Annotated in this window: 52 protein-coding genes (2 of these 52 only partly in view); 28 read left to right on the forward strand and 24 right to left on the reverse strand. The window is 72.5% G+C overall.

The genetic code is table 11. The annotated features are described in order from the left end of the window. A protein-coding gene (locus ACZ6BB_RS02145; protein WP_471613415.1) for an AMP-binding protein crosses the window boundary here: on the forward strand, positions 1-857 show its 3' portion. Its footprint begins 823 nt before the window's first position; 857 of the gene's 1,680 nt are visible here — the last part of the coding sequence; the start codon falls outside the window, past its left edge; the stop codon is at positions 855-857. Beyond that, positions 854-2,446 (forward strand): AMP-binding protein, encoded by a 1,593-nt coding sequence (locus tag ACZ6BB_RS02150; protein ID WP_471613416.1) that lies wholly within the window; start codon positions 854-856, stop codon positions 2,444-2,446. The genes ACZ6BB_RS02145 and ACZ6BB_RS02150 overlap by 4 nt, the downstream gene beginning before the upstream one ends. Positions 2,447-2,468: 22 nt before the next feature. Here the strand turns inward: ACZ6BB_RS02150 and ACZ6BB_RS02155 are convergent, their stop codons facing one another. Beyond that, positions 2,469-3,173 carry a hypothetical protein gene (locus ACZ6BB_RS02155; protein WP_471613417.1) on the reverse strand — a complete coding sequence of 235 codons (705 nt, stop codon included), beginning with the start codon at positions 3,171-3,173 and terminating at the stop codon, positions 2,469-2,471. Positions 3,174-3,453: 280 nt separating this feature from the next. Between ACZ6BB_RS02155 and gcl the strand changes: the two genes are divergently transcribed. Then, the gene (gene gcl, locus ACZ6BB_RS02160; protein WP_471613418.1) at positions 3,454-5,238 is read left to right on the forward strand and encodes a glyoxylate carboligase; all 1,785 of its coding nucleotides are present in this window, start codon (positions 3,454-3,456) and stop codon (positions 5,236-5,238) included. Between the two features lie 986 nt (positions 5,239-6,224). Here the strand turns inward: gcl and ACZ6BB_RS02165 are convergent. Both ACZ6BB_RS02165 and ACZ6BB_RS02170 read right to left on the reverse strand, forming a co-directional pair. Next, a complete protein-coding gene (locus ACZ6BB_RS02165) occupies positions 6,225-7,115 on the reverse strand; it encodes a 2-hydroxy-3-oxopropionate reductase (protein WP_471613419.1) in 891 nt (296 codons plus the stop codon). Positions 7,116-7,197: 82 nt separating this feature from the next. Further along, positions 7,198-8,037: a TIM barrel protein gene (locus ACZ6BB_RS02170; RefSeq protein WP_471613420.1), complete on the reverse strand. Its 840-nt coding sequence runs from the start codon at positions 8,035-8,037 to the stop codon at positions 7,198-7,200. A gap of 137 nt (positions 8,038-8,174) precedes the next feature. Here ACZ6BB_RS02170 and ACZ6BB_RS02175 point away from each other — a divergent pair, with 137 nt between their 5' ends. The 6 genes from ACZ6BB_RS02175 to ACZ6BB_RS02200 all read left to right on the forward strand — a co-directional run bounded on the left by ACZ6BB_RS02175 (position 8,175) and on the right by ACZ6BB_RS02200 (position 12,068). Then, on the forward strand, positions 8,175-8,426 hold the full coding sequence (locus ACZ6BB_RS02175; RefSeq protein ID WP_471613421.1) for a hypothetical protein: 252 nt from the start codon (positions 8,175-8,177) through the stop codon (positions 8,424-8,426). After that, positions 8,423-8,788, forward strand: coding sequence for a helix-turn-helix domain-containing protein (locus ACZ6BB_RS02180; protein ID WP_471613422.1), 366 nt, complete (start codon positions 8,423-8,425; stop codon positions 8,786-8,788). The genes ACZ6BB_RS02175 and ACZ6BB_RS02180 overlap by 4 nt, the downstream gene beginning before the upstream one ends. Before the next feature lie 82 nt (positions 8,789-8,870). Continuing rightward, a complete protein-coding gene (gene uraD / locus ACZ6BB_RS02185) occupies positions 8,871-9,389 on the forward strand; it encodes a 2-oxo-4-hydroxy-4-carboxy-5-ureidoimidazoline decarboxylase (RefSeq protein WP_471613423.1) in 519 nt (172 codons plus the stop codon). Further along, positions 9,386-9,778, forward strand: coding sequence for a hydroxyisourate hydrolase (gene uraH, locus ACZ6BB_RS02190; RefSeq protein WP_471613424.1), 393 nt, complete (start codon positions 9,386-9,388; stop codon positions 9,776-9,778). The genes uraD and uraH overlap by 4 nt, the downstream gene beginning before the upstream one ends. A gap of 3 nt (positions 9,779-9,781) precedes the next feature. Beyond that, positions 9,782-10,678 carry a factor-independent urate hydroxylase gene (pucL, locus tag ACZ6BB_RS02195; RefSeq protein WP_471613425.1) on the forward strand — a complete coding sequence of 299 codons (897 nt, stop codon included), beginning with the start codon at positions 9,782-9,784 and terminating at the stop codon, positions 10,676-10,678. Positions 10,679-10,688: 10 nt separating this feature from the next. Next, complete coding sequence (locus tag ACZ6BB_RS02200; RefSeq protein WP_471613426.1) at positions 10,689-12,068, forward strand: 8-oxoguanine deaminase; 1,380 nt, start codon at positions 10,689-10,691, stop codon at positions 12,066-12,068. Positions 12,069-12,251: 183 nt separating this feature from the next. Here ACZ6BB_RS02200 and ACZ6BB_RS02205 read toward each other — a convergent pair whose 3' ends face one another. The 5 genes from ACZ6BB_RS02205 to ACZ6BB_RS02225 all read right to left on the reverse strand — a co-directional run bounded on the left by ACZ6BB_RS02205 (position 12,252) and on the right by ACZ6BB_RS02225 (position 17,194). Beyond that, entirely contained in the window at positions 12,252-14,450 is a 2,199-nt protein-coding gene (locus ACZ6BB_RS02205) for an alpha-N-acetylglucosaminidase (protein ID WP_471613427.1), read from the reverse strand. A gap of 362 nt (positions 14,451-14,812) precedes the next feature. Further along, complete coding sequence (locus ACZ6BB_RS02210) at positions 14,813-15,235, reverse strand: acyl-CoA thioesterase (RefSeq protein WP_471613428.1); 423 nt, start codon at positions 15,233-15,235, stop codon at positions 14,813-14,815. A gap of 84 nt (positions 15,236-15,319) precedes the next feature. Further along, complete coding sequence (locus tag ACZ6BB_RS02215; RefSeq protein ID WP_471613429.1) at positions 15,320-15,973, reverse strand: hypothetical protein; 654 nt, start codon at positions 15,971-15,973, stop codon at positions 15,320-15,322. A 45-nt stretch (positions 15,974-16,018) separates the two neighbouring features. Then, entirely contained in the window at positions 16,019-16,618 is a 600-nt protein-coding gene (locus ACZ6BB_RS02220; RefSeq protein ID WP_471613430.1) for a histidine phosphatase family protein, read from the reverse strand. A gap of 9 nt (positions 16,619-16,627) precedes the next feature. Further along, positions 16,628-17,194 (reverse strand): HAD domain-containing protein, encoded by a 567-nt coding sequence (locus tag ACZ6BB_RS02225; protein ID WP_471613431.1) that lies wholly within the window; start codon positions 17,192-17,194, stop codon positions 16,628-16,630. A 66-nt stretch (positions 17,195-17,260) separates the two neighbouring features. Between ACZ6BB_RS02225 and ACZ6BB_RS02230 the strand changes: the two genes are divergently transcribed. Further along, on the forward strand, positions 17,261-17,914 hold the full coding sequence (locus tag ACZ6BB_RS02230) for a class I SAM-dependent methyltransferase (protein WP_471613432.1): 654 nt from the start codon (positions 17,261-17,263) through the stop codon (positions 17,912-17,914). Between the two features lie 18 nt (positions 17,915-17,932). Here the strand turns inward: ACZ6BB_RS02230 and ACZ6BB_RS02235 are convergent, their stop codons facing one another. Then, the gene (locus ACZ6BB_RS02235; protein WP_471613433.1) at positions 17,933-19,141 is read right to left on the reverse strand and encodes a pyridoxal phosphate-dependent aminotransferase; all 1,209 of its coding nucleotides are present in this window, start codon (positions 19,139-19,141) and stop codon (positions 17,933-17,935) included. A gap of 86 nt (positions 19,142-19,227) precedes the next feature. Between ACZ6BB_RS02235 and ACZ6BB_RS02240 the strand changes: the two genes are divergently transcribed. After that, positions 19,228-19,860, forward strand: coding sequence for a winged helix-turn-helix transcriptional regulator (locus tag ACZ6BB_RS02240; protein ID WP_471613434.1), 633 nt, complete (start codon positions 19,228-19,230; stop codon positions 19,858-19,860). A gap of 122 nt (positions 19,861-19,982) precedes the next feature. Here ACZ6BB_RS02240 and ACZ6BB_RS02245 read toward each other — a convergent pair whose 3' ends face one another. From ACZ6BB_RS02245 to ACZ6BB_RS02255, 3 genes are all read right to left on the reverse strand, one after another. Then, positions 19,983-20,798 carry a hypothetical protein gene (locus ACZ6BB_RS02245; RefSeq protein WP_471613435.1) on the reverse strand — a complete coding sequence of 272 codons (816 nt, stop codon included), beginning with the start codon at positions 20,796-20,798 and terminating at the stop codon, positions 19,983-19,985. After that, complete coding sequence (locus ACZ6BB_RS02250; protein ID WP_471613436.1) at positions 20,798-22,075, reverse strand: VWA domain-containing protein; 1,278 nt, start codon at positions 22,073-22,075, stop codon at positions 20,798-20,800. The genes ACZ6BB_RS02245 and ACZ6BB_RS02250 overlap by 1 nt, the downstream gene beginning before the upstream one ends. 109 nt (positions 22,076-22,184) lie before the next feature. Continuing rightward, complete coding sequence (locus ACZ6BB_RS02255) at positions 22,185-23,687, reverse strand: IucA/IucC family protein (protein ID WP_471613437.1); 1,503 nt, start codon at positions 23,685-23,687, stop codon at positions 22,185-22,187. A 263-nt stretch (positions 23,688-23,950) separates the two neighbouring features. Here ACZ6BB_RS02255 and ACZ6BB_RS02260 point away from each other — a divergent pair, with 263 nt between their 5' ends. Beyond that, positions 23,951-25,717: an IucA/IucC family protein gene (locus ACZ6BB_RS02260; RefSeq protein ID WP_471613438.1), complete on the forward strand. Its 1,767-nt coding sequence runs from the start codon at positions 23,951-23,953 to the stop codon at positions 25,715-25,717. A 110-nt stretch (positions 25,718-25,827) separates the two neighbouring features. On the opposite strand, the gene ACZ6BB_RS02265 is transcribed toward ACZ6BB_RS02260, so the two are convergent. Beyond that, positions 25,828-26,040 carry a hypothetical protein gene (locus ACZ6BB_RS02265; protein ID WP_471613439.1) on the reverse strand — a complete coding sequence of 71 codons (213 nt, stop codon included), beginning with the start codon at positions 26,038-26,040 and terminating at the stop codon, positions 25,828-25,830. 378 nt (positions 26,041-26,418) lie between these two features. Between ACZ6BB_RS02265 and ACZ6BB_RS02270 the strand changes: the two genes are divergently transcribed. Both ACZ6BB_RS02270 and ACZ6BB_RS02275 read left to right on the forward strand, forming a co-directional pair. Then, on the forward strand, positions 26,419-26,697 hold the full coding sequence (locus ACZ6BB_RS02270) for a hypothetical protein (protein WP_471613440.1): 279 nt from the start codon (positions 26,419-26,421) through the stop codon (positions 26,695-26,697). Between the two features lie 385 nt (positions 26,698-27,082). After that, positions 27,083-27,448 (forward strand): ANTAR domain-containing protein, encoded by a 366-nt coding sequence (locus tag ACZ6BB_RS02275; protein ID WP_471613441.1) that lies wholly within the window; start codon positions 27,083-27,085, stop codon positions 27,446-27,448. Between the two features lie 355 nt (positions 27,449-27,803). Here the strand turns inward: ACZ6BB_RS02275 and ACZ6BB_RS02280 are convergent, their stop codons facing one another. The 5 genes from ACZ6BB_RS02280 to ACZ6BB_RS02300 form a co-directional block, all read right to left on the reverse strand. Continuing rightward, a complete protein-coding gene (locus tag ACZ6BB_RS02280) occupies positions 27,804-28,520 on the reverse strand; it encodes a GAF and ANTAR domain-containing protein (protein ID WP_471613442.1) in 717 nt (238 codons plus the stop codon). A gap of 79 nt (positions 28,521-28,599) precedes the next feature. Beyond that, entirely contained in the window at positions 28,600-29,373 is a 774-nt protein-coding gene (locus tag ACZ6BB_RS02285) for an ANTAR domain-containing protein (RefSeq protein ID WP_471613443.1), read from the reverse strand. 5 nt (positions 29,374-29,378) lie between these two features. Continuing rightward, the gene (locus ACZ6BB_RS02290) at positions 29,379-29,936 is read right to left on the reverse strand and encodes a hypothetical protein (RefSeq protein ID WP_471613444.1); all 558 of its coding nucleotides are present in this window, start codon (positions 29,934-29,936) and stop codon (positions 29,379-29,381) included. Positions 29,937-30,934: 998 nt separating this feature from the next. Beyond that, positions 30,935-31,525, reverse strand: a complete 591-nt coding sequence (locus tag ACZ6BB_RS02295) for a DUF5994 family protein (protein ID WP_471613445.1) — start codon at positions 31,523-31,525, stop codon at positions 30,935-30,937. 340 nt (positions 31,526-31,865) lie between these two features. Further along, the gene (locus ACZ6BB_RS02300) at positions 31,866-33,107 is read right to left on the reverse strand and encodes a PP2C family protein-serine/threonine phosphatase (protein ID WP_471613446.1); all 1,242 of its coding nucleotides are present in this window, start codon (positions 33,105-33,107) and stop codon (positions 31,866-31,868) included. A 1,083-nt stretch (positions 33,108-34,190) separates the two neighbouring features. Between ACZ6BB_RS02300 and ACZ6BB_RS02305 the strand changes: the two genes are divergently transcribed. Both ACZ6BB_RS02305 and ACZ6BB_RS02310 read left to right on the forward strand, forming a co-directional pair. Next, the gene (locus ACZ6BB_RS02305) at positions 34,191-35,105 is read left to right on the forward strand and encodes a HipA family kinase (RefSeq protein WP_471613447.1); all 915 of its coding nucleotides are present in this window, start codon (positions 34,191-34,193) and stop codon (positions 35,103-35,105) included. Then, positions 35,102-35,383: an Rdx family protein gene (locus tag ACZ6BB_RS02310; RefSeq protein WP_471613448.1), complete on the forward strand. Its 282-nt coding sequence runs from the start codon at positions 35,102-35,104 to the stop codon at positions 35,381-35,383. The genes ACZ6BB_RS02305 and ACZ6BB_RS02310 overlap by 4 nt, the downstream gene beginning before the upstream one ends. A gap of 10 nt (positions 35,384-35,393) precedes the next feature. On the opposite strand, the gene aceB is transcribed toward ACZ6BB_RS02310, so the two are convergent. Beyond that, on the reverse strand, positions 35,394-37,028 hold the full coding sequence (gene aceB / locus ACZ6BB_RS02315) for a malate synthase A (protein WP_471613449.1): 1,635 nt from the start codon (positions 37,026-37,028) through the stop codon (positions 35,394-35,396). A 187-nt stretch (positions 37,029-37,215) separates the two neighbouring features. Then, positions 37,216-37,833, reverse strand: a complete 618-nt coding sequence (locus tag ACZ6BB_RS02320; RefSeq protein ID WP_471613450.1) for a nucleotidyltransferase family protein — start codon at positions 37,831-37,833, stop codon at positions 37,216-37,218. 234 nt (positions 37,834-38,067) lie between these two features. Between ACZ6BB_RS02320 and ACZ6BB_RS02325 the strand changes: the two genes are divergently transcribed. Further along, a complete protein-coding gene (locus ACZ6BB_RS02325; protein ID WP_471613451.1) occupies positions 38,068-38,385 on the forward strand; it encodes a DUF5955 family protein in 318 nt (105 codons plus the stop codon). A 112-nt stretch (positions 38,386-38,497) separates the two neighbouring features. Here ACZ6BB_RS02325 and ACZ6BB_RS02330 read toward each other — a convergent pair whose 3' ends face one another. Then, entirely contained in the window at positions 38,498-39,307 is an 810-nt protein-coding gene (locus tag ACZ6BB_RS02330; RefSeq protein WP_409090580.1) for an IclR family transcriptional regulator, read from the reverse strand. A 271-nt stretch (positions 39,308-39,578) separates the two neighbouring features. Here ACZ6BB_RS02330 and allB point away from each other — a divergent pair, with 271 nt between their 5' ends. Both allB and alc read left to right on the forward strand, forming a co-directional pair. Further along, on the forward strand, positions 39,579-40,919 hold the full coding sequence (allB, locus tag ACZ6BB_RS02335; protein ID WP_471613452.1) for an allantoinase AllB: 1,341 nt from the start codon (positions 39,579-39,581) through the stop codon (positions 40,917-40,919). Between the two features lie 52 nt (positions 40,920-40,971). Beyond that, entirely contained in the window at positions 40,972-42,111 is a 1,140-nt protein-coding gene (gene alc, locus ACZ6BB_RS02340; protein WP_471613453.1) for an allantoicase, read from the forward strand. Positions 42,112-42,169: 58 nt separating this feature from the next. Here the strand turns inward: alc and ACZ6BB_RS02345 are convergent, their stop codons facing one another. After that, positions 42,170-42,373: a hypothetical protein gene (locus ACZ6BB_RS02345; RefSeq protein ID WP_471613454.1), complete on the reverse strand. Its 204-nt coding sequence runs from the start codon at positions 42,371-42,373 to the stop codon at positions 42,170-42,172. Between the two features lie 179 nt (positions 42,374-42,552). Here ACZ6BB_RS02345 and ACZ6BB_RS02350 point away from each other — a divergent pair, with 179 nt between their 5' ends. Both ACZ6BB_RS02350 and ACZ6BB_RS02355 read left to right on the forward strand, forming a co-directional pair. Next, the gene (locus ACZ6BB_RS02350; RefSeq protein ID WP_471613455.1) at positions 42,553-43,854 is read left to right on the forward strand and encodes a sensor histidine kinase; all 1,302 of its coding nucleotides are present in this window, start codon (positions 42,553-42,555) and stop codon (positions 43,852-43,854) included. Between the two features lie 340 nt (positions 43,855-44,194). Beyond that, positions 44,195-45,040 (forward strand): hypothetical protein, encoded by an 846-nt coding sequence (locus tag ACZ6BB_RS02355; protein WP_471614098.1) that lies wholly within the window; start codon positions 44,195-44,197, stop codon positions 45,038-45,040. Positions 45,041-45,058: 18 nt separating this feature from the next. Here ACZ6BB_RS02355 and ACZ6BB_RS02360 read toward each other — a convergent pair whose 3' ends face one another. Next, complete coding sequence (locus tag ACZ6BB_RS02360) at positions 45,059-46,087, reverse strand: aldo/keto reductase (RefSeq protein ID WP_471613456.1); 1,029 nt, start codon at positions 46,085-46,087, stop codon at positions 45,059-45,061. Positions 46,088-46,236: 149 nt separating this feature from the next. On the opposite strand from ACZ6BB_RS02360, the gene ACZ6BB_RS02365 reads away from it, so the two are divergent. Both ACZ6BB_RS02365 and ACZ6BB_RS02370 read left to right on the forward strand, forming a co-directional pair. Next, on the forward strand, positions 46,237-46,911 hold the full coding sequence (locus ACZ6BB_RS02365; RefSeq protein WP_471613457.1) for a response regulator: 675 nt from the start codon (positions 46,237-46,239) through the stop codon (positions 46,909-46,911). A gap of 36 nt (positions 46,912-46,947) precedes the next feature. Next, positions 46,948-48,138, forward strand: a complete 1,191-nt coding sequence (locus tag ACZ6BB_RS02370; RefSeq protein ID WP_471613458.1) for a cytochrome P450 family protein — start codon at positions 46,948-46,950, stop codon at positions 48,136-48,138. A gap of 124 nt (positions 48,139-48,262) precedes the next feature. On the opposite strand, the gene ACZ6BB_RS02375 is transcribed toward ACZ6BB_RS02370, so the two are convergent. After that, positions 48,263-49,273, reverse strand: coding sequence for a Gfo/Idh/MocA family protein (locus ACZ6BB_RS02375; RefSeq protein ID WP_471613459.1), 1,011 nt, complete (start codon positions 49,271-49,273; stop codon positions 48,263-48,265). 129 nt (positions 49,274-49,402) lie between these two features. On the opposite strand from ACZ6BB_RS02375, the gene ACZ6BB_RS02380 reads away from it, so the two are divergent. The 5 genes from ACZ6BB_RS02380 to ACZ6BB_RS02400 form a co-directional block, all read left to right on the forward strand. Further along, positions 49,403-50,140 (forward strand): GntR family transcriptional regulator, encoded by a 738-nt coding sequence (locus tag ACZ6BB_RS02380; RefSeq protein WP_471614099.1) that lies wholly within the window; start codon positions 49,403-49,405, stop codon positions 50,138-50,140. Positions 50,141-50,301: 161 nt separating this feature from the next. Beyond that, entirely contained in the window at positions 50,302-51,447 is a 1,146-nt protein-coding gene (locus tag ACZ6BB_RS02385) for an ROK family glucokinase (RefSeq protein WP_012999673.1), read from the forward strand. After that, positions 51,444-52,025 (forward strand): sugar kinase, encoded by a 582-nt coding sequence (locus ACZ6BB_RS02390; RefSeq protein ID WP_471613460.1) that lies wholly within the window; start codon positions 51,444-51,446, stop codon positions 52,023-52,025. The genes ACZ6BB_RS02385 and ACZ6BB_RS02390 overlap by 4 nt, the downstream gene beginning before the upstream one ends. A 138-nt stretch (positions 52,026-52,163) precedes the next feature. Beyond that, complete coding sequence (locus ACZ6BB_RS02395) at positions 52,164-55,001, forward strand: DEAD/DEAH box helicase (RefSeq protein ID WP_471613461.1); 2,838 nt, start codon at positions 52,164-52,166, stop codon at positions 54,999-55,001. Continuing rightward, positions 54,998-56,582: the 5' portion of an SWIM zinc finger family protein gene (locus ACZ6BB_RS02400; protein ID WP_471613462.1), read on the forward strand. 863 nt of this gene lie beyond the right edge of the window; the window shows 1,585 of its 2,448 coding nt (coding positions 1-1,585); it begins with the start codon at positions 54,998-55,000; its stop codon lies off the right edge, out of view. The genes ACZ6BB_RS02395 and ACZ6BB_RS02400 overlap by 4 nt, the downstream gene beginning before the upstream one ends.

Raw genomic sequence — 56,582 nt, forward strand, 5'->3', positions numbered from 1 at the left:
TCGACGCGGGCCGGCTGCTGTCGGAGATGGACCGCGTGGGAGTGACCACCTTCTGTGCCCCGCCGACCGTGTGGCGAATGCTCATCCAGGCCGACCTCACCCGGCTGAAGACCCCGCCCCGCGAGGTCGTCGCCGCCGGTGAACCCCTCAACCCCGAGGTCATCGAGCAGGTGCGCCGGGCCTGGGGGGTGGACATCCGTGACGGCTTCGGCCAGACCGAGACCGCCGTGCAGGTCTCCAACAGCCCCGGCCAGCCGCTGAAGACCGGCTCGATGGGCCGGCCCGGCCCGGGCTTCGAGGTCGTCCTCCTCGACCCCGTCTCGGGCGCCCCCGGCGCCGACGAGGGAGAGATCGCCCTCGACCTCTCCAACCGCCCGGTCGGCCTGATGACCGGCTACCACGGAGACCCGGACCGTACGGCCGAGGCGATGGCCGGCGGCTTCTACCGCACCGGCGACATCGGCTCGCGCGACGAGGACGGTTACATCACCTACGTGGGACGCGCCGACGACGTGTTCAAGGCGAGCGACTACAAGATCAGCCCCTTCGAGCTGGAGAGCGCCCTCCTGGAGCACGACGCGGTCGCCGAGGCGGCGGTCGTGCCCGCGCCGGACGAGGTGCGCCTCGCCGTGCCGAAGGCGTACATCGTGCTGGCGGCCGGCTGGGAGCCGGGCCCGGACACCGCGAAGGTGCTGTTCGAGCACTCCCGGACCGTCCTCGCACCCTACAAACGGCTCCGCCGCCTGGAGTTCGGCGAGCTGCCGAAGACCGTGTCGGGCAAGATCCGCCGCATCGCGCTGCGCGAGGCCACCGCCGCGGGCTCGGACGCGGAGTACCGCGAGGAGGACTTCCGGTGAGCGGCGAGCCGTCCTACACCCACGGCACCGGCGGCACCGCCCTGCTCGGCGACACCATCGGCGTCAACCTCGACCGCGCGGTCGCGGCATGGCCGGACCGCGAGGTGCTCGTCGACGTGCCGTCGGGGCGCCGCTGGACGTACGCCCGGTTCGCCGCCGACGTCGACGCGCTGGCGTACGCGCTGCGCGCGAGCGGCGTCGCCAAGGGCGACCGGGTCGGTATCTGGGCCGTCAACTGCCCGGAGTGGGTACTCGTCCAGTACGCCACCGCACGCATCGGCGCGATCATGGTGAACATCAACCCGGCCTACCGCGCCCACGAGGTGGAGTACGTCCTCGATCAGGCGGGCGTCAGCCTGTTGTTCGCCTCGCTCGGCCACAAGGGGAGCGACTACCGGGCGATGGTCGAGCAGGTACGCGCCCGCTGCCCGCGGCTGCGCGAGGCCGTCTACATCGGCGACCCCGGCTGGGACGCGCTGATCGCCCGCGGGACCCCGGTGCCGTACGAGGAACTGTCCTGCGACGACCCCATCAACATCCAGTACACCTCGGGCACCACGGGCTTCCCCAAAGGGGCCACCCTGTCCCACCACAACATCCTCAACAACGGGTACTTCGTGGGGGAGTCGCTCGCCTACACCGAGCAGGACCGGATCTGCGTGCCGGTGCCGTTCTACCACTGCTTCGGCATGGTGATGGGCAACCTCGCGGCGACCTCGCACGGCGCCTGTGTCGTCATCCCGGCCCCCTCCTTCGATCCGAGGGCCACCCTGGAGGCCGTCCAGCAGGAGCGCTGCACCTCCCTGTACGGCGTACCGACCATGTTCATCGCGGAGCTGAACCTCCCCGACTTCGGCGCGTACGACCTCTCCTCCCTGCGCACCGGCATCATGGCGGGCTCGCCGTGCCCGGTGGAGGTGATGAAGCGGGTGGTCACCGAGATGCACATGAGGGAGGTCGCGATCTGTTACGGCATGACCGAGACCTCGCCCGTCTCCACCCAGACCCGGCGCGAGGACGACCTGGAACACCGCACCGCCACCGTCGGCCGCGTCCTGCCGCACATCGAGGTGAAGGTCGTCGACCCGGTGACCGGGGTGACGCAACCGCGGGGCACGGCAGGGGAGTTGTGCACCCGCGGCTACAGCGTGATGCTCGGCTACTGGGACGAGCCGGAGAAGACCGCCGAGGCCGTCGACGCCGGCAGGTGGATGCACACCGGCGACCTGGCGACCATGCGCGAGGACGGCTACGTCGAGATCGTGGGCCGGATCAAGGACATGATCATCCGGGGCGGCGAGAACATCTACCCGCGCGAGATCGAGGAGTTCCTGTACGGCCACCCGAAGATCGCCGACGTCCAGGTGGTGGGTCTCCCGCACGAGCGGTACGGCGAGGAGGTCCTGGCCTGCGTCATCCCGCACGAGGGCGCGGAACCGCCCACCCTGGAGGAGCTGCGGGCCTACTGCGACGGGCAGTTGGCGCACTACAAGATCCCGAGCGCGCTGCGCGTCCTGGACTCCTTCCCGATGACGGTGTCGGGGAAGGTGCGGAAGATCGAGCTGCGGGAGCGGTACGCCACCGGATAGCCGCCGCGCGACGAGCGCCGACTCAGGCCCCCGCGCCCAGGGCGACCAGCTCCGTCGCCGCGCCGTTCACCGGCTGCGGGGTGCCCGTGAGGTCCAGCACGAACAGACAGACGCCCAGGCCGTCGGCGCGGTCGCGGGCGTCGTCGGTGTACCCGGCGAGGGAGAAGTAGGCGCAGCCGGTGGACTCCGTCATGGCGGTCAGCCACAGGCACTCGACGTCGCGCATCGAGGCCGGGCGGACCGACGGGTCCACCTGGGCCAGCACACCCCGCGCGGCCAGGCCGATGCCGGACGGCTGACGCTGGTCGGCGCGGCGGACGTCCCGGTAGCCCAGCCGGCGCAGATAGAGGGCGACGGCGGTGACCGCGTCACGGGCCGTGCGGATGGTCAGGGGCCGGAAGAGCGCCCGGGGTCCGGCGGGCGCTCCGGCGGGGCCGGGGGCGCCGTCGGGGTCCGGTGACGCGGGGGTGCCGGCGACGGGCACGCGCAGTACGGTCCCGCAGGCGCAGCCCAGCTCCGGGTGGGGCCACTGGCCGGCGCGTCCGCAGCCTCCGCAGCGGACGGTGATCCAGTCCTCGTCCCAGGTGTGGTGGGTGACGGAGGTGGGGCCGGCGCGGCGGTTCAGGGGCGGGGCGACCGGTGTGCCGCACGCACAGGGATACGCCGGAGCGGCGTACGGATGCTCCCGCCCGCAGTCCGGGCACCGCACCACCATGCTCTCGTCCATGCTCTCCACCCCACCACCGAGCGGCCTCGAAACGCCCCCCCATCGTCCTCCAGCCGGGGCCGCTCCGGCAGGCGAACACCCCGAGAGGCCGCGGTGGATCGCAGCCGCCCGCGCCCTTGACGCTCCCTGCCACCCCTCCTAGTCTAATTCCAGATAGCAGAAAATATTTTCCGCATCACGGAAGTCAAGGGGGTGCGGAAACGTCAACTGACGGGATGACGGAAGTGCTCACCGCGGGGCGCGACGGGAGTGGCTCCGGCAGCTGAAGCAGGAGTACGCAATGGCTCGTATGACCGCTGCCCGCGCGGCAGTCGAGATCCTCAAGCGCGAGGGTGTCCGTGACGCGTTCGGTGTCCCCGGCGCGGCGATCAACCCCTTCTACGCGGCCCTGAAGGCCGCCGGAGGGATCCAGCACACCCTGGCACGGCACGTCGAGGGCGCGTCGCACATGGCCGAGGGATACACCCGCGCCCGCCCCGGCAACATCGGCGTGTGCATCGGCACGTCGGGACCCGCCGGGACGGACATGATCACCGGGCTCTACTCGGCCATCGGTGACTCCGTCCCGATCCTCTGCGTCACGGGCCAGGCACCCACGGCCGTGATCCACAAGGAGGACTTCCAGGCGGTCGACATCGCCTCCATCGCCAGGCCGGTCACCAAGATGGCCGTGACCGTGCTGGAGGCCGCGCAGGTCCCCGGAGTCTTCCAGCAGGCCTTCCATCTGATGCGCTCGGGGCGGCCGGGGCCGGTCCTCGTCGACCTCCCCGTCGACGTCCAGCTCGCCGAGATCGAGTTCGACCCCGACACCTACGCGCCGCTCCCGGTCTACAAGCCGGCCGCCACCCGTGCCCAGATCGAGAAGGCGATCGGGCTGCTGAACGAGTCGCGGCGGCCGCTGATCGTGGCGGGTGGCGGTGTCATCAACGCCGATGCCGCCGAACTCCTGGTGGAATTCGTTGAGTTGACGGGGATTCCGGTCGTGCCCACGCTGATGGGCTGGGGCGTCCTGCCCGACGACCACGAGCTGAACGCCGGCATGGTCGGTCTGCAGACCTCGCACCGCTACGGCAACGCGACCTTCCTGGAGTCCGATTTCGTCCTCGGCATCGGCAACCGCTGGGCCAACCGGCACACCGGGAAGCTGGACGTCTACACGGCCGGACGGAAGTTCGTCCACGTCGACATCGAGCCCACCCAGATCGGCCGGATCTTCGCCCCCGACTACGGCATCGCCTCCGACGCCGGGGCCGCTCTGGAACTGTTCGTCACGGTGGCACGGGAGTTGCGGGAGGCCGGCCGGCTGCCGGACCGCTCCGCGTGGGCGGCGGCCGCGCAGGACCGCAGGGCCCGCCTGCAGCGCCGTACGCACTTCGACGACATCCCGATCAAGCCGCAGCGCGTCTACGAGGAGATGAACAGGGCCTTCGGTCCCGAGACCCGGTACGTCTCCACGATCGGCCTCTCCCAGATCGCCGGCGCCCAGATGCTGCACGTCTACCACCCGCGCCACTGGATCAACTGCGGCCAGGCGGGACCGCTGGGCTGGACGGTCCCGGCCGCGCTCGGCGTCGCGAAGGCCGACCCGGAGGCGTCCGTCGTCGCTCTCTCCGGCGACTACGACTTCCAGTTCATGATCGAGGAGCTGGCGGTCGGGGCGCAGCACCGCATCCCGTACGTGCACGTCCTGGTCAACAACTCCTACCTCGGCCTCATCCGCCAGGCCCAGCGCGCCTTCGACATCGACTTCCAGGTCAACCTGGAGTTCGAGAACGTCAATTCGCCCGAGCTGGGCGTCTACGGCGTCGACCACGTCAAGGTCGCCGAGGGACTCGGGTGCAAGGCGATCCGGGTGACCGACCCGGCCGACCTGGGCGCCGCCCTCGAACAGGCGAAGAAGCTCGCGGCGGAGTACCGGGTGCCGGTCGTCGTCGAGGCGATCCTGGAGCGCGTCACCGACATCTCGATGTCCACGACGAACGACATCGGCAATGTGGTGGAGTTCGAGGAGACCGCGACGGAGCCGGGCCACGCGCCCACGTCGATCAGGCCGCTGCGGGTCTGAGGGGCCGTACGGACGTCGCGTGCGGCTCGTCCGGGGGCGGGCCGCATCCGTCCGGGGGGAGCGGGACGACGGACGGGGGGAGGCCCTGCGGCGGCGCGACCTCGCAGGACGCGAGCCGCTGTGCCGTGCCGCCGCAGGGCCTCCCCCGTCGCCCCCGGGTCTCCCCCGACCCCGGGCCCCCGTTTCCCCCGATCCCCCGTGGTTCCCCCGTGCCTCCGCGTTCCCCCGTGGAGGCTTCCCCCGTCGAGGCCCGCCGCCCCCGTGCCGGCGGGCCTCATGTGTCGAGAATGTGCCCTGTCCCACTGGTGGTTGAAGCCCCCACGCACGGGTTCAGAGGTTGATTTGAGGGTTCCGTAGACGGCCTACGCACGCTTGCGTAGGCCGTCGTCCTTCAGCGGTGGCCGGTGATCGGGTTGTCCGGACCGGACCGGGGCCGGCGGCAGCAGGCGAGGACCGGACCGCGGGGCGCGGTCCGGTCCTCGTCGATTCCCAACGGTCAGGTGCGGCGGTAGCGCCGGTACGCGGACGTTCTCCGTCGAGGGACGGACCGCGGCGGGTGCGTCGGCGCCGGTTCCGCGTCCCTCACGTCGAGACGCGGGCCGGAGCCTGCACCACCGCACTGGCGCGCACGCCGCCGCGGTCCGTGCCGTGCCCGCGGGCGTCCGTCACGCACCCCTCATCCGGGTGGTCGGAAACGGTCGCGGGCGGTGCGTCCGATGGCTGATGAGTGATCACCAGGGACCGGACGCCGTCGGGAAATGCATGAAGTCGATCGCCGGATGAGGCGGTTCCCGCACTCCGGGGGCGCCTTCCTGGCGTCGGCCAGACCCTCACCCGCCGTCAGGAGGCGTATCGGCGTCGAGGCGCGCCGCCGACGCGGCTCAGGAGGTCGGCGTACCCGGAACGGTGGTTCCGGCCCGCGGCGGTGCCTGGGCGCGACAGGACAGATGTCGGCGCCGCCGCGGACCGGAAGTCGGGGGCTCGCCTCAGACCCGGGCGCCGGAGAGGCGTTCCACGGCCCGCAGCAGGGCCGAGTGGTCGAGGCCGCCGTCGCCCTGGGCGCGCAGCGAGGCGACCAGCTGGGCCACCACGGCGCCGACCGGCAGGGCGGCGCCCACGGTCCGGGCGGCGTCGGTGACGATGCCCATGTCCTTGTGGTGCAGGTCGATGCGGAACCCCGGCTCGAAGTCCCGGTTCAGGAAGTTGTCCTTCTTGCGGGTCAGCACGGTCGACCCCGCGAGCCCGCCGTTCAGTACGTCGAGCGCGGCCGTCAGGTCCGCCCCGGACTTCTCCAGGAACACCACCGCCTCGGCGCACGCCTGGATGTTCACGGCGACGATCAGCTGGTTGGCGGCCTTCACGGTCTGTCCGGCGCCGTGCGGGCCGCACAGCACGATGGTCCGGCCGAGCGCCTCGAAGAGCGGCTCGGCCTCGGCGAAGTCGGCGCGCTCGCCGCCGACCATGATGGACAGCACGGCCTCGACCGCGCCCGCCTCACCGCCGGACACAGGGGCGTCCAGCACCCGGATGCCCTTTTCCTTCGCGGCCGCGGCCAGCGCGACGGAGGTCCGCGGGGTGATGGAGGACATGTCGATCAGCAGGGTGCCGGGCCGGGCGTTCTCCAGGATGCCGTCGGGGCCGTACGCGACCGCCTCGACCTGGGGAGAGGCGGGCACCATCGTGATGACGACGTCGGCGTCGCGCACGGCCTGGGCGACGGAGGCCGCCGCGGTCCCGCCGGCGGCGGCCAGCCGGTCGAGCTTGTCCTGCTCCGGGGTGTGGCCCGTGACGTCGTAACCCGCCTTGATCAGGTTCTCGGACATGGGGGACCCCATGATGCCGAGACCTATCCACGCGACCTTGGGAAGAGTGCTCATGGTGAGGGTGCCTCTCTGACTGCTCTGCTGCGTCTTCGGGGAGTGGGCCACCGACGCGCGGCGGGCCTGCGACGGCGGGGGCTCAGCGGGTCGCGCGGGCCTCGCGGGGGAGCCATTCGAAGGACTCGGCGCTCGGCCGGTCGCCCGGCTTGTACTCCAGGCCGACCAGACCCTCGTAACCGGCCTTGGCCAGCTGCTCAAGGAGATCATCCAGCGGGAGGCCGCCGGTGCCGGGAGTGCCGCGACCGGGGTTGTCGGCGATCTGTACATGGCCGGTCCTCGCGGCGTACTCGGCGATCACCCGCGGCAGGTCCTCGCCGTTCATGGACAGGTGGTAGAGGTCCATCAGGAAGCGCGCGTTGCCGAGGCCCGACGCCTCGTCGACCCGGTCGACGACACCGACGGCGGCCGGGGCCGACACCAGGGGGTACCGCGGCGACTCCACCCGGTTCAGGGCCTCGATCAGCACGATCCCCCCGATCCGGTCGGCCGCGCGGGCAGCCGCCACCAGGTTGTCCAGGGCCAGCGCGTCCTGCTCGGCCGGGTCCACGCCGTCGACGCGGTTGCCGTACAGGGCGTTGAGCGCCGTGCAGCCGACCGACTCGGCGAAGGCCGCGGCGACCTCGATGTTGGCGCGGAAGCGTTCCGCCTCCTCGCCCGGGATCGACAGCGCGCCCCGGTCCGGCCCCGGCAGGACGCCGGAGTAGAAGTTCAGCCCGGTGAGCCGCACCCCCGCGTCCTCCAACGCGCCGCGGAGGGCGTCGAGTTCGGACCGCGCGGGGGTGGGGGAGTCGACCCAGGGCCACCACAGCTCGACCGCGGTGAAGCCGGCCGCGGCCGCCGCCGCGGGGCGCTCCAGGAGCGGGAGTTCGGTGAAGAGGATCGACAGGTTGACGGTGTAGCGCTGCTCCGCGAATCCCATGGGGCCTCAGGCGCTCCCTTCCGTACCGGTTTCCATATTGTGGAATTTATTTTCTGCTTAATGGAAGATTGCCGTCGGTCGTCGGAGCTTGTCAAGAGGGCTCGGTGGAAAACGGTGCCGCGCGTTAGGTTGTGCCCGTGCGATTGAGAGTGGAGTTCACGACCGAGCCCTTCGACCTGGACGAGGCCCCGGCGCACGCGCTCGTGGCCCGTGAGGTCGTCGAGGCGGCCGCTCTGGACGCGGTCGACGTCGGCCCGTTCGGCAACACCGCGGAGGGGGGTGCCGACGTGGTGCTCACCACCGTGGACGCCCTGCTGCGGCGGACCCTGGAATCCGGTGCCACCCGGATCTCGCTGCAGATCAATGTGCTCGGGGAGGACGGCGAGTGACCGGCGCCGGTGACGAACCCTTCCTCGCGGCGGTCAAGCCGCTGGTCGACGCCATGGGCGGGCTCATGCTGCCGCCGGGCGAGGCCGGCCCCGACGACGTCATCCTCTCCTGGGAGGGTGCCGACGTCGTCGCCGTACGTCTGCCGCAGCTCGCCGAGTCCCTGGACCACATCCTCGCCGCGCTGGAGCGCCAGAAGGGCCGGCCGCTGGCCGACCTCGACCGCAGGGCCAAGCAGGAGGTCGTACGGATGCTGGAGGCGCGCGGCGCCTTCTCCGTGCGCCACGGCGTGGAGACCGTGGCGAGCGCGCTCGGCGTCAGCCGCTTCACCGTCTACAACTACCTGAACCGGGACAAGCAGTAGGAAGCGGAGTTCGGAGGGCTTCGGCGCCCGAATTTTCAACAAAGTGTTGACGCGATGTCGTGCGGGAGCGTTAGCTGACCGCATGACGCCGACATCCGTGCCCCCGGGCCTGGCCCGGTTCAACGCTCTGGAGAAGCCCGCTGCGCACGCCGTGCTCCACGAGGCGTGTGCCTCCACGGCCTGGGTGAAGCGGCTGCTGGCCGCCCGGCCGTACGCCACCGCCGAAGACCTCTACGCCACCAGCGACACCGCCATGGCCGGGCTGACCGCCGACGACCTCGCCGAGGCCATGGCCGGCCACCCGCCGATCGGCCGCCCCACGCCCGGCGACCCGACCTCCGCCCGGGAACAGTCCGGGATGGCCTCGGCCGACGACGCGCTCAGGGCCGAGATGCTCGAACTGAACCTGGCGTACCAGGAGAGGTTCGGCCATGTCTTCCTGATCTGCGCGACCGGCCGCAGCGCCGAGCAGATGCGCGACGCGGTCAGGGAGCGGATCGGCAACGCGCCGGAGCGGGAACGCGAGATCGTCCGCGTCGAACTGGGCAAGATCAACCGTATCCGGCTCGCCCGCGTCGTCGAAGAGGACCGATCGTCATGAGCACGAGCACCACCGCCTCCGTGTCCACGCACATCCTGGACACCAGCGTGGGCCGCCCCGCAGAGGGCGTCGCCGTCCGGCTCTCGGTCCGTGCGGGCCGGGACGCCGACTGGCAGGCGCTCGGCGGCTCCGCGACCGACGCGGACGGGCGGTGCCAGGACCTGCCGGCGCCGCCGGAGGGGACCAGCCACGTACGGCTCGACTTCGAGGTCGAACCGTACTTCTTGAAGAAGCAAGCCGATGCGCAGCAGGACGCCCCCGCGAACCGGGACAGCGGTGCCGTGTTCTTCCCCGAGGTGGCGATCACCTTCGCCGTGCTGGCCGGGGAGCACTACCACGTACCGCTGCTGCTCAACCCGTTCGGCTACTCCGTATACCGAGGGAGCTAGCTCATGCCCACCATCCTGGGACAGAACCAGTACGGCAAGGCCGAGAACCGGGTCGTCAAGATCACGCGGGACGGCGCCACCCACCACATCAAGGACCTGAACGTCTCGGTGTCGCTGAGCGGCGACATGGACGAGGTCCACTACTCCGGCTCCAACGCCAACGTCCTGCCGACCGACACCACCAAGAACACGGTGTACGCGTTCGCCAAGGAGCACGGCATCGAGTCCGCCGAGCAGTTCGGCATCCACCTGGCCCGGCACTTCGTGACCTCCCAGCCGGCCATCCACCGGGCCCGCATACGCGTCGAGGAGTACGCCTGGGACCGCATCGAGCACGGCGGCGAGGGCGCGCACTCGTTCGTCCGCACGGGCCGGGAGACCCGGCTGGCGCAGATCACCTACGACGGCTCGTCGTGGGAGGTCGTCTCCGGCCTCAAGGACCTCACCGTCATGAACTCGACGGACTCCGAGTTCTGGGGCTACGTCAAGGACACGTACACGACCCTGCCCGAGGCGCACGACCGCATCCTCGCCACCGAGGTGTCCGGCCGCTGGCGCTTCAACTGGACCGACGACACACAGGACATGCCCGACTGGGACACGTCGTACGAGCAGACGAAGCAGCACATGCTCCGGGCCTTCGCCGAGACCTACTCGCTCTCGCTCCAGCAGACCCTCTACCAGATGGGCTCGCGGATCATCGAGAACCGCGACGAGATCGACGAGGTCCGCTTCTCGCTCCCCAACAAGCACCACTTCCTGGTGGACCTGAAGCCGTTCGGCCTCAAGAACGACAACGAGGTGTACTTCGCCGCCGACCGGCCCTACGGCCTGATCGAGGCGACCGTCCTGCGGGACGGGCGCGAGGCGAGGATCCCCGCGGACCTGACCAACCTCTGAGGGGCGCACCATGACAGCAGTTCAGCGCATCGTGATCGAGAACTGTTCGATCGCGACCGTGGACGCCGACGACACCGAGTACGCCACCGGCCATGTCGTCATCGCCGGCAACCGGATCGAGTCGCTCGGCGCGGGCAGGGCCCCCGAGGGCCTGTCGGACGTCGTCCGCCGCATCGACGCCACCGGCCACCTCGTGACCCCCGGCCTGGTCAACACGCACCACCACTACTACCAGTGGATCACCCGGGGCCTCGCCACCGACCACAACCTCTTCGACTGGCTCGTCGCGCTCTATCCGACCTGGGCGCGCATCGACGAGCAGATGGTCTACGCGGCCGCCCAGGGCTCCCTGGCGATGATGGCCCGCGGAGGCGTCACCACCGCGATGGACCACCACTACGTCTTCCCGAAGGGCTCGGGCGACCTGTCCGGCGCGATCATCCGCGCCGCCCGCGAGACCGGCGTCCGCTTCACCCTCGCCCGCGGCTCCATGGACCGCAGCGAGAAGGACGGCGGACTGCCCCCGGACTTCGCTGTCGAGACCCTCGACGGCGCCCTCGCGGCGACCGAGGCCACGGTCGAGGAGCACCACGACTCCTCCTTCGACGCGATGACCCAGGTCGCCGTCGCCCCCTGCTCGCCGTTCTCCGTCTCCACCGAACTTCTGCGGGAGGGAGCCGAGTTGGCCCGCCGCCTCGGCGTACGGCTGCACACCCACGGCTCGGAGACCGTCGAGGAGGAGCAGTTCTGCAAGGAACTGTTCGGAATGGGCCCCACCGACTACTTCGAGTCCACGGGCTGGCTCGGCGAGGACGTGTGGATGGCGCACTGCGTCCACATGAACGACTCCGACATCGCCGCCTTCGCCCGGACGAAGACGGGTGTCGCCCACTGTCCCTCGTCCAACGCCCGTCTGGCCGCCGGCATCGCCCGCGTCCCGGACATGCTCGCGGCCGGCGTCCCGGTCGGCCTCGGTGTCGACGGCACGGCGTCCAACGAGTCCGGTGAGCTGCACACCGAGCTGCGCAACGCGCTGCTCATCAACCGGCTCGGCGCACACCGGGAGGCCGCCCTCGACGCCCGTCAGGCCCTGCGCCTCGGGACGTACGGCGGCGCCCAGGTCCTCGGCCGCGCGGCCGAGACCGGCTCCCTGGAAGCGGGCAAGCTCGCCGACCTGGTGCTGTGGAAACTCGACACCCTCGCGCACGCCTCGATCGCCGACCCGGTGACCGCCCTGGTCTTCGGCGCGGCGGCCCCGGTCACGGCCTCGTTCGTGAACGGCCGTCAGATCGTCGAGAACGGACGCCTGTTGCATGTCGACGAGGACGCTATCGCCCGCTCCACCAGGGACGAGGCCCGACGTCTGGCGCGGATCGCCGCCGAGGCGTGACCCGTTGAACTCCGGTCGAGGGGGACGGCCCTCGGCCGGAGCCGTGGACCCGACGCGGTCCGCGGCGGCGGTCTCCGGGGCGCGACGAACGTGCGCCCCGGGGACCGCCCAGGACACCGGCGCTGCCGCCCGCCGCCCGCCGGCCGGGAGCCCCCGGGGCCGGCGGCGGGTGGCCGCGATCCGTCAGGCGAGGGCCGCGAGCCGGTCCCGGACCCGTGCCGCGACCGTGTACGTGTCCCCGGTCGGCTCGGTCGCGAGCGGCCCCGGGTTCCGTGCCCAGCGATCCTCCAGGGCGAACCAGTCGATCTTCTTCGGTGCCCGGCCCTCCGCCAGCGCGGCCCGCAGCTCCTCGAAGTACGTCGCCCAGCGCAACCGGTACAGCCCGCCGACCAGCCCCGCCCACTCCCGGTTGGCGTAGTCGCGCAGTCCCGCGTCCGCGCCCTCCCGCGTGCCCCACACGGTCAGCAGCGACAGGGCGTCGTACGACAGCTCCGCCCGCTCGGTGGCGCCCACGGCCCAGGAACGGGCATCGGCGACCCAACGCCCCAGCAGATGACGGGAGTCGGTGGCCACCAGCTCGTCCAGCAGATCCATGAGGGAGAGCCAGTCACGGCTCGCCGTCGCCAGCCGCGCGGTGTCCTTGGCGTCGTAGGCGGCCTTGATCTGCGGCAGCATGACCCGGCTGCGGTTGGACAGCGCCTGGCGGGCCACGTCGAGCAGGTCGCGGCGGTAGGCGGAGGACGCCCGCAAATTCGGCCGCACCCGCAGCATCTCGCCGAGCGCGGGCTCGAAGTCGGCCGCTCTGTAACGGAGTTGCTTGGGCGACCAGCGGCCGGCCCGTACGGCGTCGAGTGCGGGCCGCGAGCCGAACAGGCCGTCGGCGCCCTCGCTCCACGAGTCGGTGCGGGTGGTGCCGTACGCGGTGCGGCGCAGGATGTCCCAGGCCGCCTCGGCATGCGGGTCACGGGCCCCGTATCGGGCGTGCGCCCACTCGGCGAACCAGGTCTTCAGGTCCAGCTCACCCTCCCGCCAGGCCAGTTCGGAGAAGAGGGCGAAGGCGGCCGGGTTGTTGTCCGCCGCCTCCGGCATCAGGGCGATCCCGTGCAGGGTGCTGCCGTCCTTGGTGCGCCACTTCTCGTAGAGCGCGGCCCAGTCGGGGGTGTTCGCGCCGAGCGCGGTGTGGCCGCCGAAGTTCCAGATCGACCCGAAGGCGTACGGGGTGGCGCCCCAGTCGGCCTCCCGGTCGGTGACCGTGGGGAAGCGGTCGGAGAGTCCGTCGACGACGAGCATGTGCTGCTTGTCGACGGCGTCGACGATCGCGCGCGGCGGGTTGTGCTGCCAGCCGAGAATCACCCAGGTGGCTCCCGGGTGCGCCCGCTGGAGCGCCCGCTCGACACCCTTGGCCGCGTCGGCGACGGGCACGTCCCCCGGGTCGCCGCCCTCGTGCAGCAGATCCATCTTGTACAGGGCCGACGGGCCGAACATCTCGTCCTGCGTCCGGTAGAAGGCCGCCGCCACCCGCGCGAACTCCTCCGTGCGCGGGTCCAGCCAGTCGGGGCGCGTGAAGCCCATCCACTCGCCCTGCGGCACGGTCCGCGCCCCTGGCACCCGCTCGGCGAATCCGGCCGGGACCGTCCCGAAGTAACCCGGGAACACCGGGGTCATCCCCAGCTCGCGCGCCCGGTCGGCGATCCGGCGGCCGAGGGCGGCCCGCGCGTCGAGGAGCTGCCGGGAGACGGGGGTGGGGAAGCCGGACAGGTTCTGCAGCAGCCACCACGGCTGATGGGCCGGGCCCGGCACCCACGCCCGGAGCTCCTCCTGCGTGTACCCGAACTCCTGGAACACCCGGTGGTACAGCGCGTCCGCGCCGGCGTAGACGAGAACCTCGTTGTAGCCGTGCAGCGCCAGCACGTCCAGCTCGCGTTCCCAGTACGTCCAGTCGAGGTACGCGCCCGTGTAGCCGTCGTTGGTGTCGTTGAGCGCGAAGCGGTGGGTGACGTTGGCCCGGCGGTCGACGGTCCCGTCGAGACCGGGCAGCTCGCGCGGCAGGAGGTCCGTCTGCTCGCCCGCCCAGTTGATCTCGGCGTACGCGATGTGCCGCAAGTACCAGTTGAGGCCGGTGAGCTGGGTGGCCGGTGTGTCACCGGCGATCGTGATGCGCCCGGTGCTCCCCGACACGCGGAAGGTGTCGAACTCCCTCCCGTCCGTGAACGTGATCTGCCGCCAGTGGTCCGGCAGCAGCCGCCGGGCCGCCGCCGAGGCCGTGCGCAGCGCCCTGTCGGCACGGGGCGTGTCGTCCGAGGGGATCGCACGGGCCCGGGTGCAGGCCACGGCGGGACCGGCGGCGAGTGCGGCGAGCAGGGCACGACGGGCGAGCGGCATGGTGTCTCCGGGGTGCGGTGGGGGTACGCCGTGGCAGGAATACCCGCTGAAACCGTACTTGTGCGCAGACATGGGGCCACACGGGGGAGAACCCGGCATGAACGACTCCTTCCGTACCGGCGGGCAGCCTTCGCGCGGGCCGCGACGGGATCGCCGGTGGCGACCGGATGACCGGATGACCGGGTGGCCGCCGGGTGGCTGACGGGCCGTCCGACGCGTGCGGCCGTCCGTGGCGTGGCGCGGGGGAGGGGGTCCTGGCCGGAACCCGCGTACCCGCTCGGGGGCGGTGCTGCCGATGTCGCCGGGGGCGTGTCCCGGATGCCGGGCCGGGGCGCGCGGACCTGTCGGCAGGGGGCGTACGGTCACAGGCCGAACAGCGTGGGGTCCTTCGCCAGCGTCCGGAAGTACTCCCTGGGGTCGGCCACCAGCTTGCGGAGCTTGAGGTCCATCAGGCCGCCCACGCCGGTGATCTCGGCCGCGACGGTGCCGTCCGTCCGGCGGACGGTCTGCTCGATGCGGAACGCTCTGCCCGTACCCCATACGAAGGCGCACGTCACCTCGACCTCGTCGCCGGCCAGCAGTTCGCGCCGGTAGCTGATCGTCGTCTCCAGCGCCACCGGCCCGACCCCCTGCGCCATCAGGTCGGCCTGGCGGATCCCGGCGGCCTGCAGCAGCGACCAGCGCGCGTGCTCGCCGTACTGCAGGTACACGCTCTGGTTCAGGTGCCCCTGCACATCGGTCTCGTACCCCCGCACGGTCACCGGAACGGAAAACGGCTCGGCCATGACTTCCCCTACCTGACACTGAGGCGAACGGAACGCCCACCAGCTTACTGAGCGCTTGCTCAGCTAAGCGTGCCCGGTCCTCGGCTAGGCACGCCTCGGCGAGGCCAGCAGATACCGCTCCCGGGTACGCGGATCGGTGTGCTCGCTCACCTGCCAGCCCGCACCCTCCAGCGTCGCCGCGCAGGCCGCCAGCGCCGCCGTGTCGGGTTCCCGCACGGCGACGGCCTCCGGCTGCGGAGTGGCCCGCACGCGGTAACCCCCGTGCGTCGGCGCCGTGTCCGCGTCCGCCGGCCGGTGCCCCGCGGCCTCCAGGGCCAGCGCGGCCGCCCGCACCAGATGCGCGCGCTCCCAGCCGCAGGGGCGGTCCGCGGCGCCGCCCGGATTGGTCATCCGGCGCAGCTCCAGGAGTCCCTGCCAGGCGCTGTGCACCTCTCGGTCGCGGGCCGGACCGCGGGCGGCGGTCTCCTCGCCGCCGACCCGTGCGGCGAAGACACCGGTCTCGGCGGGCGCGGTGCCGGCGTCCTCGGGCGCCGCCTCCGGGACACCGTCCGGTGCCGTCTCCCGTACGCGGTGCCCGGCCGGTGTCAGGAAGTGGCCGTGCGGCGGACGAGGATGCCGGAAGGCCAGCCCCCGCTTCACCAGCGCGGCCAGCTGCGCCGCCGTGCCCGTCAGCCGTCCGGTCACCGGCTCGGCGGCGTCGATGATCCGCCGCTGGGCGGCGGTCGGCGGTCGTGTCACGGCACCCTCCCTCACCCGAGCCCGCTGAGCACTCCACTCGGAAGGCTACGAGGAGGGTCTGACATTCCACCCCGCGACGACCGGGCGCCCGTGCTCCGTGCCGAGGCGGCAGACCGTGCCCGTGGCCAGCTGGAACAGCGCGCCGCCGGAGGCGGGCAGGCCGAGATAGCGGGCCGTGAGGACGCGCAGGAAGTGCCCGTGCGCCACGAGTACCACGCTCCCCTCGTTGTTCCCCAGCGCCGCGTGGGCCTTCGCCAGCATCCGGTCCGCGCGCGCCCCGACCTCCTCCGGGCTCTCCCCGGGGTGCTCCGGCGGACCGGGCGCGACCCCGTCCGTGAACAGGAACCAGTCCGGCCGTGTGCGATGGATCTCGACGGTCGTGACGCCCTCGTACCCGCCGTAGTCCCACTCGACGAGATCCGCCTCGACGCGCGCCCCGGTGAGCCCGGCCAGTTCCGCGGTCTCCCGGGCCCGCTTCAGCGGGCTCACGAAGACGGCGCCGACGCGGTGCGAGCCGAGCAGGGGGGCGAGGCCGCTCGCCTGCTCGCGGCCGTGGTCCGTCAGTGAGATGTCGGTCCAGCTCGTGTGCTGCCCGGACGCCGACCACTCGGTCTCCCCGTGCCGCACCAGAAGAAGATCACCCATGTCCCCAGGCTACGATCCTGCCCCGCCGACGCCCTCCGGGCCGCCTCCCAGGGCGCGCGCCCACCGCTCCAGCTGCGTGAACTCCTCCTCCCCGAGACCCCGGCGCGGATCGATCCGCAGCAGCAGGGCCGGTGTGTCGTGGTGCTCGGCCACATGCCGGACGTCGAGGTCGGTGATCATGTCGTCGACCCAGACGAACGGCCGTCCCGCCGCCCACTCCAGGACCCGCCGGGTCTTCCAGTAGAGCCCGTCCGCGTCCGGCACGAAGAGGTTGCCGAACTCGATGACCGGCAGGTCGCGGGGCAGCCCGATCACCGGCCCGATCATCTCGTTGGCCTCGTGCATCCACGTCGTGGCCCACGCCAATTCGTAGGGCAGCGCGAGCAGTCGTTCCCCGTGCGCCGGGTTCAACCGGATCCGCAGGCCCCGGCGCAGCCGGCGGGACCCCGGTTTCTGGCGCGAGGACCAGTTCGAGGGATGCACCCGGCGGGTCACATAGCCGCGGGGACGCCACCGGGCGCCGAAGGGGTTGAGGGGACCGTCGACGTCGAGGAGGAGCAGGGGGCGGTCGGTCATGGGGGAGGTCTACCCATGCCGGGGTGGTCTGCGCGCGTACCGGCGCCGGCAACTACTGTCGCGGGCATGGTCTTACACGATCCCTTCGGTGCCACCCGCGAGGCCTACGACGCCGTCGCCTCCACCTATGCGCAGATGTTCGGCGACTCCCTGCGGGACAGCCCCCTGGACCGCGCGATCCTGGGCGCCTTCGCCGAGGTCGCGCGGGCGAGCGGGGACGGCCGGGTCGCGGACCTGGGGTGCGGGCCCGGCCATGTCACCGCTCATCTCGCCGGGTCGGGGCTGGACGCGTTCGGTGTCGACGCCTCGCCCGCGATGATCGAACTGGCCCGGCAGGCTCACCCCGGCCTGCGGTTCGACGTGGGCTCGATGGCCGCGCTGGACATCGCGGACGGTGTGCTCGGCGGCGTCCTGTCGCGGTGGTCCGTCATCCACACCCCGCCTCCCGAAGTCCCGCTCCTGCTCGCGGAGTTCCACCGTGTGCTGGCGCCCGGAGGGCACCTGCTCATCGGCTTCTCGGCGAGCGAGGGCCCGTCCCGTCCGACGCAGGTCTTCGACCACACGGTCGCGCCCGCCCATCGCTGGTGGCCCGATCACCTCGCCGCGCTGCTGCGCGAGTGCGGGCTGGCCGAGGTGGCCCGGATGGTGCGCGAGCCGCAGCCCACCGACCGCAGGCAGTTCAAGGAGATCCAGCTGCTGGCCCGCAAGGCCGAGGAGTGACGAGTGCGGCCGGGTCCGCTACTGCCGGTACCCGCTCAGGAACCGGCCGATCCGGCTGATCGCCGCGTCCAGGTCGTCCGCGTGGGGGAGGGTGAGGATGCGGAAGTGGTCGGGGGCGGGCCAGTTGAAGCCGGTGCCCTGGACGACCTGGATCTTCTCGCGCAGGAGCAGGTCCAGGACGAACCTCTCGTCGTCGTGGATCCTGTGGACCTTGGGGTCGAGCCGGGGGAAGGCGTAGAGGGCCCCCTTGGGCTTGACGCAGGAGACGCCGGGGATCTCGTTGAGCTTCTCCCAGGCCACGTCGCGCTGTTCGTACAGGCGGCCGCCCGGCGTCGTCAGCTCGGTGATGGACTGGCGGCCGCCGAGAGCGGCCTGGATGGCGTACTGGGCGGGCGCGTTGGCGCACAGCCGCATGGAGGCCAGCATCGTCAGCCCCTCCAGGTAATCGCGGGCGTGCTGCCTGGGGCCGGAGACGACCAGCCAGCCGGAGCGGAAGCCCGCGACGCGGTACGTCTTCGACAGGCCGCAGAAGGTGAGGACGACCAGGTCGGGGGCGAGCGCGGCGGCCGAGTGGTGCACGGCGTCGTCGTACAGGATCTGGTCGTAGATCTCGTCGGCGAAGACCATCAGGCCGTGGCGGCGGGCGAGGTCGAGGATGCCCTCGATGATCTCCTTCGGGTAGACCGCGCCGGTGGGGTTGTTGGGGTTGATGATGACGACGGCCCTGGTGCGGTCGGTGATCTTCGACGCCATGTCGTCCAGGTCCGGGTACCAGTCGGCCTGCTCGTCGCAGAGATAGTGCACCGCCTTGCCGCCGGCGAGGGTGGTGACCGCCGTCCACAGGGGGAAGTCGGGGGCGGGGATCAGGATCTCGTCGCCGTCCTCGATCAGCGCCTGCACGGCCATGGAGACCAGCTCGGAGACGCCGTTGCCGAGGAAGACGTCGTCCACGTCGACGTCCAGGCCCCGGTCCTGGTAGCGCTGGGCGACCGCGCGGCGGGCCGAGAGGACGCCGCGCGAGTCCGTGTAGCCGTGGGCCCGCGGCAGCATCCGGATCATGTCCTGGAGGATCTCCTCCGGTGCCTCGAAGCCGAAGAGCGCGGGGTTGCCGGTGTTGAGGCGCAGGACGCTGTGGCCCGCCTCCTCCAGGGCGTTCGCCTGCTCGATCACGGGTCCGCGGATCTCGTAACAGACCTCGCTGAGCTTGCTCGACTGCCGGAACTCCATGCGCTCTCGCCCTCCGGTACGTTGTGTTGCTTGGTTTTACCAAGTAGGCGCTTGGAAAGTCCAACGACATGTCTAGACTGCGTCCCATGTCACCTCGCCGAAGCTACGACCAGTACTGTTCCGCCGCTCGGGCGCTCGACCTCGTCGGTGACCGCTGGACCCTGCTGATCGTGCGGGAGCTGCTGGCCGGGCCGCGTCGCTACACGGACCTGCACGCGGACCTGCCGGGCGTCAGCACGGACGTCCTCGCGTCGCGGCTGAAGGACATGGAGCGGGACGGGCTGGCCACGCGCCGCCGGCTGCCTCCGCCGGGGGCGGCCTACGTGTACGAACTCACCGCGCGGGGGCGTGAGTTGTTGCCGGTGCTGCAGGCGCTCGGGGCGTGGGGGGAAGGCGCGCTCGGGGAGCGGCGGCCCACCGACGCCGTGCGGGCCCACTGGTTCGCGCTGCCGCTGCTGCGTGCGCTGGAGGGGGCGACCGCCGGGATCGTCGAAGTCCGGCTGGAGGAGGGGGAGTTCCACCTGCGGGTGGGCGCCGGGGAGGGGCCGGTGTACGGGGAGGGGGCCGCGTCGGGGGAGGCGGACGCGCGGCTGTCCTTCGACGCGGAGACCTGCGGTGCGCTGGGCCGCGGGGAGTTGGGGTTGCGTGAGGCTGTGCGACGGGGGTCGGTCGAGGTGGTGGGGGAGGGGGCGTTGGCGAAGGAGCTGCGGGAGGCGTGAGGTTCGTCGTCGGCCGCGGCTCCGGTGGGGCCGCTCGCGCAGTTCCCCGCGCCCCTGAAAGCCCAGGCCCTGCGGGCCTGAAAGCGTTTCCGGGGCGGGGGGAACTGCGCGAAGGGCGACGGTCAGGCGCCCGGTGGCGGTACCCGGGCCGGGCGGCCCGAGCCCCGGGTCAGGGTGTAGCCGCCGATGCCCGCCAGCGCCGCCAGCGCGGCGCCCAGTGCCGTCCACACCCAGCGGTCGCTCCACCAGCCCGAGGACCAGCCGTCGTCGGGTTCGAGCGAGGAGAGGACGGCCTCGGCGGAGGAGTCGTCCTCGGCCTCCTCCTGGGCCGAGGTGACGGCGATGCCGGGCACCAGCGGCTGTGCCAGCGCGCCGTCGACGGCCGCGGCACCGCCCATGTCCTTCGACTCGACGCCGACCTCGGTGCCGACGGGCAGCCCCAGGTCGGCCGTGGCCAGCCGGATCGTGGTGAGGCGGAGGTAGTACGTGCCCGGCAGCGGATCGTCGGCCCACGGCTCCGACCAGGCGCGCACCGTGCGCAGGGTGCAGGACAGCTCGACGGAGGCCGCCCCCGCCCCGGCGGTCCGGGTCTGCGCCCCGTACTGGCAGGCCTGGCGGCGCCGCAGTCCGTCGTACACGTCGATCTGCCAGGTGGAGGAGGACCCGGCGCCCTCGGGCAGCTTCACGGTCGCCCGTACGGTGGGCCGTTGCCCCGCGTCGGCCGGGAACGACCAGTAGAGGTAGTCGCCGGTCGAGGCGTTCGCCGTCGCGGTCTCGCCCTGCTCGAACTCCGTGGCCGTACGGAAGGAGGTGCCCGCCTCGGTGGGCGCGTCACCGTCCTTCGCGGGGCTCGCGGAGGGAGTGGAGTCGGCGACCGCCGGGGACACGGCCAGGCCGAGCATCAGCAGGGCCGCGCCCAGCACACGTGTGATCCGCATCAGTTGGTCCTCCAGACCGCGACCCGCCAGCGTGACAGCCAGCCCCACAGCACACCCGCCAGGAACCCGACGAGCACCAGCACACCCAGCAGCCACCAGCCACGGCCCAGGCCGAAGGAGGCCACATCGCCGGCCCGGTCGGGCCCTTCCACGACGTCGACGGTGATCTCGAGCGGCAGACCGGGCGTGGTCTTCACCCCGCTCGCCGGTGAGTAGGAGTGGGTCACCTGGAGGCACACGGTCTCGGCACTGTCCGCGTCCGTGGAGTCGTCCTCGTCCTCGGCCTCCGCCTTCGGGTAGCGCAGACCGGTCGAGATGACGTCGGTACGGCCGTTGCCGGCCGCCTCGCCGCGGACGATCTCGCGGTTCTCGGCGGTCACCGCGCGCAGCAGCACCCCGTAGTCCGGGTTGACGTCACGGTCGGCCGCGACGCTCACCGAGGCGCGCAGCTCCTGACCGGGCTCCACGTCCACGCGGTACCAGCGCTGTCGACCGAACTCCTCACGGTCGGTGTACAGCCCCGACGTGAGCTTCGGCGCCTTCGCACATGCCTCGGCACCCTCGACGGCCTTCGGCACGACCACCGGGTCGGCGGCGCGGTCGACCAACTGGTTGACGCGGTCGGTGAGTTCGTCGCCGTGCTCGATCGAGGTGTACGTGCCACCGGTCGCCTCGGCGATACAGCTCAGCTGGAGCCGCATCTTGGCGTTCGGGACCAGGCCGAGCGTGTCGATCGTCAGGCCGATGCCCTTCGCCGCGATCTCGCGGGCCACCTCGCACGGGTCGAGCGGGGCGCAGGTGTCCTCGCCGTCGCTGATCAGCACGATGCGCTTGGTGCCCTCGCCGCCCTCCAGGTCGTCGGCCGCCTTCAGCAGCGCCGGGCCGATCGGGGTCCAGCCGGTCGGGGCGAGCGTCGCCACCGCCGTCTTCGCCTCGGTGCGGTCCAGGGGCCCCACCGGATAGAGCTGCGCGGTGTCCTTGCAGCCCGTCTTCCGGTCGTCGCCCGGGTAGTCGGCGCCCAGGGTGCGGATGCCGAGCTGGACCTCCTCGGGCGTGGCGTCCAGTACCTCGTTGAACGCCTGCTTCGCCGCGGACATGCGGGACTGGCCGTCGATGTCCTTGGCCCGCATCGAACCGCTGACGTCCAGCAGGAGGTTGACCTTGGGCGCGGTGGCCGAAATCTCGTCGGCGACAGCCGTGGACGGGACCGCGATCCCGGCCGTCAGGACGGCGAGCAGGACGAACGCCCCTGTCGCCAGCCTTTGTCTTGTGATCATCGGCGGATCCTATTGATCCGGAGGGTCACGCTTCAAAACGAGACCGCCTGTCGACGATCCGTTCACCGGACGGACGACGCGCGAGCACGGCCCCTTCGGACCCGGCCGCTCACCGCAGCGGACTCGGCACCTCCGCCCAGATGTCGCCGGGCCTCTCCGGCGAAAGGCGCATCAGCGTCAACGCCTTCGTCGGTACCGGCCCCTCCAGCAACGTGCCCAGATCGGGCGTGCGCGGCAGATCCCGCAGGGCGGTGGACAGCGCCTCGCGCAGCACAGGTGTCGAACCGGCCGTGGCGCCCAGCGTGCCCGTGATCAGGGCGCCGAACAGCTTGCGACGCAGGACGGTCTCGTCGTCCGTGACGATGCGGCCGGTCATCGCCGGGGCGGGGACGCCGTGCCGGGCGAGGCGCGCGGGGCTGACCCGGATGTCCGCGAGGTCCCGGTAGACGAGCCGGCGGGGGGCACCCGAGGGGGACAGGACCACCAGCAGGTTCTGGCCGTGCGCCTCCAGGGCCACGCCCAGGTCGAGCAGCCGGAGGGAGACCGTGAGTGCGAGCCGGGCGAAGTCCGCCAGCCAGGACGGCGAACGGGGCAGCTCGGTCGTCGCGAGCGCGGCCACCGGCAGGACCCGTTCGCCGGTCGCCGTGTCCGCGTACGTCTCCGGCGACTCGCGCAGCACCGCCGCGAGATCGGGCGAACCGGCGGTGACCGCGCCGAGGGTGCGCGTGACGTGCAGCAGTCCCCCGGTGCGGGCGGCGACCTCCGTCATGAAGTCGGACACGATCGCCGACGTCTCGATGGAGTAGACCGAGATGTCGCGGACGGACGAGGTCAGCCGGGCGCTCAGCGCGGTCTTGACGTGCGGGCCGCCGTCCGCGAGGGCGAGGGTGCGCAGGGACATCAGGGGGTGCGCCTCGATCACCTCCCCCAGCGGGCACTTGAGCACATGGGCCGCCTGCCACGGATGCACCGGCACCAGCACCCGGCCACCGTCCCGGAACTCGGCCGGCCACTCCCCGACGACCAGCGCTTCCTCCACCGGTGCCAGGCCCAGCCCTACGACCTGCCGGTGCTCCGGCCCGTAGGCGAGCTGGTCGACCGCCGAGAACCCCGGGCGGGAACGGCAGTTGGGGTGGAACGGATGGCCGTCGACGATCAGCTGCTCCCACTCCCAGCCGGTGACCGGGTCGGCGGCGGCCGCCGGCCGATCGGCCCGGGACAGCGCCAGCGAGGCCACACTGTGGTCGAGCTCGACGGCGAAGGCGGCGCTGTGCGGCACCGCGAGGGCGGCCATGAGCCGCGCCGGACGGTCGTGGGGCCGCTCGTCGCACCACACCTCGTCGGTGTGCGCGGAGGTGTCGTACGGGTCCACGGCCGGGCCGTGCAGCCGGCGGCCGTCGGCGAGGTGGAGCGTGACGCCGTCGGCCCCGGCAGTGTCCCGGCGCACCACCCACGGCAGTGGCTCATGGACGAGGCCGCGCCACAGCCGGGACAGCACGGCCGCTCGGGCGCCGGGCAGGGCGGCCGTGTACGGCAGCGCCAGATCGGGGCGCACGGCGCCCAGTTCGGCGCCCAGCGTCGCCTCGGCGTCGGACAACGGGTGACGGTCCACGGAACGGGCTCCTCGGGTGAGGGACGGGCACGGAACCCGCATCGGTATCGGCATCGGCGTACGACCACTGCCCGCCCGACTCCGCCGCGACGCCCGACGGCGGCGCGGCGGAACCCCACGTGGCCGCTTCGCGACGCCGACGCGCACGGGCCGCCCCCGGACGGGACGGCCCGCGGCCGTCTCCCGCCGGAACCGCACCCGGCAGCGTCGCGACGCTGCGCGACGGGCAGACATACTGATCACGAGTGCACCGTAAGGAACGAATGGACCCCGTGGACACCGACCCGCCTCGTGGCACCCCCGGCCCGCCCGACGTCGCCCCCGATCCGTCGGCCGCCGCCCCCGATCCGTCCGGCGGCGGTACATGGCCGGTTCGCGGAGGCGACGTCCCGCCCGGCGGCGGGAGCGGCCCGGCGGGACGCGACGCGGGTGTCCTGTCCGGTGACGGTGACGGCCGGGCCCACGGCGGCGGCGCCTCGTCCGGCGACGACCCCGATGACGCCCTCGGTCTCGCCGCCGACGCCCATGCCGCCGCTCCGCTGCTCAACTGTCTTCTGCGGGAAGCGGCGGAGCCCGTCGCGTCGTCGGGTGGGGGCATGGTGCATCGTCTCCGGGCCGGGGGGCGGCTTCTGCGGGTGCGCGGTACCCGGCGCCCCACGCACCCCGAGGTGCGCACGGCGGGTGCCTGGCAGGCGCTCGACCACACCGAACTCGTCGAACTCACCGCCGGGGAACTCCGCGCCCTCACCGGTCTGTCCAACCCCGAACTGCCCGCCGAGATGCTCGACAGCCGCGAGGCGGTGGCCGCTCTCCTCGCCGCGCGCGCCCGCACACCGGCGCCCGAGGACCCGTACCGGCGCTCCGAGCAGTCCCTGATCACCGGTCACCCGTTCCACCCCGCCCCCAAGGCCCGCGGCGGCGGCCCGGTCACCGGCTGGCTGCCCTACGCGCCCGAGGTGTACGCCGCGTTCCCGCTGGTCCTCCTCGGGGTCCGTGCGGACACGGTGGTCGAGGAGGGGGACACCAGCGCCCTCGACGCGCTGGGCGCGGCCCCGCCCGGCTACCGGCTCCTTCCCGCCCATCCCTGGCAACTCGATCTTGTGGGCGGTGAGCTGACCGACGCCTTCGCCGACGGCCGCCTCGTCCGACTGGGCCGGACGGACGCCGAGGCGTGGCCGACGGCGGCGATCCGCACGCTGTACGTGCCCGAGGCGCCGCCCGCATCCGGGCCGGTCGCCCCCGACCTCTTTCTCAAGTTCAGCCTGGACGTGCGGATCACCAACGACATCCGCCGCCTGTGGCGCCACGATCTGCTCAGGCTGCGCCGGACGGACCGGGCGGTCACCGAGGCCTTCGGCGGGGCGCCCGGCGCCTGGCTGAGCGACCGCGGCTACCGCACCGCCGACTTCGCCTTCGAGGAGCTGGCGGTCCTGGTCCGGGACGGCCTGCGCGGCCATGTGCCCCCCGGCACGACCCCTTTCCTCGCCGCCGCCCTCACCGAGGACACCGACGCCTTCCCGGACAACCCGCTGGCCCGTGCCGCCGACCCCGGCGCCTGGTGGGAGGCGTATCTGCGCGCGGTCGTCCCCCCGGCCCTCACCGCCTTCCACGACCACGGTGTCGTCCTGGAGGCCCACCTGCAGAACACCCTCATCGCCTGCGACCCCTCGGGAACGGCCGTGCGGGCCCTGTACCGGGACGCCGAGGGCGTGAAGCTCATCCCGGACGTGACACGCGAGGCGGGCTGGGAGCGGCTGGTCTACTGCCTCTTCGTCAACAACCTCCTGGAGATCGCCGCGGCCCTGGTCGAACACCACCCCGGGATCGACCCCTGGCCCGCCGTGCGGAGGCAGTTGGCGCGCCACGACGACGTGCCCGAGGCCGTCGGCCTCCTCGACGCGCCCACGCTGCCGGGCAAGACGAACCTGCTGCTGAGGTGGACCGGCGCGGACGGCGCGGACGCGCGCTACCTGCCGCTGCCCAACCCGGTCAGGCGGACGCCCGGCCGAGCCGGGCGACCGTCCGTCTGAACGGCGGCTCCGTGCGCGGGGTCGTCGAGTCCGACGGCCTGGGGACGTACGGCCGCGAGCCGTGCTGTGCGCGGGCTGCGGAGCGGCGCAGCCCTACGCCGTGCTGCCGGTCAACGCCCGGCGACGTCCCGTGTCGACGCGGGCTCGACGCGGACGAGTTCAGGGAGCCGGGCAGGGGCCCCCGGGGCGAGCGGAGCCTCCGTGGGGGCTTCGGCAGCCTCGACCGGTGGTGTCGGCAGGATGCGGTCCTCCCACCAGGACAGGGCCATCAGGGCGGCAAGCAGCACGAAGGGGGTCGAAGCGGGAAGGATCAGCGCGTACATGTGTACCGCCTGCGGGATATGTGCGACGCGGCGGGCAGCAGCTGGTGCCCGCTTGGAGCACATCGGGGGCGCGCCAGGGTCATGCGACGACGGACCCGTGCGGGAGCGACCTCGCTCGTGACGACGCGGGTTCCGGCACCGATGCGCGGAGTGCGCCCCCTCGGGGCGCCTGGGCGGTGCGACGCTGCCGGGGGCCGGGGCGGCAGTTGGCACGCTAGCCCTTGCGGCGGGTTTCCGACAGGTGCCGAGCGGCCATTCAAGGAAGACGGCACGCGTTGGCCTCGCACGGTATCCGTGACCCTTGCGCAGGGCTACGCTGTGGGGTGAGGCCCCAGTCCCCGGCGTCGACGCTGTGTTCCGTTCCTGGGGAGGCCCATCGTGTTCGTCGTGCTCCTCGTCCTCATCGCGGTCCTGTTCGGCCTCGGCTTCCTAGAGCCCCTCTGGTGGGTGGCCGCGGCGGTGATGCTGTTCGTCGCCACCCGCCACGGCCGCGATCGTGGGGGAGGCTGGATCCGTGGCGACGGGTCCGATCTCGGTGACTATCGGGACTACGAGAACCGCCGGGATCGTCAGGACCGCTGGGACCGCCGCTACAGCCGTCAGCACCGGGCGCGCCGGCGGCGCGAGGACCGTCAGGACCGCGAACGCCGTGGATGACCCGTCAAGTGGCCCGGTGAACGGCGGGATCCGCGGGCCGCGGCCCGGTGGAACGCGCCTGCGGCACGGAACGCGGGTGCGGACCGGGCGCGAGCCGCGTCGTGCGCCGCGGCGACGTCCGGTGCGGGACCGGGGGCGCGACTCACGTTCCTCGTCCCCACCACGAACGCGATCGTCGGGCCGGGCCATCTCAGGGTCGGCTACGTCAGAGCGCTCGTGAAGCAGGCCCCTTCGATCGGTACCGACGACGTGCTGCCCGCCGGGCAGGAGGAGGAGATCTTCCGCCACTACGGACCGGCCTGCAGGCCCGGCGCGGCCGGAGAACGGCAACTGGCACGTCGTCGACCACCTTTGGACGGGATGACTGCGCGATGAGATACGGACCATGCGCCAGGTGAACCCGCCCGGTGCGGAACAGCGGTTGCCGAGGACCCTGCCGTCGGTGGCGCACGCGGTCCTGCTGGCCGAGGTGGTCGAACTGCGCGCCGAGAACCAGCAGTTGGCGCGAGCGATGGAGAGCCGGGAGGTGATCGACCAGGCGCGCGGCATGCTCATGGCCTTGGCACCGTGTTCCCGTGACAGAGCCTGGGACCTGCTGGTGGACGTGTCGCAGCGCAGCAACACCAAGCTCCGGGACGTGGCCGAGGCTCTGGTCGCCACGACCGAGGACCGGAGCCTTCCGGAACCGGTACGGCGGGAGCTGCGCGGAGCACTGCGGCGCTTCCACGCGGCGGGAACGGCCCTTCCGTGACGAACTCCGGGTCGAGCATGTGTCGCGGCGCGTACGGGAACTGCGCCGCCGGGCACGCGACCGTGCGCGGCCGAGGGCAGGCCCGGCGGCCCATGGCTGAGTCACCGGCTTCCGCCGCGCACGCCTCGGAGGTCCGCCGGAGGGAAGTCTGGTCAGGAACCCGAGAGGGCCGTTCCCCGCCGCCGTTTTGCACCGCGGGACTTGGACGATTCCGCCAGCCCGTACCCACGCGATCACCTTCGCGCTGCGGATGCTCGTCCAGCGAGGCCCGCCCCCCGGCCCGCGGTGCCGCTCGGCGTACGACGGGAGGCGGCCTTCTGCGCGGAGCGGCAGCGGGTCTCCACAAGGGTGCGGGTCAGGACCCCAGGCCGATGAGTGGTTCGGAGTCGTCGATGAGGGCGCGGGCCACGTCGGCCAGGCGCCGGTTGTGGGCGCGGGCGTAGCCGCGCAGCGACCGGAACGACTGCTCCATGTCGATTCCCTGGCGTTCGGCGAGCTTTCCCTTGGCCTGTTCGATCAGCACCCGGCTGTTCAGCGCCGTCTGCAACTGCTCGTTGAGCATCGTGCTGCGCTGAGCGGTGCGTTGTTGCAGCAGGCTGATGGTGGCGACGTCCGCCAGCGCCTGGGCGATGAGGGTGGCGGCCGGGTCGAAGGGGCCGGGGGCGGCGCGGAAGAGGTTCAGGGCGCCCACGGTCTCCGCCCGCAGGCGCATGGGCAGGGCCTGCACCGCTCCGAAGCCGCTGCGGTGGGCCGCCGTGACGAAGCGCGGCCAGCGGTCGATCTCCCGGGTCAGGTCGTGGACGACCACCGGTGTGTTGGTGCGGAAGCACTCGAGGCAGGGGCCTTCGTCGTTCTGCAGCTGGAAAAGTTCCAGCAGGCGCACCTGTTCGTCCGAGGCGGCCATGAGCCGGAGTCTGCCGTCCTGGTCGGCGAGCAGCACCCCGGCGGCGCTCGCGTCGAGAATGCCGACGCAGCGGTCGGTCAGCAGGCACAGGAAATCGATGAGGTCGAAGTCGGCGACGAGGTTGTCGGCCAGCTCGACGAAGGTCTTGGCCAGAAGTTGTTGGTCCATGGTGGGCACCCTCGATTGAGACCGGTCCCGGCCCGAAGGGGCGGGAAGGACGGCCTGTTGCTCGGCCGGTAATGAGAGGTCAGGTTTCCTCATCGGACTGCTCCGGCTCCGACTCCGTGTCCGTGTCCGGTGAGAGACGAAGCCGACGGGCCACCACATCCGCGGCCACGTCGGCGAGCCGGCGTCCCCGCGCGTAGGCGTAGGCGCGGAGCCGGACGAAGGCTTCCTCGATGCCGACTCCGAGCTGGACCGTGATCATCCCGCTGGCCTGGTCGATCTCCGCCCGATACGCGCCCAGGTCCTCGAAGCCGCGGTCCGGCATCGGTCCGTCGGTGGGTGCGCCCGTCTCGTCGATCCCTGTATCGAGCAGGAGCAGTGTCGCGAGGTCGGCGAACGCCATGGCGTCGGCCAGCTCCTCCGCGGCCAGTGCGGTCGGAATGCCGGCGTACAGGTCCAGGACTCCCGGGCTGATCGCGCCCTTCCGCAAGGGGAGGGAGAACACCGCGCGGGCTCCTGTACTCAGGGCCGCATCGGTGAACACGGCCCAGCGTAAAGGAAGTTCAGCGGTGAGCAGATCGGGTGTCAGAACGGCCGAGCCGCTTGCGAAGGCGTCCACACAGGGCCCCTCGCCCAGCGTGAGCTGGAGCTCCTCCAACTGCTCGCTGATGTCGTCGGTGCTGCACAGAGGATGGCTCGCAGCGGTCCGTGACATCGCCGACAGCCCTGCACCGCCGACCGGCAGCGCGGCCACGGCCGCGGTGCACACATCCACGACACCGACGCGGGCGCCTCGTCGGACCGCCTGCTCGGCGACCAGCAGCCGTATGCGGTCCGATCGCCTGTCAGGTCCCATCCGGGTCACCGCCTCGGGGGATGGTGACGAGGCTCTCCAGCTTCGTCGTGAGGGTGCTCCCCGAGGGGGTACACCAGCGCGCGCAACGTGGTGGCGGCCAGCGGCCTGCGAAGCTCTCCGATGTCCAGCCACCCCCAGGAGCGAAGCGCGGAGAGAGTCGGGCGATCGGCATGGTCCACCAAGGTGGCGCCGAGCGATGCCTGGCGGTCGGTCAGCAGCCGCTCCTGCACACGACGGGCGATCACCCCGTCCTGCGGGTGGGGCCGGATCATGATGCCGGCGAAGGCGAAGACGCCGCCGCACACGGTGAGTTGCCCGACGCGACGCGGCAGCGTCCCCTCGAAGCCGAGCCACCAGGATCCGTCGCCGCACACCGGGAACCCGAAGGCGCATCCCGTCAGGCCGTCCGTCTCCGCGATCACCATGGTGAACCCCGGTCGGCGCATGTCCGTGGTGAGACGGTCCGAGAAATCCTGGCGGCCGGGACGGCGGTACGGATCACCCGGTGTCGTCGCGCGGGACGCCCCGTACAGATCCATCAGTTCCTCACGCAGGCTTTCCACCAGACACCGGTCGACTCGGCGCAACCGAGTCGGAGCCATGGCGGAGGTCTCGCCGTCCGTCTGCTTCCGTGACTGCCCCCGCCTGGGTGCGGCCGTCATCACGCATCGCCCGAGAGAACGGACGCGCGGTCGATCTCACCGGCCGGGGTGATCAGTGCCCGTGTCCTTCGGGCGTGGTGATGGACGGTGAGCTGTGGCAGGGGCATGACGCCTCGGTTCGGAAAGGCCGGCCGGCAACGGACGCGGGTGTCGGAGTCCCGACTCCCGGAGCGCGCTCCCGGCATGTGCGGTCTACGGCGAAGGCGGGAGCAGCGGCCGGCCCGGCAGCCTGCGCGGTGTGCCGGATACGCCCGGCTCCCTCCAGGGATGGGGCGGGTGACGGACGAAGTCCGCACCCCGCAGCCATCTGTGTTCAGCAACAGCGTGCCGCCGGGGTCTGGGGCGTCTCCGCACCATCCTAGTCCCAGCGCCGCGTGCCGGACGGGTCCGTATCAGCCCGATCCCAGGATGCCGATCTCACCGGCCGGGGTGATCAGTGCCCGCCGGTGCCGGTCGTGCCGGTAGATGTTCGGCCGCGGAGCGCAGTCCTGACGCCTCGGTTCATGGGTCCCGGCCGCTCCTCGCGCGGTCCATGGTCCCGACGGGTTCCCGGGCGTACCCGGTGGCAGGAGCCGGTTCGGCGACCCCTGTGCGGGGTGCATGGCGGAAAACCTGCTGGTCACCTGGGGCGAGCGGTGCGGTTGCGGCCTGGCGGGAGGCGGCCACGGCCCCCGTCGTGCCGGTCCGTCCGCTCGCCGCCGACCGACGACCCGGACCGGTCCGTTCCCACCGGCGGCTGCGGCCTGCCGCGACTGCCCCGGCCGGGCGGTGCGGCGCTGTACCGGCGGGCGGCGATTCTGTCGGCGTGCTGGATGTTGAGCCGATGGATCACGTAGGCCCCCGCTGCGATGAGAACCACGAAGGCGGCGGCCGTCAGGAGGACGTTCACAGCCGCCCCCTCACATACCGATGATCGGACGGCCGGCCCGACCGGGCGGCCCGGTCTGCTCCAAAACGGCCGCGGACACCGTGGAGGCACCGCCTTCGTACTCCCATGATTCGTCCGGGTCCAGTGGTTCGCCGGTCGCGCAGACGCCGTACCGCGCCTCGTCCGCGGCGATGAGCGCGCTCGCGGTCAGTGGCGGGCCGTCGTAGTCGGACGCGGCTGCCATGAGCCGGGCCGCCGACTCCGCCCCTGTCTCGGGCGGGATGACCAGCAGGTCCCAGCGACCGGCGCCGTGGGAGAGCAGCAGCAGCTTGTTCGGGTCTATTTCCGCGGTGAACCAACCGACCTTGACGACGTGGCCGTCCACGGGAACCTTGCGGGGGATGATCGGCCAGTGCGTCGGGTTGACGGCGATGCGGGTGATGCGGCCCCAGAAAGGGTCCAACACGTCGGTCAGTGCGGGCAGTTCCACCAACAGATCTCGGGAGCGGGGCCACCAGGCCCCGTCCAGGAGCCCGCGGGACGCGCCGTCGGTCTTCAATGCGAGACGCGCGGCCGGGGCAGCTGCGTGGTGCGGCGGAGTGGGGAGCAAGGTCGCCGTCATGATGCGAACCCGTCTCCGGACCGCCTCTGTGGCGGCCCGGGTTTCATCTCTCGCCGAGAACGACCCGGCGTGGAAGCCGGTGTGCGAAGTGCCCTCGGTAGTGACCACACTACTCCGCGCTCTGCCGCGATGCGCACCTACGGCCCTGGTGACGTGAGCCGGAGGCGTCCACGGGCCGGGGCCGTCCGAGATCCCCTGAGGCCGAAGTCCATGGGGGTACCCATCGCGATGCGTCCTCGACCGGGCGAGGGGTGGCCGTCGCCCGCGGTATCCGCGTCCACGGGTACGACCGAAGGCCAGTGGCAGGCTTCGGCGAGACAGCCGGTGCATCGTGGTGGGCTCAGTCGAGGGTGGTGAGGCGATCGGCGTCGCCGCCTCGCCACTCGACGAGGAAGATGGTCGCGTCGTCGGTCGTGGTGCCGCCGCGTTCGTGTTTCAGGGCGTGGGAGAGCGCTCGCACCACTGCCCGTACCTCTGTGCGGTCGCGGAGGATCCGGTTGGTCCATTCGATGAGCTGCTTCTCACCGAACTGATCCCCGCCGACCTGGTGCTCCTCGATCAAGCCGTCGGTGAAGCACAGCAACCGGTCACCGGGTCGCAGCATCCGCTCGCTGACCACCGGTTCCTCGCCGCCGAAGCCGACCGGCAGCGTGGTCGGACTCTCCAGCCGGTCCACCACGGCGCGGTCCCGGATCAGGAACGGGGCCGGATGACCGGCGTTGACCCACTGCAGCCGGCCGGTGGCGATGTTCAGAATCATCATCTGCGCGGTGACGAAGTGGTCGGGGCCGAACTGCTCGTCGATGGCCCGGTCCATGAACGCGTACACCTGGGACAGATCCGTATGGGCCCGCCGCGTGTGGCGGTAGGCGCCGACGGCCACCGTCGCCATGGTCGCCGCGTCGAGTCCGTGGCCCATCGCGTCGAGCATGGCCATGTGCAGGATGTCTCCGTTGAGGGCGTAGTCGAAGCTGTCGCCGGCCACGTCGTAGGCGGGCTCCAGGATCCCGGCCACCTCGACCTGCGGAACGGTCATCGACAGCGGGGGCAGCAACGACCACTGGATCTCCGCGGCCACGCTCATCGGGGCGCTGCGGCGGGCCTGGAAGAACAGGTCGGTGTAGGCGTCCTTGGTGACGATCATGTCCGCGACCAGACCGGCGAGTCTGCGGAGCAGTCGCCGGTCGTCGTCGTCGACGTGGTCCAGGGTGACGGCCATCACCCCGATCTGGTCGCTCCCGTCCAGCAGCGGCAGATACATCCGCACATTGCCGTTTCTCGGCACCTCCACCGTCGTGCGGCTCAGGAAGGCCTCGCCGGCGGGAGAGTCCTCGACCGGCTCGGGGCCGCCGACCTTCAGCCTCCGGCCCGGCAGCGGCACCAGCAGCACCTGTTCGTAGTCCTGCAGGAGGATGGAGACCTCCCGCCCCCCTACCCTGGCCACCTCTTCCGCGACGAGCGGGGCGATCAGATCCGGCGGCATCTCGTGGGCCCGGTCCAGCAGCACCCCGAGCAGCCGTTCGCCGAACCCCTCCGACCGGTCCACCCCGAGCCTGTCCGGCCTGAGCCCATCGTCCGTCATCGCTGTCCGGTTCCCTTCGTCCCCTGGCAGGCAGACCTCATCGGGGTGACTTCGTCCACGCGGTGTTCGCCTGGCGGCCCTGTGCCGGCCGGAACGGATTCGGCGCCTCCGGCACCTTGCCCGTGTATCCGGACGCCGTCCCCGGCACAACGCACACCCCGTCCCGCTCGGATCCACCAGCAGGCAACGGCGATCAGCGTGGGGCGAAGCCGTCGACCGGCACAGGCTCGCACCGCCGACCGCTCGACGAGCCGATTACGCCATGAGCAGCATGTCGCCCCCAAGTTGCCGTTCACCACAGAGGGCTTGGGGCGACGAGGACAGAGGCCCGCCCGTGAGCGGGCCGGGTGGGGGCAACCGGTTCCGACCGGAGGGGCCGACGGTGGCCATGGCCGACCGGTCGGTGGCGGTGTCCGGGTGGACCGCCACAAACGCCACCAGAGTGCCGGCCCTGTGCCCGGTCCACGACGTCGCGGACGCGCTTCGGACGCCGGCGGAACGGATCACGCCGTCCGCCAACGACCCCGGCGTATACACACCGGGGTCGCCCTTCCGGGCCGGTCGCACGTGAGAGTGTGCCGACCCGCTTTCATGCTATGCCTGGTTCACATTTCGGGCATCCGGCGTTTCGTGGTTCTCTTGCCCCAGCAGACACATCTCGGCCTGCGACCACAGCCGCTCCCGGACGATGGCGCGGGACCCACCCGGCTTTCTCCGCGGAGCATCGGACCGCGCACGACGTCCGGCCACGTCTTCGCGATCACCTGGACCGTTTTCAGACCACGCACGGACGAGCAGGGGCCCTCCCGCCGCCGATCGGTGGCGCCTGCTCGCCGATCGGCACGTCCGGCCGGTGCGAGGCTCGGGCACTCATCACCGGCGATCACCCTCGGTTACTATGCTCACTTCATGCCGGAGACCATGGGCAAGTCGCGGGCGGCCGTCGACGGGCTGCTGGTCAGGCACCGGGAACCGCTGATGGGCCGATGACGGGGATGTCCCGCTGTCGGAGGCCCCGTTGTTCGGACGCCTCCGAGATTGTTCATGGATTGCAAGGTCGATGAGGCAGGGTGGTCTGAGAAAGTGTTGAGGGAAGTCAAAGCGACCCGCTATGTCGAACCACTCCGGGCGGGCGGCTCCGTCCCAGGCATCGTCGAGGCCGACGACCTGGGCACGTACGTCGTGAAGTTCACCGGCTCCGCGCAAGGACGCAAGGCCCTGGTCGCCGAGGTGATCGTTGGTGAGCTGGCGCGGGCGCTCGGCCTGCGCTTCCCCGAGCTGGTCCTCGCGCATTTCGACCCGGCGATCGCCGAGAGCGAGCCCCACCAGGAGGTGCGGGAGCTGCACGGCGCGAGCGCCGGCCTCAATCTCGGCATGGACTACCTGCCGGGCGCGAAGGACTTCACCCCGGAGGTCGCGCAGGAGTTCCGGGTGGACCCCCTCGAAGCCGGCCGGATCATCTGGCTCGACGCCCTCACCGTCAACGTCGACCGCACCGTGCACAGTTCGAACCTCATGATCTGGCCCACGCTCGGTGTCGCCCCCGCGCGCCTGTGGCTGATCGACCACGGCGCGGCCCTCGTCTTCCACCACCGCTGGGACGCCTCCGACCCCGCGAAGGCGTACGACTTCCGCCACCACGCCCTCGGCCACTACGCCCCCGACGTGCGCGCGGCGGACGCCGGACTCGCGCCGAGGGTGACGGAGGAACTGCTGCGGCGGATCGTCGCCGAGGTCCCTGACGCCTGGCTGTCCACCGAGGACGGCTTCGCGTCGCCCGACGAGGTCCGCGACGCCTACGTCCGCTACCTCCACGCGCGCGTGCGGGCCTCCGCGGCCTGGCTCCCCACCGACTTCCCCACCCGGGAGGAACTCGCCGCCGAGCAGGCCCTGCGCGCGGCGAAGACCCGGCGAGACCGCCCGGACTGGCTCAAACAGGTCCCCGACCTGCACGGCGAACCGGCGGCTGAACAGGATTGGTCGGTGCACCTCGGATGAGTCCCGTCGTACAGATCGAGTACTGCACCCAGTGCCGCTGGCTGCCGCGCGCGGCCTGGCTCGCGCAGGAGCTGCTCACCACCTTCGAGACGGAACTGACCGAGCTGTCGCTCAGGCCCGGCACCGGCGGTGTCTTCGTCGTCCGGGTCGACGGCGAGGTGGTGTGGGACCGCCGCGAACAGGGTTTCCCGGAGCCGACGGCCGTCAAGCAGGCCGTACGCGACCGAGTGGCCCCGGGAAGGTCCCTGGGCCACTCGGACAGGTCCGCGGGCGAGTAGGGCAGTCGGGTCAGCCCTTGAGCTGCTCGTACGCCGGGAGGGTCAGGAAGTCGGCGTAGTCCTCGTCGAGGGCGACCTGGAGGAGCAGGTCGTGGGCCTGCTGCCAGTGGCCGGCCGCGAAGGCCGCCTCGCCGATCTCGGCCCGGACGGCGGCCAGTTCGTCGGCCGCGACCTTGCGGGCCAGCTCCGGCGTCGCCCGCACCGTGCTCCCGTCGTGCTCGAACTCGACGCCCGCGTTGATCCACTGCCAGATCTGGGAGCGGGAGATCTCGGCCGTGGCCGCGTCCTCCATGAGGTTGAAGATGGCGACGGCGCCGAGGCCGCGCAGCCACGCCTCGATGTACCGGATGCCGACCTGGACGGCGTTGACGAGACCGGCGTACGTCGGCCGGGCGTCGAGGGAGTCGACGGCGATCAGGTCGGCGGCCTTCACGTCGACGTCCTCGCGGAGGCGGTCCTTCTGGTTCGGCTTGTCGCCGAGGACGGCGTCGAAGGAGGCCATGGCGATCGGGACCAGGTCCGGGTGGGCCACCCAGGAGCCGTCGAAGCCGTCCTTGGCCTCGCGGTCCTTGTCGGCCTTGACCTTCTCGAACGCGACCTTGTTGACCTCCTCGTCGCGCCGCGACGGGATGAACGCGGCCATGCCGCCGATCGCGTGCGCGCCGCGCTTGTGGCAGGTGCGGACGAGGAGTTCGGTGTACGCCCGCATGAACGGGGCCGTCATCGTGACCGCGTTGCGGTCCGGGAGGACGAACCTGGCGCCGCCGTCGCGGAAGTTCTTCACGATGGAGAAGAGGTAGTCCCAGCGGCCGGCGTTCAACCCGGAGGCGTGGTCGCGGAGTTCGTAGAGGATCTCCTCCATCTCGTACGCGGCCGTGATCGTCTCGATCAGGACGGTCGCGCGGACCGTGCCCTGCGGGATGCCGCAGTACTCCTGCGCGAACACGAACACCTCGTTCCACAGGCGGGCTTCGAGGTGCGACTCGGTCTTCGGGAGGTAGAAGTACGGGCCCTTGCCGAGGTCCAGCAGCCGCTGGGCGTTGTGGAAGAAGTACAGGCCGAAGTCGACGAGCGCGCCGGGGACGGGGGTGCCGTCGGCGTCGACGAGGTGACGCTCGTCGAGGTGCCAGCCGCGCGGGCGCATGACGACCGTCGCCAGCTCCTCGTTCGGGCGCAGGCTGTACGACTTGCCGGTGCGCTCGTCGGTGAAGTCGATGTTCCGGGTGTAGGCGTCGGCCATGTTCACCTGGCCGAGGACCACGTTCTCCCAGGTCGGTGCGGAGGCGTCCTCGAAGTCCGCGAGCCAGACCCGTGCCCCGGAGTTGAGGGCGTTGATCGTCATCTTGCGGTCGGTGGGGCCGGTGATCTCGACGCGACGGTCGTCCAGCGCGGCGGGGGAGGGGGCCACCCGCCACGAGTCGTCGGCGCGGATCGCGGCGGTCTCCGGGAGGAAGTCGAGCGTGGAGGTGCGGGCGATCTCGGCGCGCCGCTCCGCACGGCGGGCCAGCAGTTCGTCACGCCGGGGCGTGAACCGGCGGTGCAGCTCGGCCACGAAGGCGAGGGCGGCCTCGGTGAGGACCTCGTCCTGGCGGGGCAGGGGCTCGGCGTCGACGATGGCCAGCGGGGACGGCGCTGGTGCGGACATGAGCGGTCACTTCCTTCAGCGGGCGTGGCACCGGGTGTCGGTCGACCCGGGTGGGACGGTGAACGCCCGTGGATGAGTCGGGCGCATCTAGAAAATGGATACTAGTTTCCTCATGGTGGAAGTTCAATGTTTTGTTGATGTCAAGATTCTTCGGGTCGAGGCGCGACGGCGCCGCGTGCCGTGACCCTCACTCCAGGTGGGCCAGGTCGGCCTCGGTGTCGATGTCGTACGGCCGCGCGACGTCCCCGCACTCGACGAGCGTGAGCGCGTCGTCATGGGCCCGCAGATAGGCGCGCGCCCCTTGATCGCCGGTGGCGGCCCCGGTGATGCCCGCCCAGTGCGCGGCGCCGAAGAGGACGGGATGGCCTCGCACCCCGTCGTACGCCGCGGCCGCGAGCGAGTCCTCCGACCCGTACGCGGCGAGGACGCGGGCCACCGCCTCCGCGCCGATCCCCGGCTGGTCGACGAGCGAGACCAGGGCGGCGCCGGCGCCCGTCCCGGCCAATGACGCCAGTCCTGCCCGCAGCGAGGAGCCCATGCCCTCGGCCCACTCCGGGTTGTCGACCAGGATGCAGCCGGACAGTTCGGCCCGCGCGCGTACGGTCGCCGCGTCGGCGCCCAGGACCACATGGATCCGGGTGCAGCCGCCCGCCCGCAGCACCCCGGCCGCGTGCTCGACCAGGGGACGGCCGCGATGCGTCAGCAGGGCCTTGGGGCGGCCGCCGAGGCGGCGCCCGCCGCCGGCGGCCAGCAGCAGCCCGACGACAGGGTCCCGGGGCCGGCTCTGGGTCTCATGGTGCGTCATGTCCCCTGCATACCCGACCGGGCGAGGGCGGCGCGTGAAGCCGGACGGACCGGCGGTGGGCCGGGTGAGGTCCCGGGACTGAATTTCGGTCCCCGTGGTGGCGCTCGCCGCACCGATTGGCGTTAACTGTCCCGCGCCACCTCCGGCGCCCGACCGACGCCACCGGTGGCGGGCCGTGCTCGGGTGCACGGCCGTGCCTCGCGCGCGAGGGAGCGGGCGGGGAGGGGGAGGGCTGTGTTGCGGAGCTTGGGGCAGAGGCCAGTGACCGGCAGTGACGAGGATCCGAAGGTGGCGGGGTTGCGGTCGGCCGTGTCCCGGCTGCGCCGTGAACTGGCCGCGCATCCGGCGGAGTTCCCCGACCGCGGGATCGCCGAGGAGGAACTGGCGGCGCTCGCGGCGATGGCGGTCACCGGCATGCCCGAGGTGCCGCGGTTGCGGCGGTCCCTTTTGCTGATCGCGGGGTCGATAGGGTCGGTGAGCGCGTTGGCCGGAGGGCTGGCGGACGTGCGGACGGCGGTCGAGCTCTTCGGGGAGCCGCCGCGACGGCGCTGACCTCGCCGACGACCCGGCGGGGCGGGGAAGGGCGGCGGTGCGGTCCCCTTTTCTCAGGGGCGCGGGGCACCGCGCGAGAAGCCCCGCCGGACCCGCACCCGACCGCGCACCCTCAGTTCCCCGCAGCCGTTCCCGCGCCCGAACTCGCCAGGGCCTGCGACAGTTCCACCGCCACCTGCCGCAGCACCGGCACGATTCGCTCCGTCGCCGCCTCGGTGACGCGCCCGGCGGGGCCGGAGATGGAGATGGCCGCGGCGGTGGGGGAGTCGGGGACGGAGACGGCGAGGCAACGGACGCCGATCTCCTGCTCGTTGTCGTCGACGGCGTACCCGACCCGGCGGACCTCCTCCAGGGCGCTCAGAAAGCCCTCGGGAGTGGTGATCGTCTTCTCGGTGGCGGCCGGCATGCCCGTACGGGACAGCAGCGCGCGGACCTCCTCGGCCGGGACATCGGCGAGGAGGGCCTTGCCGACGCCGGTGGAGTGGGGCAGCACCCGGCGGCCCACCTCGGTGAACATCCGCATGGAGTGCTTGGACGGCACCTGGGCCACGTACACGATCTCGTCGCCGTCCAGGAGAGCCATGTTCGCCGTCTCGCCGGTCTCCTCCACCAGGCGCGCGAGGTAGGGCCGCGCCCAGGTGCCGAGCAGCCGGGACGCGGACTCGCCGAGGCGGATCAGGCGCGGGCCGAGGGCGTAGCGCCGGTTGGACTGCTGGCGGACGTAGCCGCAGACCACCAGCGTCCGCATCAGCCGGTGGATGGTCGGCAGCGGCAGCCCGCTGCTCGCGGACAGCTCGCTGAGGCCCACCTCGCCGCCGGCGTCCGCCATCCGCTCCAGCAGATCGAAGGCGCGCTCCAGGGACTGGACACCACCGGAGGACGACTTGGTGGACTCGGTGGCGCTGGCGCTGGACGTCGGCACGGGCACGGTCCTTTCGGATGGCAGGGAGGTCGCAGCCTACCGGGCAGTTCGTTGACTGCTCGCTTGTGCGTCACTACGTTCTGCTCAGTGGAATTCTAATTCCGTCTTGTGAAAACATCCAGAGTGGATGTGGGCGAGGCAGAGTGGAAGGTGCGCCCTTGACGGGGTGCGGACGGGAGTGAAAACTCCTTCAACAGAACGTTGAATTCCGTTACGCGGAAGTAAATACCGTGACGCGGAAGTGAACAGCGGTGCGGCGAGAGGGGTCCCGGTGTCCGAGGCTGAACTGGTGGTGCGCTCGACGCGTGTCCTGACCCCCGAGGGATCGCGCCCCGCCGCGGTCGCCGTCGCGGACGGCAGGATCACGGCCGTCCTCCCGTACGACGCCGAGGTACCGTCCGGTGCCCGCCTGGAGGATCTCGGCGACCACGTCCTGCTGCCGGGCCTCGTCGACACCCACGTCCATGTGAACGACCCCGGCCGCACCCACTGGGAGGGCTTCTGGACGGCCACCCGCGCCGCGGCGGCCGGCGGCATCACCACCCTCGTCGACATGCCGCTCAACTCCCTCCCGCCGACCACCACACCCGACCATCTCCGCGTCAAGCGCGAGGTGGCCGCCGACAAGGCGCACATCGACGTCGGCTTCTGGGGCGGCGCCCTGCCCGACAACGTCAAGGAGCTGCGGCCGCTGCACGACGCCGGGGTCTTCGGCTTCAAGGCGTTCCTGTCGCCGTCGGGCGTGGACGAGTTCCCGCACCTGGACCGGGACCGCCTCGCCCGCTCCCTGGCCGAGATCGCCGGCTTCGGGGGCCTGCTCATCGTCCACGCCGAGGACCCGCACCACCTCGACGCCGCACCCCAGCGGGGCGGCCCGCGGTACGCGGACTTCCTCGCCTCCCGCCCGCGCGACGCCGAGGACAGCGCCATCGCGACCCTCGTCGCCGAGGCCCGCCGCCTCGACGCGCGCGTCCACGTCCTCCACCTCTCCTCCGGCGACGCGCTCCCGCTGATCGCCGAGGCCAAACGGGACGGCGTACGCATCACCGTCGAGACCTGCCCCCACTACCTCACCCTCACCGCCGAGGAAGTCCCGGACGGGGCCAGCGAGTTCAAGTGCTGCCCGCCCATCCGGGAGTCCGCCAACCAGGACCTGCTGTGGCAGGCCCTCGCGGACGGCACGATCGACTGCGTCGTCACCGACCACTCCCCGTCCACGGCCGACCTGAAGACCGACGACTTCGCCACCGCCTGGGGCGGCATCTCCGGCCTGCAACTGAGCCTCGCGGCGGTCTGGACGGAGGCCCGAAGGCGCGGCCACGGCCTGGAGGACGTCGTCCGCTGGATGTCGTCGCGCACGGCCGAACTGGTGGGCCTCGACGACCGCAAGGGTGCCATCGAGGCGGGCCGCGACGCCGACTTCGCCGTCCTCGCCCCGGACGAGACCTTCACCGTCGACCCGGCCGCGCTCCACCACCGCAACCGCGTCACCGCGTACGCCGGCAAGACCCTGTACGGCGTGGTCAAGTCCACCTGGCTGCGCGGCGAACGCATCGTCGCGGACGGCCGGTTCACCGCCCCGAAGGGACAACTCCTCACCCGCACCCCCTGATCCACCCACCGCACCCGCGGCGGACGACCACCGAAAGGCAGACCTGATCATCGTGACGGCGCAGCAGCACTCCCCGTCGGCGGGCTTCACCGGCGACGCGAGCCCGTACGGCGGCGGTGACCCGTACGCGGACTACCGCACCGCCGACTTCCCCTTCACCCGGTACGCCGACCTCGCCGACCGCAGGCTCGGCGCCGGTGTGGTCGCCGCCAACGACGAGTTCTTCGCCCAGCGCGAGAACCTGCTGGTGCCCGAGCGCGCCGAGTTCGACCCCGAGCACTTCGGGCACAAGGGCAAGATCATGGACGGCTGGGAGACGCGCCGCCGCCGGGGTGCCTCGGCCGACCATCCCTGGCCGACGGCCGACGACCACGACTGGGCCCTGATCCGCCTGGGCGCGCCCGGTGTGATCCGCGGGATCGTCGTCGACACGGCCCACTTCCGGGGCAACTACCCGCAGGCCGTCTCCGTCGAGGCCGCATGTGTGGCCGGCTCCCCGTCGCCGGAGGACCTGCTCGCCGACGACGTGAAGTGGACGACGCTCGTCCCGCGCACCCCGGTCGGCGGCCACGCGGCCAACGGCTTCCAGGTCTCCGTCGAGCAGCGCTTCACCCACCTCCGCCTCAACCAGCACCCCGACGGCGGCGTCGCCCGCCTGCGGGTGTACGGCGAGGTCGTGCCGGACCCGGCCTGGCTGGCCGCCCTCGGCACCTTCGACGTGGTCGCCCTGGAGAACGGCGGCCGGGCCGAGGACGCCTCCAACCTCTTCTACTCACCCGCCACCAACACCATCCAGCCCGGCCGCGCCCGGGTGATGCACGAGTGCTGGGAGACCCGCCGCCGCCGCGACCAGGGCAACGACTGGATCCGCTACCGCCTCGCCGCCCAGGCCGAGATCCGCGCGCTGGAGATCGACACGGCGTACCTCAAGGGCAACGCGGCCGGCTGGGCCACGGTCTCGGTGCGCGACGGCGAGGACGGCGTCGACGGCGACTGGACCGAGATCCTCCCGCGTACCCGCCTCCAGCCCGACACCCTGCACCGCTTCGTCCTCGACGCCCCGGTCGTGGCCACCCACGCCCGCGTCGACATCTACCCCGACGGCGGCATCTCGCGGCTGCGCCTCTTCGGCTCCCTGACGAAGGAGGGCGAAACCCGCCTGTCGGCCCGCCACCAGGAACTGGGCGGCTGAGCAGCGCCCCGCCAGGTGCGCGGGGAACGGCGCGACGCGACCCGTCACGGCCGGCGGGTCACCCGGACCTCCGGCTCTCCGCCGCCGCGAACAGGGCGAGCGCCAGGACGATCAGCGCGATGCTCACGTACAGCTCGTAGCCGTCCAGGGCGCTCCACCGCTGGGTCACCCCCCAGCGCAGCTTGCCGGTGAGTTCGTACACGAGACCGCCCGTGCCCTGCAGCAGGGCGAGGAACCCGAAAAACTCCAACGACTGCTTCATGTCAGGGATCCTCGCCCCGCGGTGCCCGCCCGTTCATCGGCCGCGGGGCGGGAACCGTCCGACCGGAGTACCCGTCCACGGGGCCGCGGGCCGACGAAAGTCGACCGGGCCGCGACTTTCGTCGCGATCACCGGCGCGGGGGAGGTGGCGGGGTCCGTCCCTGCGTAGATTTGTCGACCGTGAATGGTGACAAGCCGGTGGCGGAGCCGCCGGCCTTCCGCGGGCGGAGCTGGCTGTTGCCGTCGGCCTTGCTCGACGACGACCTCGTGCCCGGGCCCGGGCCCGGGCCCGGGCATGGGCCCGGTCGCGGCTCCGGCCCCGGGCACGGCCGCCCCGGACGGCGGCCCGGACGGACCGCGCGCGACTGGGTCGTCGACTTCACCTGCTTCCTGCTGGCCGTGTTCATCGGGCTGCTGGGCGTGGAGACGGTCAGGAACGAGCCCGACCTGCCGCAGGCCTTCGCCGTCCTCGACCAGGTACTGGGCGCGCTCGCCTGCGCCGCCGTCTGGCTCCGGCGCCGCTGGCCCGTCGGTCTCGCCGTGGCGATGGTCCCCGTCTGCTTCGTGTCCAACACCGCGGGCGGCGCGGGCATCGTCGCCCTCTTCACGCTCACCGTGCACCGGCCCTTCCGCTACGTGGCCTGGATCGGCGGCGCGAGCCTCGTACTGAACCCGCTGTTCTTCTGGCTGCGCCCCGACCCGGACATCGCCTACTCGTGGTCGGTGGTCCTCACCCTGCTCCTGACCGCCGCGATCGTCGGCTGGGGCATGTTCGTACGCTCCAAGCGGCAGCTCATGCTCAGCTTCCGGGACCGCGCCCGGCGCGCCGAGACGGAGGCGGCGCTGCGGGCCGAGCAGGCGCAACGGCTCGCCCGCGAGTCCATCGCGCGGGAGATGCACGACGTCCTGGCGCACCGCCTGACCCTGCTGAGCGTGCACGCGGGCGCGCTGGAGTTCCGGCCCGACGCGCCCCGCGCCGAGATCGTCCGCGCGGCGGGTGTCGTCCGGGAGAGCGCCCACGAGGCCCTCCAGGATCTCCGGGAGATCATCGGCGTGCTGCGCGCGGGCGAACCCGACGAGGCGGGCCGCCCCCAGCCCACCCTCACCGCGCTCGACACACTCGTCGCCGAGTGCCGCGAGGCCGGCATGAAGGTCACCCTCGACCAGCACGTCACCGACCGCGCCGCCGTCCCCGCCTCCGTCGGCCGCACCGCGTACCGCATCGCGCAGGAGTGCCTGACCAACGCCCGCAAGCACGCCCCCGGCGCCGAGGTCACCGTCACCGTCAACGGCGCCCCGGGCGAGGGACTCACCGTCCGCGTACGCAACTCCGCGCCCCCGGGGGAGGTCCCGCACGTTCCCGGCTCCGGCCAGGGCCTCATCGGCCTCACCGAACGCGCCACCCTGGCCGGGGGCCGCCTGGAGCACGGCCCCGAGGCCGACGGCGGTTTCGCGGTGCGGGCGGCACTGCCCTGGGACTGACTCCGGGCCCCACCTTCGAGCGGACCGTCCATATCGGGGTGCGCCACGCCATCTCGTCCCCCATGATGGCGAGTTGACCCGTACGAGCGTTCCGGCTCGTACGACCGCCACGGCCCCGGTGTCGCGCGCGTGCCGTACGGCACGGAGCACCGGGTGCGTCTCGGGAGGGGACAGCGGAGTGAGTTTCGGGGGACGCCATCCGTACCAGCCGCCCTGGCCGCCACCCGACGGAGGACCGTACCCACCGCATCCTCCGTACGTGCCGCCCCAGCCCCCGTACGGTCCGCCGTTGCCCCCGTACGGCCCGCCCCAGCCCCCGTACGGCCCGCCGCCCACGCTCGTGCGGCGGCTGCGGGAGGACGAATGGCCGCCGCTCAGGGAGTTCCTGAGCGGGCTCCGGCTGCACGGCTGCCTCTGGGCGATGGCCGCGATGTGCGCGTGGCCGATGGTGGTCGGTCTGCTGGTGGGCTACCCGCTGGCGCGCTCGGCCCGCCGTCCCGCCCGCCGGATCTTCCCCTCCCGCTCCCGTCACCGCGCCCTGGACGACGACGTGACACGGGTGCAGCGCAGACGCGCCTGGACGGCCACCCTCATGTCACTGCTGATCCTGGCGGTGTACGGCAGGCCGGAGGACGTCGACCAGGCGCAGCAGCAGTTCATGATGAGGCTGACGGTCACCCCCTGGCTGCTGCTCCTGAGCGCGCCCGTGGTCGTCGCCGCCCTGTTCCGCTGGTCGTCGCCGGACGCGCGCCGGGCCATGCGCGCCCCGCTGCGCACCGCCGGCAGGTCCGCCCTGTGGTACGTCGGCGCCTTCACCGCGATCCCGCTCCTCGCCGGAGCGATCTACTACACCCGCACCCGCCTCGACCAGGACCTGAGCCTGTGGGCGCCCCTCGCCCTCCTCGTCCCGCTGCTCTGGGTGCTGCTGTTCATCGTCTTCGCCACCGGGCCCGCCGTGCGCAGCGCCTTCAACACCGTCGATGTGCACCCCGCGCTCCCCGCGCTGCTCACCGGCGCCCTGGTCTGGGAGTTCTCCGCCATCAACCTCGCCGTCGGCGGCCTGCCGCCGGGACCGCCCCTGGTCCAGCTCGCCGCCCTCATCGGCGGCCCGGCCTCGGTGACGGCCGTCGCGTGGTGGGAGATCCGCCGGCTGCGCACCCGGTACGGGGTACGCCTGCGTGCGTGAGGAGCGCCCCCGCCGGAATCACGCCCGGCGGGGCACCACCCGCTGCCCCGCCGTCCCGTACACCCAGCCGGACGCCTCGTCGATGAAGTCACCGGGGAAGCCGACACGGAAGGCGGTGGTCTCCTCCAGCCCGGCCAGCACCTCCTCGGGGAGGACGAGGCGGGCGGCGCCCAGGTTGTCCATGAGCTGCTCGACGCGGCGGGCGCCGATGATGGGGTGGACGGCGGGGGAGTGGGCCATGGTCCAGGCGATGGCGATCTGCGCCGGGGTGGCGCCGAGTTCGTCCGCGGCGTTCTGCACGGCCTCCGCGACCGCGCGCTCGCGCGCCCCGATCGCCTCGGCGGACAGCCGGGTCGCGGTGCCCGGTGTCACCCCGCCCGGGCGGGTGTACTTGCCGGACAGGACGCCGTTCTGCAGGGGACTCCAGGCCGCCACCGACATGCCGAACGCCTCCGCCATCGGCAGCAGTTCGCGCTCGATGTCCCTCTCCAGCAGGCTGTAGGGCACCTGCAGCGCCGACAGCGCCGACCAACCCCGCCATTCCGCCAGAGTGTTGGCGCGCGCGACCACCCAGGCCGGGGCGTCCGAGATACCGACGTAGAGCACCTTCCCGGACCGTACGGCGTCGTCGAGGGCGCGCATCGTCTCCTCGACGGGGGTGTTCCGGTCCCAGATGTGCACCCAGTAGAGGTCGACGTAGTCGGTGCCCAGCCGCCGCAGGCTCGTCTCCAGGGACAGCGCGAGGTTCTTGCGGTGGTTGCCGGCCGCGTTGGGGTCGGTGCCGTCGCGGGAGACGGTGTACTTGGTGGACAGCACGAACCGGTCGCGCCGGCCCTTGAGCAGCTCGCCGACGATCCGCTCGCTCTCTCCGCCCCGGTAGTTGACGGCCGTGTCGATCACGTTGCCGCCGGCCTCCGCGTACACGTCGAGGATCCGCGCGCACTCCTCCCGGGGCGCCCCCACCCCGCCCTGCTCCCCGAACGTCATGGCGCCCAGGAACAGCTCGGAGACGCGGAGCCCGGTCCGGCCCAGGAGTCGGTAACGCACCCAAAACCTCCGTCAGTTGAATGCCGTACCGGCCGACACTAACGGGTCGGCCGGTACGGTGCGGCGGCCCGGGCACGGAGCGTCATTACGGTAGGACCCCGTGACCGGCACCAGAGGTGCTTCATGACCGACTTCCGAACGGTGGGACGATGACCGCGATCCGACTCCTCCTCGTCGACGACGACCCCCTCGTGCGCGCCGGGCTCACGTTCATGCTGGGCGGCGCCGACGACATCGAGATCGTGGGCGAGGGCGCCGACGGCGACGAGGTGGACGCCCTCGTCGACCGCACACGCCCGGACGTCGTCCTCATGGACATCCGGATGCCGACCGTCGACGGCCTCACCGCCACCGAGCGGCTCCGCACCCGCGCGGACGGGCCCCAGGTCGTCGTCCTCACCACCTTCCACGCCGACGACCAGGTCCTGCGCGCCCTGCGCGCGGGCGCCGCCGGCTTCGTCCTCAAGGACACCCCGCCCGCCGACATCGTCGAGGCGGTGCGCCGGGTCGCGGCCGGTGACCCCGTCCTCTCGCCCGCCGTCACCCGCCGGCTGATGGCCCACGCCGCCGGCGGCGCCCCCGACACCCGCCGCGAAACCGCCCGTTCGCGCCTCGCCGTCCTCAACGACCGCGAACGCGAGGTCGCCGTCGCCGTCGGCCGCGGTGCCTCCAACGCCGGGATCGCCGCGGAGCTCTTCCTCAGCGTCGCCACCGTCAAGACCCACGTCTCCCGCATCCTCGCCAAACTCGACCTCAACAACCGTGTGCAGATCGCCCTGTTGACCTATGACGCGGGACTGCTGGAGGACGACGGGCACTTCTGACCCGCGCCGGGAGTTGGACGGGTGAGGGGGGAGACCATGGGACAGGAGCATGTGATCGATCTGGGGGAGTACGGGCCGGGTTTCACCGAGAACCCGTACCCCGTCTACGCCGAGCTGCGCGAACGCGGCCCCGTGCACCGGGTCCGGCTGCCGAAGCCCGACGCGCACCACGAGGTCTGGCTCGTCGTCGGGTACGAGGAGGCGCGGGCGGCGCTCGCCGATCCCCGGCTGTCCAAGGACGGCTCGAAGATCGGGATGACGTTCCTCGACGAGGAGCTGATCGGCAAGTACCTGCTGGTCGCCGACCCGCCCCAGCACACCCGGCTGCGCGGGCTGATATCCAGGGAGTTCACCGGACGCCGGGTCGAGCGGCTGCGGCCGAGGATCCAGGAGATCACCGACTCGCTGCTGGACGCGATGGTGCCGCGGGGCCGCGCCGACCTCGTGGAGTCGTTCGCGTACCCCCTGCCGCTGACCGTCATCTGCGAACTGCTCGGCGTGCCCGAGATCGACCGGGCGGCCTTCCGGAAGCTGTCCACGGAGGCGGTCGCGCCGACCAGCGGCGAGAGCGAGTACGAGGCGTTCGTCCAACTCGCCTCCTACCTGGGCGAGCTGATCGAGGACAAGCGCCGCTCGCCGCCCGCCGACGACCTGCTGAGCGCCCTGATCCGGACGACCGACGAGGACGGCGACCGCCTGTCACCGGCCGAACTGCGCGGCATGGCCTTCATCCTCCTCGTCGCCGGCCACGAGACCACGGTCAACCTCGTCACCGGAGCCGTCCACGCGCTGCTCACCCGTCCCGGACAACTCGCCGAGGTCCGCGCCGACCCGCGTCTCGTCGACGCGGTCGTGGAGGAGACCCTGCGCCACGAGGGCCCGGTGGAGAACGCGACGTTCCGTTACGCCGCCGAGCCGCTGGACATCGGCGGCACCACCGTCCCCGCGGGTGACGCGGTACTGATCGGTCTGGCCGCCGCCGACCGCGACGGCGCCCGCTATCCAGGCCCCGACCGCTTCGACATCCACCGCGACACACGCGGCCACCTCGCCTTCGGCCATGGCATCCACTACTGCCTCGGCGCACCCCTGGCCCGGCTGGAGGCCCGCGTGGCGCTCCGCGCCCTGCTGGAGCGCTGCCCCGGCCTGGCCCTGGACGGCCCCCCGGGCGAATGGCTCCCGGGCATGCTGATGCGGGGCGTGCGGAGCCTGCCGCTGCGCTGGTGAGAACGGCGCGTTCGTGGAGGCGGGGCGCGGGGAACTGCGCGGGAAGCCCCACCGCACCCGCGGCCGCGACAGCCCGCGGCGAGCCCCCGGGACGGAGCGGACCGCGCACGCCGGAGGCCGAAGGCTACTCCCGGCCGCCCGCGATCTCCCCGAGGTTCACGGGCCGGTTCTCCAGCCGGGACAGTTCGCACGCCTCGGCGACCCGGAGCGCCTGGAGCGCCTCGCGCCCGTCGCAGGGGTTGGCCCGCTCCCCGCGCACCACCTCCACGAACGCGCCGATCTCGGCCTCGTAGGCGGCGGCGAAGCGCTCCAGGAACCCGGTCCACGGCTTGTCCGCGGGCGGCGGCCCCTTCGGCTCCGTCGACGCGACCGGCGTACGGTCGTCCAGCCCGACCACCACGGTGTCCAGTTCCCCGGCCAGCTCCAGCCGCACGTCGTACCCGGCCCCGTTCACCCGCGCCGCCGTGGCCGTCACCAGCGTGCCGTCCTCCAGCGTGAGCACGGCGGCCGCGGTGTCCAGGTCGTGCGCCTCCCGGAACATCGGATGCCCGGCGTCCGACCCGGTGGCGTACACCGTGGTGACCTCGCGGCCCGTCACCCACCGCACGATGTCGAAGTCGTGGATCAGGGTGTCCCGGTAGATCCCGCCGGAGACCGGCAGGTACGCCGCGGGCGGCGGCGTCCGGTCGGCCGTGACCGCCCGTACGGTGTGCAGCCGCCCGAGCCGGCCCGCGCGCACCGCCTCCCGCGCGGTGACATAGCCGGAGTCGAAGCGCCGCTGGAAGCCCATCTGCAGCACCGTCCCGGCCGCGTCGACCTCGGTCAGCGCGTTTAACGTGTTCGGCAGGTCCACGGCGATGGGTTTCTCGCAGAACACCGGGAGACCCGAGCGTGCTGCCCGACCGATCAGTTCGCCGTGGGCCGAGGTGGCGGCCGTTATGACCACGGCGTCCACACCCCAGGTGAAGATCTCGTCCACCCCCGGCGCCACCGTCTCGCCGAGGCGTTCCGCGAGGTCGTGGGCCCGGGCCCGATCGACGTCCGTGATGATCAGAGAGCCGACGTCGCGGTGGCGGCTGAGCGTGGTCGCGTGAAACGTCCCGATGCGACCCGCGCCGATGAGTCCGATGCGCATGGGAAACAAAGTGGGGTCGCACCCGCCGCCGTGTCAATGCTTTGTCCGGACAACCGAACTACGCAACTTCCCGTCATCCGGCACCGGGGCTACGCTCGGCCCGTGCCGAAACCAGAAGAGGCTCCGACCGTGTCGCTCCAGCTCAGCGTCGACCGCAGCAGTCCGGTCCCGCTCTACTTCCAGCTGTCCCAGCAGCTGGAGGCCGCGATCGAGCACGGCGAACTGACCCCGGGCAGTCTGCTGGGCAACGAGATCGAGCTGGCGGCCCGCCTCGGCCTGTCCCGGCCGACCGTCCGCCAGGCCATCCAGTCCCTGGTCGACAAGGGCCTGCTCGTACGCCGCCGCGGCGTGGGCACCCAGGTCGTGCACAGCCAGGTCAAACGGCCCCTGGAACTGAGCAGCCTCTACGACGACCTGGAGGCCGCCGGCCAGCGCCCGGCCACCCGCGTCCTGCTGAACACCACCGTCGCCGCGTCCGCCGAGGTCGCCGCCGCCCTGGCCGTCGCGGAGGGCGGCGAAGTCCACCGTATCGAGCGACTCCGTCTGGCCCACGGCGAGCCCATGGCCTACCTCTGCAACTACCTCCCCGCCGACCTCGTCGACCTCGACTCCCCCCAGCTCGAAGCCACCGGCCTCTACCGCCTCATGCGCGCCGCCGGCATCACCCTGCACAGCGCCCGCCAGACCATCGGCGCGAAGGCGGCCACCGCGGACGAGGCCGACCGCCTGGGCGAGCCGGAACACGCCCCGCTCCTCACCATGCAGCGCACCACCTTCGACGACACGGGCCGAGCGGTCGAGTACGGCACCCACATCTACCGGGCCTCGCGCTACTCCTTCGACTTCCAGCTCCTGGTGCGCTCCTAGCAGGAAGGGCACCCTGAAAAGGCAGGGGCGCGGCCCCGCTTTTTCAGGGGCGCGGGGAACCGCGCGACCCGCCCCCACTCACCCGCACCCGAAAAAACAAAGCGGCGGCACCCCCCGCCCCCACGGCACACCAAGCGGAGCGCTAAGGCAGAATCGGCCCGATGAGCACTTACCGCGACTTCACCCACCGCGGCTCCGCGCGGGCCACCGTCCTGCGGACCGTGGGAACGCGCGAGCGCCGCTCCCACCTGACGGCCCCCCGCGTCCCCACCGTCGGCATCGACATCGGCGGCACGAAGGTGATGGCGGGCGTCGTGGACGCCGACGGCAACATCCTGGAGAAGCTGCGCACGGAGACCCCGGACAAGTCGAAGAGCCCCCAGGTCGTCGAGGACACCATCACGGAACTGGTCCTGGACCTCTCCGACCGGCACGACGTGCACGCCGTCGGCATCGGTGCCGCCGGCTGGGTGGACGCGGACCGCAACCGCGTCCTGTTCGCCCCCCACCTGTCCTGGCGCAACGAGCCCCTGCGCGACCGCCTCGCCGGCCGGCTCGCGGTGCCCGTCCTCGTCGACAACGACGCCAACGCCGCCGCCTGGGCGGAGTGGCGGTTCGGCGCCGGCCGCGACGAGGACCACCTGGTCATGATCACCCTCGGCACCGGCATCGGCGGCGCGATCCTGGAGGACGGCCAGGTCAAGCGCGGCAAGTTCGGGGTCGCGGGCGAGTTCGGCCATATGCAGGTCGTGCCCGGCGGCCACCGCTGCCCGTGCGGCAACCGCGGCTGCTGGGAGCAGTACAGCTCGGGGAACGCCCTGGTCAGGGAGGCCCGCGAACTCGCGGCGGCCGACTCCCCGGTGGCGTACGGGATCATCGAGCACGTCAAGGGGAACATCGGGGACATCACCGGCCCGATGATCACCGAGCTGGCCCGTGAGGGCGACGCGATGTGCATCGAGCTGCTCCAGGACATCGGGCAGTGGCTCGGCGTCGGCATCGCCAACCTCGCCGCCGCGCTCGACCCCTCCTGCTTCGTCATCGGCGGCGGTGTCTCGGCCGCCGACGACCTGCTGATCGGCCCCGCCCGGGACGCCTTCCGCCGCCACCTCACCGGCCGCGGCTACCGCCCCGAGGCCCGGATCGCCCGCGCCCAGCTCGGACCCGAGGCCGGCATGGTGGGCGCCGCCGACCTCGCCAGACTCGTCGCCCGCCGCTTCCGCCGCGCCAACCGGCGCCGGGTGGAACGGTACGAGCGCTACGCGCGGTACGTGGAGGCCCGCCGCACCACGCAGGACACCGCGTGACCACGTCGGTGCCGCGCCAGGGCTCCTCCCCGGAGGAGCCGGAGCGGCCCGCCGAGGACCGCAGGCACCGCAACCGCCGCCGGGCGATCACCCTGGCGATCATCGTGCTGCTCATCGGCGTGCCCGCCGGCTACCTGGTGATCTCCGCCAACCAGAGCCGCGACAGCGGCAAGGACAAGGAGGAGAAGTACTCGGCGACCGGCCTCACCGCCCACTGGCCCTCCCTGGTCCAGCGGCGCCTCTACCAGGTGCCGATCCCGCCGTACTCCAGGCACGTCGCGTACTACGAGACGAACAACTGGCGGACCAGCCGCCTCTACGTGCAGTTCTACACGAGCAACGAGGGCCTGGAGAGCTTCCTCCACCAGATCGGCGCCGCCACCGCCGACCTCAAGAAGGACCGGATGGCCATCAACGCCCGCGACCGGGGGATCGTCGGCTGGGACTTCACCGGAGTCGGCCCCTGGTACGGCCTCGTCAGCGACCGGAAGAACCCCGCCCCCACCCACGACATCGTCGTGAACCGCACCAACCCGGACCATCCGATGGTGTACGTGGTCTCACGAACCGTGCCCTGACCTGCGCGGACACCGCCGCGGGCGGGCCGTCGCCCGCTCGCCGCGACCGATTGTCGGACCCCGCCCGTAGAGTCGGAGACAGTGATCGGAGCCGCACCCCGGGCGGCTCCACCGACCGAAGGCGGGGTGACCGGACCCATGGGGGACACCGCTGCTCCCGAGACCGGCCCCTCCGCCCCCGCGCGCCCGGCCGTCCCCGTCCGGCTGGCCGCCGTCTTCCTCCCGGCCCCGCTGCCCCGCCACGGCCGGTTCGCGTTCTGGGACCCGGCGGGCGGCGAACCGCCCCCGGGAGACACCGAGGACCTCACGGTCGTACGACCGCACGGCTCAGGAGCCCGCAGAGGCACCGTCCCCGCCGTGTGCCTGCCGGTCGGCGAAGCCCTCCCCCTGCTCACCCGCGCCCGCCGCGACCCCGCCGCCCACCCCGCCACGGCCTGCTGGGGCGCGGCCGCCCTGCACGCGCTGCGCCTGGTCGCCCGGGGCCGCCTGCTGCCGGGACTGACCGCCGAGGGCTACGACGCGTGGCGCGCGGGACCGCTTGACCCGGACGACATCGCCCACCTCAGGGCCGTCGCCGCCGCGCTGCCCCACGAGGGCCACGCGGTCCCGCTGCCCGGCAGGGGCCCGCTGCGGCTGCCCGAGCCGGAGCCCCTGGTGCGGTCCTTCCTGGACGCGGTCGCCGACACACTGCCGCGTGGCCCGGCGGCGCCGTACGTCTCCGGGAAGCCCTTCGCCGCGCAGGCCGGACAGCGACTGCCGCGGGCCCGTGACTGGGCGGCGGAGGTCGCCGCCGGCATGGACGCGGGCGTACGCGTCTCCCTGCGTCTGGACCTCGCGGCGCACGACCTCTTCGACGACAGCGAAGGGGCCCCGCGGGCGGGCGCGGCGGTCGTCCAGGTGCACAGCCTCGCCGACCCCACCCTCGTCGTCGACGCCGCCGCTCTGTGGTCGGGGGACGCGGACACGGCGTTCGGGCCCCGCGCGCGCGTGGACGCCGCCCTCGCGGTCCGGCGCGCCGCCCGTGTCTGGCCGCCCCTGGACCGGCTCTGCGAACAGGACGTGCCCGATGTCCTCGCCCTCTCCGAGGACGAGCTGTCCGACCTGCTGGGCGTCGCCGCGACCCGGCTCGGGGCGGCCGGCGTCGCCGTGCACTGGCCCCGGGACCTGGCCCACGACCTGAGCGCCCGCGCCGAGGTGCACCCGGCGCCCGGCTCCGCCACGGACGGCACCGGCTTCTTCGAGGGCGAGGAACTGCTGCGCTTCCGCTGGCAGCTGGCGCTCGGCGGCGACCCGCTCACCGAGGCCGAGATGGACACCCTCGCCGAGGCACACCGCCCGATCGTGCGCCTGCGCGACCAGTGGGTCCTCGTCGACCCGGCCCTCGTCCGCAAGGCCCGCAAACGCGAACTGGGCCTCCTCGACCCCGTGGACGCCCTGTCCGTGGCCCTCACCGGCCGGACCGAGGTCGACGGCGAGACGGTGGAGGCGGTACCGGTCGGAGCGCTGGCGGCACTGCGCGACCGCCTGACGGCCGGTCTCGGCCCGGTCGACCCGCCTCCCGGCCTCCGTGCCACCCTGCGCGACTACCAGCTCCGGGGCCTGGCCTGGCTGGACCTCATGACCTCCCTCGGCCTCGGCGGCTGCCTCGCCGACGACATGGGTCTCGGCAAGACGATCACGGTCATCGCCCTCCATCTGCGCCGGGCCCGGCCGCAACCCACGCTGGTCGTCTGCCCCGCCTCCCTGCTGGGCAACTGGCAGCGCGAGATCGCCCGCTTCGCCCCCGGTGTGCCCGTGCGCCGCTTCCACGGCCCCGACCGCACCCTGGACGACCTCGCCGACGGCTTCGTCCTCACCACCTACGGCACCATGCGCTCCACGGCCCCGCGCCTCGCCCAGCAGGAGTGGGGCATGGTCGTCGCCGACGAGGCCCAGCACGTCAAGAACCCCTACTCGGCGACGGCGAAGGCCCTGCGCACCATCCCGGCGCCCGCGCGCGTGGCCCTCACCGGCACCCCGGTCGAGAACAACCTCTCCGAGCTGTGGGCCCTCCTCGACTGGACCACACCGGGGCTCCTCGGCCCGCTGAAGTCGTTCCGCGCGCGCCACGCCCGCGCGGTGGAGAACGGTGAGGACCAGGAGGCGGTCACCCGTCTCGCCCGTCTGGTCCGCCCGTTCCTGCTGCGCCGCAAGAAGTCCGACCCGGGCATCGTCCCCGAACTCCCGCCCAAGACGGAGACCGACCACCCCGTCCCCCTCACCCGTGAACAGGCCGCGCTCTACGAGGCCGTGGTCCGCGAGTCGCTGCTGGCCATCGAGACGGCGGAGGGCATCGCCCGCCGGGGTCTGGTCCTGAAACTCCTGGGCGCCCTCAAACAGATCTGCGACCACCCGGCGCTGTATCTGAAGGAGGAGCCGGACACCGCCACCGGAGAACGGTTCGCCGGCCGTTCCGGCAAACTGGCCCTGCTGGACGAGCTGTTGGACACGCTGCTCTCCGAGGACGGCTCCGCGCTGGTCTTCACCCAGTACGTAGGCATGGCCCGCCTGATCACCGCGCACCTCGCCGCCCGAGCCGTCCCGGTCGAGCTGCTGCACGGCGGTACGCCGGTCACCGAGCGCGAACACATGGTGGACCGTTTCCAGAGCGGGGCGACACCGGTCCTCGTCCTCTCCCTGAAGGCGGCCGGCACCGGTCTGAACCTCACGCGGGCCGGCCATGTCGTCCACTTCGACCGCTGGTGGAACCCGGCCGTCGAGGAACAGGCCACCGACCGCGCCTACCGCATCGGCCAGACCCAGCCCGTCCAGGTGCACCGCCTCATCACCGAGGGCACCGTCGAGGACCGCATCGCCGAGATGCTGGAGTCCAAGCGGGCCCTGTCCGACGCCGTCCTCGGCTCGGGCGAGGCGGCGCTCACCGAGCTGACGGACCGGGAGCTGACCGACCTGGTGTCGTTGCGGAGGCAGACGTGAGCGGGGGAGCGGAGACGCCGGAGGAGGCGGAGGCGCTGGATCGTGCGACAGGAGCCCGGCCCGCCGACGCGGCCCGCCGGGCGTTGCGCGCGGCGCGGGAGCGGGACAGGCACGGCGCCGAGGCCGACGACCCCGGCGACTCGGCGCCGGTGACGGAGAGCACGCCGCCCATCGCCCGGACGATCGGCCAGACCCCCGCTCGGCCGGGGGACGTGGCGCGGGAGGCGTTGCGCAGAGCCGCGGAATCCAGGGCGGGGGCCCCGCACGAGCCGGCGCGGGAGCGTGCGGACGCGGTGGAGCCGACGGAGCGTACCGGCGCGGCCGGGCCGGTGAGGCGGAGCGCCCCGGGCCCGGCGGCGGAGCATGCTTCCCCCGGTCCCGGAAACCCCCCGTTCGCCGACGGGCCCGGCCCGGGTGCTTCGCCCGGGGAGGGAGGCGGGCCGGCCGCTCGCCCCGCCGACATCGCCCGCGAGGCGCTGCGGGCCGCCCGCGAGGCCACCGGCCGGGCCCGTGCCGAGGCGGAGGCCGTCCGTGCCGAGGCGGCTCGTGCCGAGGCGGCTCGTGCCGAGGTCGCCGACAGGGAAGGACGGACCGCGCGGCGCGCGGCGGCGGGACACGACCGGGCGTCGGCGAGCCGTACGCACGACGGACGCGAACTCCTCCTCGGGGCGGCCGAGTTGCCGCCCTCCGGCGAGGGACCGGATTCCGCCGCGACCTCCATGGCTGCCCTGGCAACCCGGGACCGGGAGACGGTGGGTCCGGATGCGCGGGACCGGGAGACGGTGGGTCCGGATGCGCGGGACCGGGAGACGGTGGGTCCGGATGCGCGAGACCGGGAGAGCGTGGGCCCGGCTGCGCGAGACCGGCATACGGAGGGCCCCGGCACCACGGTCCGGGAGACGCCGGTTCCGGACACGATGGGCCCGAACTCCGTTTCGGACTCCCTCGGTTCACCGGCGGGCGGCCCCCCTGAGTCACCGTCACCTCGCCCCATGGCCTCGCCGACGGCCGACCCCTCCGGACGGCCGCCACACCCCTCGGCCATACCCGACCCGGAACCCGGCCCCGACCCGGTACCTGGCCCCGACCCGGAACCCGCCCCCGGCCGGCCGGCCCTCCCGCGGCCGGACACCGGCCTCCCCGCGGCCCCCCGTGTCCCCCGCACCATGGCCGCCCCCTCCCGGGACGGTGAACTGCGGCGTACGTTCCGTCCGTTCCCGCCGCGCCCCTCGGCCGGGGAGGCGTTCGCGGAGAGCTGGTGGGGCAACGCCTGGGTGACCGCGCTGGAGGAGGGCGCGCTCGACCCCGCGCGACTGGCGCGGGGGCGGGCCTACGCCGACAAGGGCCGGGTGGACGCGATCACGGTGACACCCGGGCTGGTGCTGGCGTACGTGCACGGCAGCAGGGCGCGGCCGTACCGGGTGCAACTGCGTCTGCGGACGCTGGACGCCGACGAGTGGGACCTCTTCCTGGACGCGGCGACGGAGCAACCGGCCCACATCGCCGCGCTGCTGGACAAGGAACTGCCCCACACCCTGGCCGGGTCGGGCGCGGGCCGGGGCGCGCGTCTTCTGCCGGGGG

The organism is Streptomyces sp. NPDC041108, from assembly GCF_055592645.1.

Excerpts from the sequence above, each read along its gene's own strand:
- ACZ6BB_RS02310 (WP_471613448.1), top strand. The coding sequence starts at position 35,102 with ATGAGTCCCGTCGTACAGATCGAGTACTGCACCCAGTGCCGCTGGCTG.
- ACZ6BB_RS02170 (WP_471613420.1), bottom strand. The coding sequence starts at position 8,037 with ATGGGATTCGCGGAGCAGCGCTACACCGTCAACCTGTCGATCCTCTTC.
- aceB (WP_471613449.1), bottom strand. The coding sequence starts at position 37,028 with ATGTCCGCACCAGCGCCGTCCCCGCTGGCCATCGTCGACGCCGAGCCC.
- ACZ6BB_RS02250 (WP_471613436.1), bottom strand. The coding sequence starts at position 22,075 with ATGATCACAAGACAAAGGCTGGCGACAGGGGCGTTCGTCCTGCTCGCC.
- uraD (WP_471613423.1), top strand. The coding sequence starts at position 8,871 with ATGACGCCGACATCCGTGCCCCCGGGCCTGGCCCGGTTCAACGCTCTG.
- ACZ6BB_RS02285 (WP_471613443.1), bottom strand. The coding sequence starts at position 29,373 with ATGGGACCTGACAGGCGATCGGACCGCATACGGCTGCTGGTCGCCGAG.
- uraH (WP_471613424.1), top strand. The coding sequence starts at position 9,386 with ATGAGCACGAGCACCACCGCCTCCGTGTCCACGCACATCCTGGACACC.
- ACZ6BB_RS02200 (WP_471613426.1), top strand. The coding sequence starts at position 10,689 with ATGACAGCAGTTCAGCGCATCGTGATCGAGAACTGTTCGATCGCGACC.
- ACZ6BB_RS02385 (WP_012999673.1), top strand. The coding sequence starts at position 50,302 with ATGAGCACTTACCGCGACTTCACCCACCGCGGCTCCGCGCGGGCCACC.
- ACZ6BB_RS02370 (WP_471613458.1), top strand. The coding sequence starts at position 46,948 with ATGGGACAGGAGCATGTGATCGATCTGGGGGAGTACGGGCCGGGTTTC.
- ACZ6BB_RS02260 (WP_471613438.1), top strand. The coding sequence starts at position 23,951 with ATGGACCCCGTGGACACCGACCCGCCTCGTGGCACCCCCGGCCCGCCC.
- ACZ6BB_RS02245 (WP_471613435.1), bottom strand. The coding sequence starts at position 20,798 with ATGCGGATCACACGTGTGCTGGGCGCGGCCCTGCTGATGCTCGGCCTG.
- pucL (WP_471613425.1), top strand. The coding sequence starts at position 9,782 with ATGCCCACCATCCTGGGACAGAACCAGTACGGCAAGGCCGAGAACCGG.
- ACZ6BB_RS02275 (WP_471613441.1), top strand. The coding sequence starts at position 27,083 with ATGCGCCAGGTGAACCCGCCCGGTGCGGAACAGCGGTTGCCGAGGACC.
- ACZ6BB_RS02165 (WP_471613419.1), bottom strand. The coding sequence starts at position 7,115 with ATGAGCACTCTTCCCAAGGTCGCGTGGATAGGTCTCGGCATCATGGGG.
- ACZ6BB_RS02265 (WP_471613439.1), bottom strand. The coding sequence starts at position 26,040 with ATGTACGCGCTGATCCTTCCCGCTTCGACCCCCTTCGTGCTGCTTGCC.
- ACZ6BB_RS02225 (WP_471613431.1), bottom strand. The coding sequence starts at position 17,194 with ATGACCGACCGCCCCCTGCTCCTCCTCGACGTCGACGGTCCCCTCAAC.
- ACZ6BB_RS02210 (WP_471613428.1), bottom strand. The coding sequence starts at position 15,235 with ATGGCCGAGCCGTTTTCCGTTCCGGTGACCGTGCGGGGGTACGAGACC.
- gcl (WP_471613418.1), top strand. The coding sequence starts at position 3,454 with ATGGCTCGTATGACCGCTGCCCGCGCGGCAGTCGAGATCCTCAAGCGC.
- ACZ6BB_RS02240 (WP_471613434.1), top strand. The coding sequence starts at position 19,228 with ATGTCACCTCGCCGAAGCTACGACCAGTACTGTTCCGCCGCTCGGGCG.
- ACZ6BB_RS02395 (WP_471613461.1), top strand. The coding sequence starts at position 52,164 with ATGGGGGACACCGCTGCTCCCGAGACCGGCCCCTCCGCCCCCGCGCGC.
- ACZ6BB_RS02220 (WP_471613430.1), bottom strand. The coding sequence starts at position 16,618 with ATGGGTGATCTTCTTCTGGTGCGGCACGGGGAGACCGAGTGGTCGGCG.
- ACZ6BB_RS02375 (WP_471613459.1), bottom strand. The coding sequence starts at position 49,273 with ATGCGCATCGGACTCATCGGCGCGGGTCGCATCGGGACGTTTCACGCG.
- ACZ6BB_RS02235 (WP_471613433.1), bottom strand. The coding sequence starts at position 19,141 with ATGGAGTTCCGGCAGTCGAGCAAGCTCAGCGAGGTCTGTTACGAGATC.
- ACZ6BB_RS02295 (WP_471613445.1), bottom strand. The coding sequence starts at position 31,525 with ATGACGGCGACCTTGCTCCCCACTCCGCCGCACCACGCAGCTGCCCCG.
- ACZ6BB_RS02155 (WP_471613417.1), bottom strand. The coding sequence starts at position 3,173 with ATGGACGAGAGCATGGTGGTGCGGTGCCCGGACTGCGGGCGGGAGCAT.
- ACZ6BB_RS02280 (WP_471613442.1), bottom strand. The coding sequence starts at position 28,520 with ATGGACCAACAACTTCTGGCCAAGACCTTCGTCGAGCTGGCCGACAAC.
- ACZ6BB_RS02230 (WP_471613432.1), top strand. The coding sequence starts at position 17,261 with ATGGTCTTACACGATCCCTTCGGTGCCACCCGCGAGGCCTACGACGCC.
- ACZ6BB_RS02365 (WP_471613457.1), top strand. The coding sequence starts at position 46,237 with ATGACCGCGATCCGACTCCTCCTCGTCGACGACGACCCCCTCGTGCGC.
- ACZ6BB_RS02205 (WP_471613427.1), bottom strand. The coding sequence starts at position 14,450 with ATGCCGCTCGCCCGTCGTGCCCTGCTCGCCGCACTCGCCGCCGGTCCC.
- ACZ6BB_RS02320 (WP_471613450.1), bottom strand. The coding sequence starts at position 37,833 with ATGACGCACCATGAGACCCAGAGCCGGCCCCGGGACCCTGTCGTCGGG.
- ACZ6BB_RS02345 (WP_471613454.1), bottom strand. The coding sequence starts at position 42,373 with ATGAAGCAGTCGTTGGAGTTTTTCGGGTTCCTCGCCCTGCTGCAGGGC.
- ACZ6BB_RS02300 (WP_471613446.1), bottom strand. The coding sequence starts at position 33,107 with ATGACGGACGATGGGCTCAGGCCGGACAGGCTCGGGGTGGACCGGTCG.